Genomic DNA, 55,269 nt, shown 5'->3' on the forward strand with positions numbered 1-55,269 from the left:
CAGCGGTGCCTGCTTGCGCGGCGCCCGTGGCCGGGCTGGCCGCACCGCCGGCGGCTGGCTGCGTGCCAGGCTTGGCTTGGCCCGGAACGCTATCCGCTTCCGCCGGCACGCCGGCTTCGGCCTCGGCCGCGCCGGGTGTGGCCGGCTGGCCCGGCGCGGTGCCGGCGGGCTGGCGTGGCGTGCCAGGCAAGGTGGCCGGTGCGTCCTGCGACGGCAGGGTAGGGGAATAGAGGCCGGGGTCGGCTTCGGCGGTGTCGCCGTAGACCACCGTGGCGGAGCTGCCGGGGGTATTGTTAGCGAGCTGGAATGTGGGGCGGGGGCTGGCCGTGAGCACGGTCAGCGGCACGTCGGCGCCCACCTGCACCTCCGGCGGCAGCATCATCCGCACGGCGTTGTCGGCCACGCGGACCAGGAAGCTGCCGTCGTTGTACTTGGACAGCACCTCGGCCGTCACCGATTGTCCGACCAGGCTTTGCAGCGCGCGCTGGAAGGCCGCCTGGCGGCCGTCGCCCACCGGCGCGACACCGCCGACGCCGGCCGCCGGGCCGACCGGCAAGATGGTGACCGCTGGCGGCATCATGGCGCGCCCCTGCTTTAGACGCTGCCGTAGGCGTTAATCACGCGCCGTTCAGTGCCGGTGGAGTTGATCAGTTTGGACAGTTGCGCCATCCACGGCATGGTCAGGTCGCGGATCTGGCGGTCGGCGTTGAGCATCTGGCGGATCAGGCTGATCTTGCGTTCGCGGTCGGCGCCCTGCATCGGCCGGGCCGGCTCCTGCTCGCGCAGCGCCTGCACGTGCGCGGCGCAGCGTTGCTCCAGCAGCACCAACTGGTCCCAGTCGCTGCGCGTGGCGGCCTGCACCATCTGTTCGGTCAGGTCGGCCATGGCGGCGTACACGGAAAGGATATCTTGGCTGGTCATCATGAATCAGGCGCTCGCGAGATTGGTGGTGGGGCGGATGCCGGTGGCGGCGGGAGTGTCGGCAATGGCGTTCCAGGCGTCGCGCAGCTCGGTCAGCAGGCGCTGCACTTCCTCCAGGATCGTCGGGTCGTTGTTCAGGTTGGCTGTCAGCAGGCGCGCGCTCATGTACTCGTACAGCGCGTCCAGGCCCTCGGCGATGTCGCCGCCGGCCTTCTTGTCGAGCGCGGCGCGCAGGCCGCTGTCGATGATCATGATGGCCTTGGAGATCGATTTGCCTTTCTCGCCGATGTCGCCGTTGCGCATACCGTTCAGCGCGCTGCTCAGCGCCACCAGGGCGCCGTCGAACAGCATGACGATCAGCTTGTGAGGACTGGCGGCCACCACGCCGGTTTCCATGCCAACCTTGGCATAGGCGTGCACGCCAGTTTGTCGCGATCCGAACATATTCTGTCTCCTGTTAAAGCGTCAGCGGCTATTGCTTGGCAAGCGCCGCGAACTGTTGCGTCAAGAATGACGCGGTGGTATTCATGCTGGCGATCGAGGTGTCGAGCGCCGTGTACTGTGCGCGGTAGCGCGCTTCGATATCGACCAGGCGGGCGCTGAAGGCGTCCTTCTGCTTGGCGATATCCTTGACCGTGTTGTTCAGGCCGGTGGTGCGGCTGGTGATCGCGCCTTGCGCGCCCAGGTAGCCGGCCGCCAGCGAGTTGAGCTGGTAGGCGTAGCCTTGCGAGAAGCCGAAGCTGCCGCGCGAGCCGATGGTGTCGCCGGTGACCGTCAGCTTCAGGCCATCTACCGGTGCGCCCGGCGAACCGGTCAGGGTCTGGCCGCTGCCGGTGGCGGTATAGCCGCCGATGGTGCCGGCCACATCTAAACCGTCGACCGAGGCTCCGGTGCCGAAGGCGGCCGAGATGTCGGTGCCGGTGGCGGTGGCGATGTGGATGTTCGATTTCGACCCATAGCTGGTCGAGGCCAGTTTGAGCTTGCCGTCATCGCCGACGGTGGCGGTGACCGTGGCGCCGGCGTTGGAAAACGCGCTGACGCCATTGATCGACGATTGCAGCAAGGTCGCCAGCTGGCTGGGGTTGTAGCTGCCGGCCGGCAGGGAAATGGTGGCGGTGTTGGCCAGCGTCGGCGGCGTGGTGTCGTTCAGCGTGACGGTCCAGGTGGTGTCCGCGTCGATCACGGTTTCGGCCGGCAGCACGTTGGTGCCCTGCAGCGTGCCCTGGGTGGCCAGCTGGGTGATGTTAATCGCATAGTCGCCGGCCTTGGTGTTGGTGCCGGAGCTGGTGAACTTGACATCGGGATCGCTGCCGTGGCCAACCGCCGCGAACAGGCCGGCGATATCGTTGAAGTTGCTGGTGATGGCCTTTTGCAGTTTGGAATTGTCCAGTGTCAGCGTGCCGTCTTTCTGGAACGAGATGCCGATCTGTGACAGATTGGTCAGGCTGCTGCCTTGCAGCCCGGTGATCGAGGAGCCGAGCTGACGCCGGATCGAGGCTTGCAGATTGCGCAGCGTCGGATCGCCCAGCAGCGGGCCGCCGGTCTTGGTGTCGGGATTGTAACCGCCCAGCTGCTTGATCTGGTCTGTCAAGTCGTTGTACGCCTTGACAAAGCCTCCGACCGCAGTCGTGAGCGAACCGCTGTCCTTGCTTACCGACAGCGTCGAGCTGCCGACCTTGAGCGCGTTGATACTGACGCCGGCGATCGCGCCGCCGATGCTGGTGCTGGAGCTGGTGACGGCAATGCCGTTCACCGTGGCCAGCGTGTCGGCCGCTGCGGATTTCTGGCTCAGGTTCTGCACGCCGCCCGGATCGTAGCCCAGCAGCGATACCAGATCAGGGTCCGGCGGATTGCCACCGGACCCGGCCAGGGTGATCTTCATGGTCGAGGTGGCGCCGGTGGCGGTCGAGGTCAGGATCAGGTGATTGGGGGTGGCGGTGGTGCCGGTGGAGCCGTCCGAGACGATGCTGGCGGTGACACCGAAATTGCCCTTGTTGATCGCGGCCAGGATGCCCTGCAGGGTATTGTTGCTGCTGTCGATGACGATGTTGCCGCTGGTGCGGGTCGAGTCGGCGCTGAAGCTGGCACCCAGGTAGGCGCCGCCTACACCGGCCGTCAAGCCGGCGCCGGCCGGGTTGGTGCCGCCGACGCTGATCGGGCTGCCGTCCGCCGAGACCAGCGAAATCGAGCCGACCGCCGTGGTGCTGGAACCGATATTGGCTGTGCCGCTGTTGCCGATGCCGCCGGTGACGGTGCCGGTGACGGCCTCGGCGACGGCGATGTTGCTGCCGTCGGCGTTGGTGAACTGCAGCGTGCCGGCGGCGGCGGTGCCGCTGACGGTGATGTTGGCGTCGGCCAGCGCGCGGGTGACGGCGGTGTTGCCGGTCAGCGCGGCATCGATCGAGGCGGCTGTGACTCCGCCCGCGCCGCCGGCGGCGACGCCGGTCGCTTGGGCGGCGATTTCCACGCCGCCGACGGTCAGCGTATAAGTGCCGCCGCCGCTGGTATCGATATCGCCGAAGGTCGAGGCGCCGGCGGCGCCGAACAGCGCGGCATTGGTGACAGTGGGCGCGGCCTTGGCGGAGACGCCCGTGGTCGTGCTTTTGGCGTTGATGGCATCGGCCAGCAGGCGTGCGCTGCGGGTCGTGCCGTCGGTGGCGATCGCGGTGTTGTTGATGCTGAGCGAGCCCGGCGTGAGACCGCCACTCGACAGGCTGGCGCCCAGCTGGGTGCCGGTGATGCCGAAGCTGCCGCCGCTGACGGTGCCGAGCGAGAAGTTGATCGTGGTCTTGGCGCCCAGGCCGATCGCCGAGGTCGTGGATTTATAGCCGCCCGAGGCCAGCGTCTGCGCCTGCGCGAGCTGGTTGATGTTGACGCGATACGTACCCGGCTGCGCGGTGCCGCTCGCGGTGGCGGTCATCACGGTGGCGTCGCTGGGCGTGCTCACCAGTGTCTGGAAGCTCGACACCGAGGTCAGGCCCGCCAGCACACCCTGGAAGGTGCCCAGCGCACCGGACAGATTGCCGAACGCGGACACCTGCGACAGATAGCTGGCCGACTTCTTGTCGTAATCGGCCAGCGGCGCGGACTCGACCGCCATCAGCTTGCTGACGATGGAGTCGACCGGGATGTTCGAGCCGATGCCAGGTGAAGAGATGCCCACGATGCGCTCCTAAGTAAAGCAATAATATAAGACAATATCGGCAGAATCAAACCGGACTTGAGAGGGGAGAATACCTGCCAGTTCAGGCAAAGCTGAAAAAACGGGCAGTGGAGAGGATGTGACGGGAATTGGACAGGCGCTCCCGGCGTCAGGATGCCATGGATGGAGAAAAAGCGGCGCGCGCGAGCGCGGCCGCTTCAGGCGGTTTGCTGGATCAGCAAACCGGAGTTGCTGGACTTCGACTCCAGCGATTTGGCGATTTCCAGCGCTTCGGGCGAGGGAATCTGGCGCAGCACTTCCTTGGTGGTCTGGTCGATCACCTTGACCACGGTGCGCTTGGTGTCGCTGTCGACCGAGAATTCCAGGCCTTGCGACTTGGCCTGCGCCGACTTGTTCAGCTGCGACACGGCGTGGTTGACCTGCTCCAGCGTCGGTACGTTGGCCGGGCCCTTGACGGCAGCCGCCGTTTCCACGGCAGTAGCAGGTGCGCGCGCGGCGCCTTGCGCAGCGACATCGCCGCCAGCGGCTGTGGCCGGGCGGTCTACTGGGCGGGCCTGGGTGGCCGAGCCGATGGTATCGATAGTCATGATGCTTCCTTTGTGAAAAATCCCCGACTGAATAAATCAGCCGGGGAACCTAGTCAGGGTGACCTTGTCGGGTCAATCCTTCCCCGGATTTTAGCCACGCAGCAGGGACAGCACGCCGTTCGGCAGCGAGTTGGCCTGGGCCAGGATGGCGGTACCGGCTTGTTGCAGGATCTGGCCGCGGGTCAGGTTGGCCGTTTCCGACGCGAAGTCGGTATCTTGAATCCGGCTACGCGAAGCGGACAAGTTCTCCGTCGTCGTGTTCAGGTTCGAGATGGTCGAAGCGAAACGGTTCTGGATCGCACCCAGTGCAGCGCGGTTGCTGTTGACCTGGTTCAGCGCGGAGTCGATGCTCAGCAGTGCGGCATTGGCACCGGCCACGGAGCTGACGTCGATCTTGGCAACCGATTGCAGGTCGGAGCCGGTCGAGGCGGCGACGATGTCGGTTGGGCCGCTCGACGCTAAGGTAAAGCCCGAATCGGACGAGAAGTCCAGGTGGCCGCCGACCGTAGCCTGGGTGCCGGAGGCGGCGAAAGCCGATTCCGCAGCACGGACCGCAGCAACCGAACCATTGGCCGGTTTGTCGATACCGCGCAAGACCGCACCGCTCAGCGAATCAGTGGCTGCGTCGCCGTTGGTATTGGTAATCTGAATATCGGCGCCCGACGAGTTGGTCAGTTGGATTTCCTTGGCATTGGTGGTGGCGTTGACCTTGATCGATGCGCTGATACCCGTAGTACCCACTTGAGCGTTGATCGCTTGGGCAACCGCCGACAAATCACCGCCCTTTACCTTGGCCGAAATCGTCACGGCGGTCGAGTTGGCGTCCGATTCGATCGAGTTGTCACCGCGCAGAGTGAATTGCAGCGAACCATCTTTGATCGCCACACCGCCGGCACCGCTCAGGGTTGCGGTGGTGCTGGCAGTCGCCTTGACGCCACTGGTCGCGCTCAGGCCGTTGACGTTGGCGGCGATACGCTTGGCGCTGTCGCCGGCGGTGACGGCCACGGTGCTGGTGGTGCCCGTGCCGGATGTGAACGTCAGGGTCTGGGCCTGCGTTTCGTTGGCGCCGGTGGCGGTGGATGCCGAGGCATTGCCAGCGGCATCGCCGTAAAGCGCAGCCAGCGTATTGTTGCCGATATCGGTGGCCTTGGCCGATTGGACGCCAATATTGATGGTCTGGCCGGAATTGGCGCCGACCTGGAACTGGGCCGAGGTCAGCGAACCGTCCAGCACGTTCTGGCCGTTGAACTGGGTGGTGTTGGCCACGCGGTCCAGCTCGTTCGACAGGGCCGACACCTCGCCCTGGATCGACTTGCGGTCCGAATCCGAGTTGGTGCCGTTGGCGGACTGGACTGCCAGTTCGCGGATACGTTGCAGCAGATCGCCTGCGGTGCTCAAGCCACCCTCGGCCGTTTGCGCCAGCGAGATGCCGTCGTTGGCGTTACGTGCTGCCTGGGTATTGCCGCGAATTTGCGAGGTGAAGCGCTCGGAAATCGCCAGGCCGGCGGCGTCGTCTTTTGCGCTGTTGATGCGCAAACCGGAAGACAGGCGTTGCAGGGAAGTCGACAGCGAGGCTTGCGACGTGGTCAGGTTACGTTGCGAATTCAGCGATGCAATATTAGTGTTAATGACTTGTGCCATGATGTTTCTCCAGACTTAATACTTCGATTCGGCGATATGCTCAGTTCCCATTGGTCTGTCTCCACATTCCGAGACATTCAAACCGCTGTTGTAACTGGTAACGGTTGCCCAGAGGGAAAATTAAGGGGCAAAAAGCCGGGAAATTTTCTACATCAGGCCTAAAGTTCATTGCCGATGCCCGTTTAAACGACCGCGTTCGCGGAATCTTTAGGGCAAAAATAATTATTTTTCGGCCTTGTTTTTGGGCAAAAAAAAGCCCGGCGGGCGCCGGGCTGGAATAAAAATGACAATAAACGGGGCTAATCGGCCACCACCACCCGGTTTTTGCCGGTCTGCTTGGCGGTGTACATGGCCTTGTCGGCGCGCTTGACCAGCTCGGTCTGCTCCTCGTTGGGACGGCGCAGCGCCACCCCGGCCGAGAAGGTGATCAGCACCTTCTCGTTATCGTGCAGGAAGAAGTGCTTGGTCAGCTCGCGCTGCAAACGGGTCATCGTGCTGGCGGCCGCCTCGACCGAGGTCTCCGGCATCAGGATCAGGAATTCCTCGCCACCGAAGCGGGCGATCACGTCCATCGAGCGCAGCGTGTCCTTGACGATCTTGACCAGATGCTTGAGCGCGGCGTCGCCGGCGATGTGGCCGTAGGTGTCGTTGAGCTTTTTGAAATCGTCCAGGTCGAGGATGGCGATGCACAGCGGCGTGCCGCGGCGGTCGGCGCGCGCGGTCTCGCGCTCGAACACATCGTCCAGGCCCCGGCGGTTGAGGCTGCCGGTCAGCTGGTCTTCGCGCACCAGCTCGCTCAAATGCTGCAGCTTGGCTTCCAGCGCGTGGATGCGGTTCTCGGCGTCCTGCACCTCCTGGCGCGCCAGGACCATCTTGTCGCGCGCCTTGAGCGCCTCGCTCTGCACCAGCCGGGTTTCCTTGAGCACCTCGTCGAGGATGTTGTTGAGCTCGGCGATGTTGTCGGCCTTGCTGATCTTTTCCGAATAGCCGCCGATCTTCTCGTGGAAGTCGCCGGTCGAGGCCGCCACCTGGCCGAGACGGTCGATGAAGGTCATCATCATGTTCTTGACGGTGAGCTTGACGTCCGACAGGCTGTGCTTGAGCTGGCCCTGCTTGTAGATCACTTCCTTCAGGCTGCGCGTGGCTTCCTCCAGCGCGCGCACGTCGATCGGGCCGGTGATCAGGTTCTGCACCGACTCGATCTGGCCGCGCAGCCAGCTGTCGTCGTCAAGCAACTCGCTGACGTTCTCCAGCAGCAGCTTGAACAGGCGCAGCAGCAGTTCCTGCTGCTCGCCGCTGTCGCCGCCGCGCAGCTCGATCTGGTAGCACAGCTGCTTGAGGCGCACGGCGATCTCGGCCAGCGCCTCCTCGCTGTGGGCCAGCTTGGTGGCCGCGCCCAGCGATTCGGCCTCGGCCACCAGCACCGGCGCGCCCGACAGCAGCGACGCCACCGCGAAAGTCAGGGTGCGGCTGAGCAGGTCGCGCAGCGTGCGGCTTTGTTCGTCCTCCGGCGCCAGGCCGGCCACCTCGATGCCGCCCTTCTTGCTGACGAAGTGTTTTTCCACCAGCTGCGACAGCGCCTTGGCGTAGCCTTCCCAGTCGCGCGACTTGACGGCGCGGTTGAAGCGGCGGCCGAAGTCGGCCAGGTCGCCGCTGTTCTCGGTCAGGCGGGTGGCGAACTGGCTCAGCACCGATTCCGGCCCCGGATCGACAGCGCCCAGCGGCGCGGCGGCCGGCTCGGCGGCGATGCCGGCGATTTCGTTGTAGATGTCGCGGTAGGCTTCCGGCGTCGGCGCGATGCGGCGCACGGCCAGGCGCTTGAACGCCTCGCGCGCGATGTCGGCCGGATTCTGCTCGGGAGTGGAGGATTTGCTGGACATCAGATGCTGCCTCTTAAAGGTTTGTTCATTAAACCATATTAAGCCCGCGTCCCGGTCGGCATAGCTTGAATAAAAGGGTGGAATGTGGCTTTCATCAGGGTATTAAGTATGAGCATTCCGGCAAGCGCCTGCCCGGGCCTATTCGATCAGCTGGTTCTTGATCGCATAGTGGGTCAGTTCCGCGCTGTTTTTCAGCTTCATCTTGACCAGCAGCCGGGCCCGGTACTCGCTGACGGTCTTGACCGACAGCGACAGTTCCTTGGCGATCATGCCCACCGTCTTGCCGGAGGCGATCATGGTCAGCGTCTGGTATTCGCGGTCGGACAGGCTGTCGTGCGGCGGCGCCTCGTGGTCCTCGCCGACGTGGTTGGCCAGTTCCTGCGCCAGCGCCGGGCTGATGTACTTGAGGCCGCCGGCCACCTGGCGGATCGCCGTCACCAGCTCGCGCGGCGCGCTCTGCTTGGTGAGATAGCCGGCCGCGCCGGCCTTGAGCGAGCGGATCGCGTACTGGTCCTCGCGGTGCATCGACAGCATCAGCACCGCCAGTTCCGGCTTTTCCTTCTTGATCTGCTTGAGCACTTCGATGCCGCTGCGGTCGGGCATAGAGATGTCGAGCAGCATGACCTGGCAGTCGGCCTTGCGGAACAGCTTGATGGCGTCCAGGCCGTTCTCGGCCTCGCCGGCCACGACGATGTCGCGCGTCTCGGCCAGGATTTGTTTCAAGCCTTCCCGCACGATGGCGTGGTCGTCGGCGATGAAGACCTTGATGATGGCTTTTTCTGACATGTGACTCTCTATTGATCTTTTGCTATTTCACGGCAGAAATGTTTTCACCCGCTATTGTAGCGCCGGCGGCGGCCGCGATGAGGGCCGCGCGTGCGCTTTCGTGCTTAATTTTGATGGACACCACGGTGCCGCCGCCGGCCGCGTGGCTCAGGGTCAGCGTGCCGCCCAGCGCGCGGGCGCGCTCGGCCATGCCGCGCAGGCCGAACGAGGCCGGCTTGGCGCGGTCGGCCTGGCGGATGCCGCGGCCGTTGTCGCCGATCTTCAGGCTGATGTGATGCCGCAGCCGCGCCAGCTTGACGCTGACGCGGGTGGCGCCGGCGTGTTTGGCGATGTTGGTCAGCGCCTCTTGGGCGATGCGGAACAGCGCGGTGGCCTGGTCGTTGTCGAGCTCGACGTCGCGCTGGTTGGCGTTGAAGCTGCAGGCGATGCCGGTCTGCTTCTCGAATTCCTTGACCTGCCACTCCAGCGCGGCCGCCAGGCCCAGGTCCAGCAGCGCCGGGCGCAGGTCCAGCGAAATGCGGTGGACGGCGTCGATGGTACGGTCGACCAGGGCGTCGACGTAGTCGGTCTTGTCGCGCAGCGCCGGGAAATCGCCCACCTCGTCCAGTCGCGCGGCCAGCATGGCGACCGCCATCTTGATCGCGGTCAGATTGCCGCCCAGCTCGTCGTGGATCTCGCGCGCGATGCGGCCGCGCTCCTGCTCCTTGACACGGTCGGCATGCGCGCTCAGCTCGGCCAGCCGGGCGCGCGAGTGGCGCACCTCCAGCTGCTCCTGCTTGCTCTCGCTGATGTTGGTCATGATGCCGTCCCAGCGCACCGCGCCGTCCGCCAGCGCGTGCGGCGTGCAGCGCAGGTTGATCCACTTGACGTCCTTCCAGGCGTCGATCCAGATGCGGCCCTCCCAGTTCCAGCTCCACAGCGCGCTGGCCGAGGCCTGCATCGCGTCCAGGTAGGACTTGCGGTCGTCGGCCAGGATCAGCTCGAGGAAGCGGTCCGGATGGTCGTGCAGCTCGGCCGTTGTCAGGCCCAGCAGCGCCTGGCAGCCGTCGCTCAGGTAGGGGAAGGAGACGCGGCCGTCCGCGTGCAGCACGAACTGGTAGACCAGGCCCGGCGTGTTGGAGACGATGGCGTCGAAGCGCGCGCGCACCTGTTCCAGCTCGTCGGCCAGGGCCGCGCTGTCGGAAGGGGGAGGGGAGGCTGCGTTCATATAAATGATATAAATTGTATGGATTAACGGGCGTGCCAGCGGGCGCGGAAGCGCCGCAGCAGGCGGCGGAAGCGCGCGATCCAGCCGCGCGGCGACGGTGTGGCGTGCTGGCGCCAGTGCCGCCAGGCCTTGGCCAGCGCGCTGACGCGGCGCCAGGCGCGGGTGGCGCGCAGCCGTTCGATCCAGCGCTCCTTGAGCGCCAGGAACCAGTGCAGCAGCCGGGCGAACCAGACAATGGTCATCAGCACCGGCCGCGTCAGCAGGAAAATGCGCGCCACCGCCGCCGCGCCGCCCAGCTTGGCCAGCACGATGACGAGCAGGCCCAGCATCGCGTGGCCGTGCGTCATCGCCCACAGCGCCAGCAGCTTGACCGGGAACAGCAGCAGCGCCGGCAGCACGAACAGCGCCAGCGCGGCGTACGGGCTGAGTGTGCAGATCCACGCTTCCAGCCGGTGCAGCGGCGGCCAGGCCGACAGCCGGCGCAGCACGCGCATGCCGACGTCCCACAGCCAGTCCTCCAGCAACAGCAGCAGGGCCGCCAGATAGACCAGCGGGGCGAACAGCGAGCGGCAGAAGCGGTGGAAGAGTTTCATCGTTGAAGCATTGTTCTATCACTATCATGATACGTGAAAGCATCGCCGGCGCGGGGAAAAACACCGAACGTGCACAACAGCCCCGGCGCCGCTTGAAGCCGTTACAATAGCCCGCATGAACAAAGCATTTGTCAAAGAGTCGGACCAGGACGACGACGAGGAAGCCGCCGCGCTGGCGCTGGCGATCCCGGCCGGGTCGAAGAATTACATCCGGCCGGAAGGCTACCAGCGCATCAAGGACGAGCTGCTGCAGCTGATCGACGTCGACCGGCCGGAGGTGGTGCGCATTGTGCACTGGGCCGCGTCCAACGGCGACCGGTCGGAAAACGGCGACTACATCTACGGCAAGCGGCGGCTGCGCGAAATCGACCGCCGCATCCGCTTCCTGACCAAGCGCATGGACTCGGCCGCCATCGTCGACCCCAGCGTGCACCATGGCAGCGACCAGGTGTTTTTCGGCGCCACCGTCACCTATTGCAACCAGCACGACGAGACGCGCACCATCACCATCGTCGGCATCGACGAGCTCGATCCGCTGAACGGCAAGATCAGTTGGGTGGCGCCGGTCGCGCGCGCGCTGACCAAGGCGCGCGAAGGCGACGTCATCACCTTCCAGGCGCCGCATGGCGTGGAGGAGCTGGAAATCCTCGAGGTGAGCTATCCGGCCCCGGCTGCCGACTAGAGCCCGCCGGCTGGCCTGGGCAGGGTTGTGCCTGCTGGCGCTGGCGGGCTGGCAGGGGCCGGCGCTGGCGCTGGACCGTTACATCATCGACCTGAACTCCAGCAAGACAGAATTCAATAACAGCCACGTCCTGCGCCTGTTGAAGGCGGCGCTGGAGGCCTCGCGTCCCAAGTACGGCGCTTACGAGGTGAAGATCTCGACGCTGCGCGTGCAGCGCGACCGGCTGATGGTGGAGATGAAGAAAGGGCAGTCCGTCAACCTGAGCGCACAGGTGACGTCGGCCGAGTGGGAGCGCGAGTTGATCCCGGTGCGCATCCCGGTGGACAAGGGCTTGTCGGGCTACCGCATCTCGCTGATCGACGGCCGCGAGCAGGAAGCGTTTTCAAAGGTGCGCACGCTGGCGCAGCTGAAGGCGATGAGCCTGGGCGCGGGGCGGCAGTGGAGTTCGACGGCGGTGTTCGCACAGGCTGGTTTCGACGTGGTCGGGGGCGCCACCACGGCGGGGCTGCACCGGATGCTGGCGGCGCACCGGTTCCAGCATTTCCCGCGCGCGATCGACGAGGCGCTGTACGAGCGCGACGAATACGCCCCGGCGTTTCCGCAACTGGCGGTGGAGCGCAGCCTGGTGCTCTACATGCCGCTGCCGCGCTACTTCTTCATCGGTGGGCAACCGAGGTTGGCGCGAAGGCTGGAATACGGCCTGCAACTACTGATCGCCGACGGCCGCTTCGACCAGATCTTCCACGAATTCTATGACGGCCTGATCGAGAAAGCGGCGTTGCACAAGCGCCGCCTGTTCCGGCTGAACAATCCACTCCTGTCCCGGCAGACACCACTGGCCAACAAGGCCTATTGGTACGATCCGTACAAGGAAATTGGGGTCAAGTAATTTGGGGTCAAGTCTGACATTCGGACACGAGCTGTGCCGTAGCCGCCGCTACGGCACAGCTCGTGTCCGAATGTCAGACTTGACCCCAAATTGGTAAACGAAAAAAGGGCAGGCGCGGTGCCTGCCCTTGTTGTGCTGCGCGACGCGGCCTAGCTGCGCTCGCGCAGGATGCGGTTGACGCCGGCCACGCGGCGCACGTTGCGCAGCAGGCCCGCCAGGTGCACGCGGTCTTTCACCTGGATCGTGAAGCGCAGCTGGTGCAGCACGTGTTCCTTGTCCTCGTCCATGCCCACGTACGTGATGTTGGCATCGGACTCGCCGATCTCGGCCGCCACGCGCGCCAGGATCCCCTTCTCGTTGTTGATCAGCAGCTTGATGCGGCTGTCGAAACGGCGGTTCAATTCGGTGCCCCATTTGACCGCGATCCAGCGGTCCGGCTCCTTGATCTTCTGCCGCTTGGCCAGGGTGCAGTCGCCGGTATGCACCAGCAGGCCCTGGTCGCGCCGCAGCTGGCCGATGATGGAGTCGCCCGGGATCGGCAGGCAGCACGGCGCCAGCTGCACCGACACGCCTTCGCTGCCGCAGATGGTCACCGGGTCCAGCTCGGCCGCGCTGTTGTGGTCGACCGGCGCGCTGGCCGACTCCCCACCACGCAGGCCGAAGATGTGGCGCGCCACCAAGGCCGCCATGCGCTTGCCGATGCCGATGTCGGCATACAGTTCGTCAAGCGACTTGGCGCTCGATTCGTTCAGCAGCCGTTCCACCAGATGCTCTTCCAGCTCCGGCTTGATGCCCAGCGAGCTCAGCGCATGCGACAGCAGCTGCTCGCCCAGCGTGATCGATTCCGGCAAATTGATGGTGCGCAGGTGATGCCGGATCGCCGAGCGCGCCTTGCCGGTGCGGACGAACGACAGCCACGTCGGACTCGGCCGCGAGTTGGCGTCGGTGACGATCTCGACGATGTCGCCGTTGCGCAGCTCGGTGCGCAGCGAGGCCGGCTCGTTGTTGATGTTGACCGACACCGTGTGGTCGCCGATGCCGGTGTGGATCGAGTACGCGAAGTCGATCGGCGTGGCGCCGCGCGGCAGCGCGATGATCTTGGACTTGGGCGTGAACACGTACACCGAATCGGGGAACAGGTCGACCTTGACGTGTTCGAGGAATTCGGCCGAGTCGCCGGTCTGCTGCTGGATGTCGAGCAGCGACTGCAGCCACGCATGGGTGCGCTGCTGCATGTCCGACATGTTGGCGTCGCCGTTCTTGTACAGCCAGTGCGCGGCCACGCCCGACTCGGCGGTGCGGTGCATTTCCTGGGTGCGGATCTGGAACTCCACCGGCGTGCCGTACGGGCCGATCAGTGTTGTGTGCAGCGACTGGTAGCCGTTGAGCTTGCGGATCGCGATGTAGTCCTTGAACTTGCCCGGCATCGGCTTGTACAGCGAGTGCAGCGTGCCCAGCGCGACGTAGCAGTTGGGGAAGCTGTCGACCACCACGCGGAAGCCGTACACGTCCAGCACCTGCGAGAACGACAGGTGCTTGCTGCGCATTTTTTTATAGATGCCGTACAGCGTTTTTTCGCGGCCGTAGACCTCGGCCTCGATGTTGGCCATGGCCAGTGTGTTCTTGACCGATTCGAGGATCTTCTTGACCACCTCGCGGCGGTTGCCGCGCGCCGCCTTCACGGCCTTGGCCAGGGTGCGGTAGCGCAGCGGGTACAGGTGCGAGAACGACAGGTCCTGCAGCTCGCGGTAGATGTTGTTCAGGCCCAGCCGGTGTGCGATCGGCACGTACACTTCCATGGTCTCGCTGGAGATGCGCGCCTTCTTGGCCGGCGCCATCACCTCCATCGTGCGCATATTGTGCAGGCGGTCGGCCAGCTTGATCAGGATGACGCGCACGTCCGACGCCATCGCCAGCAGCATCTTGCGGAAGTTCTCGGCCTGCGCCTCGATCTGGCTCTGGAACTCGATCTTCTCCAGCTTGGACAGGCCGTCCACCAGGTTGGCCACCGGCGCGCCGAAGCGCTCGATCAGCTCTTCCTTCTTGACGTCCTGGTCCTCCATCACGTCGTGCAGCAGCGCCGCCATGATGGCCTGCGCGTCGAGCTTCCAGTCGGCGCAGATCTCGGCCACGGCGATCGGGTGCGAGATGTAGGGCTCGCCCGACTTGCGCACCTGGCCCAGGTGCATTTCGTCCGAGAAGCGGTAGGCTTCCTTGACCTTTTTCAGGTCGGCGGCGGTCATGTACTCGGCCAGTTTTTCGGTCAGATGCGTAACGGAGGCAACGCCGGCGGTCAGCGTGGGCGTGGCCAGGGGCGACGAAGAAATCACAGGCGGGATGGGAGCTGGTGCGGATGAGGCGAGGGTGGTGGTGCTATCCCCTGCGTCGGCTCCTGACGTGGCCGCAGCCGGCGCTGGGGCCGGCTGATTGGCCCGGGCGGGCATGCCACTCAATGTCGGATCGGCAGGGATCAGATTCATACGTTTGCGTTCCGTCTCGATGAGAATGTGGGATCAGGATATCCCATACTACTGCTAAACCGCACCATTCACATTGTTCGGGAACGCCGGGCCCAACTTACATTGGGACCTTTTTCAACATTTCCAGACCGACCTTGCCGGCGGCGATTTCGCGCAGCGCGACGACGGTCGGCTTGTCCTTGGCTTCAACCTTAGGGGTGTGGCCTTGCAGCAGTTGACGGGCGCGATAGGTCGCGGCCAGCGTCAGCTGGAAACGGTTAGGAATAGTTTTCAAACAATCTTCAATAGTAATGCGGGCCATCTTAACTCCTAAAATCTTGTGTATTTATTCAGCGTGGATACCCAATTGGGCAAATAGCGAGGCGTTGCGCGCCGCTTGTTGCGCAAACCGGCAACGGGCCGCTCTGACAATCGCCGTCAGTTCCGACAGGGCGACTGCAAATTCTTCGTTGATGATAGCATACTCGAACTCGGGAGCGTGGGCGATTTCGCCGCCCGCCGCCAGCAGCCTGCGCGTGATCACATGCGGTGCGTCGGTGGCGCGTTTCTTCAGGCGTTCCTCGAGCGCGTCGATCGACGGCGGCAGGATGAAAATGCCGGCCGCCTGCGGGAATTGCTTCTTCACCTGGCGCGCGCCCTGCCAGTCGATTTCCAGCAGGATGTCGGTGCCGGTCTTCATCTGTTGTTCGACCATGATGCGCGAGGTGCCGTAGTAATTGCCGTGCACTTCGGCCCACTCCAGGAACTCGCCGGCGTCGGCGCGCTGGACGAAATCCTCGGCGGTGGTGAAGTAGTATTCCTTGCCGTGGGTCTCGCCCGGACGCGGCGCGCGGGTGGTGGTGGATATCGACAGCTTGATGGTCGGTTCCTGCGCCAGCAGCGCGTTGACCAGCGTGGACTTGCCGGCGCCCGAGGGCGCGACCACCATGAACAGGCTGCCTGCGAATGAGTTGGTTGAGCTCATGTCTCTCTTTCGAAAACGTCAGCGGGCGCACAACTTCGTCGCCCAAAGACGTATTTTACCAAGAGCAAGCATTCGCATCCAATTTACAGTAGTGCGAGCAGTTGCAGCGCGGCGGCGGGCGCGCGTTCCTTGGCGCCGTTGATGAAGTAGACGTAGGCGTCGCCGGACTTGGCGCCTTGCTGCCATTGGTGCGCTTGCGCGGCCCACTGTTTCAGCGCGGGCTTGGTGTAGCCGGTTTCGATGTCGCTGCGCGCGTCCATCAAACGCGCGTAGACGAACTCGCCGGTGACCTCGCTGATGTTGGGATACTTGGGCGAGTCGGTGATGACGGTGGCGATCTTGTGCTTGCGCGCCAGCTTGTAATAGTCGTCGCACAGGAAGCTGGGGTGGCGGGCGTCGAGCACGTGGCGCAGCTTGCGCGTGCCCAGCTTGGTCGGCAGCAGCTTGAAGAACGCTTGCAGGTCGTCGGGGGCGAACTGCTTGGTGGCGGCCAGCTGCCACAGGATGGGGCCGAGCTTGGCGCCCAGTTCGTCCAGGCCGCTGGTGATGAAGCGCTCGATGGATTCGCCGGCCTCGGCCAGCACCTTGCGGTTGGTGGCGAAGCGGTTGGCCTTGACCGAGAACACGAAGTCGTCCGGCGTTTGCGCGGCCCACGCGGCGAAGTGCTCGGGCTTGGCGGTGCGGTAAAAGGTGCCGTTGATTTCGATGCTGGTCACTTGCCGGCTAGCGTATTCCAGCGCCTTCTTCTGTGGCGTGCCTTTGGGATAAAACGTTTCGCGCCACGGTGCGAAATCCCAGCCGCCTATGCCTACCCTGATCTGTGCCATGCAGTGCTCCCCGCAAGTCGATGGGGCGATGATAGCGGGATTTTTTAGTGGCTGCACTTGCTGTTTTTTCAATCGTCCCCAGCTTGGGTGCTCTCGTCATCCACAGGAGTATTCATGCAAGAACTGATCGTTGTCGCCACCCTGACGGCCAAGCCGGGCCACGAAGCCGTGCTCAAGGCCGCGCTGGAACGCGTCGTGCCACCGAGCCGCGCCGAGGCCGGCTGCATCCGCTACGACCTGCACGCCGACCTGGAGCATCCGGGCCGCTTCATCGTGCTCGAAGCCTGGCGCGACGCCGAGGCGCTGGAAGCCCACTTCGCCATGCCGCATTTCCTGGAACTGGTGAAGACCATTGACGGGCTGGCGGATGCGCAGATGCTTAAGTTGAACCAGCTAATGTAGCCAGGGGTTCAGCAATTTCACGCCGGTGGTCTGGTAATCGCTGACGTTGCGTGTGACCACGATCATGTCATGCACGAGGGCGGTAGCGGCGATGAACGCATCCGCCCAAGGACGTGTCTGGGGAATGTGCAGCACTGCTGAGCGTTGGGCGACCGCAGTGTCGACCGGCAGGATCCGCCCGGAAAACGAGCGCAGCACATGGCCATCCAGCCATTTGCGCAGAACCTCGCTGCCGGTGGCATTGCGACGTTTGAGCTGCAATACGCCGACTTCCAATTCGTGTATGGTAATGGCCGACAAATATAAGGCCTTGGGTTCTGCGCTGCTGGCCCACTGCTGGACATTGCTGTTGGCCTTGCCGAGCGCCACTTTCCTGAGCTCGGACACCACGTTGGTATCGAGAATAAACATCAGGAGAAGTCGGCTGGACGCACGGTTTCAGTGGAGCGCTGTGGATCGAATTCGATATCCGCCATGTCTGGCATCCACAGCATCTCGACGATATTGAGTTTGCCGCTGATGAGCCTTTCATAGTCCGCGATACTCAGCAGGATATGCGAAGGGCCGTTCTCGCCGAAAATGACGAACGGCTCATGCTCAGCCTTTTTCTGCGCCTGCGCTAAAGATAGCTCGCTTGTCTTGCCCGGTAAGGTCGCAGTCGTCATGATGCCCTCCTGAAGCCACGGTACTCCTTTCGGAGCACTGCCGCAAGCAAGCTGGGCACTAATAGAAAAGGGAGCCTCAGCTCCCTTGATGTACCGCTTACTCCAGGTTCTGCACCTGTTCGCGCATCTGTTCGATGAGGAGCTTGAGTTCCATCGAGGCGTCGGCCAGTTCCTTGACCGAGGCCTTGGCGCCCAGCGTGTTGGCTTCGCGGTTCAGCTCCTGCATCATGAAGTCCAGCCGCTTGCCGACCTGGCCGCCTTTTTTCAGGATGTGGCGGGTCTCGGTCAGGTGCGCCGACAGCCGGCCCAGCTCCTCGGCCACGTCGATGCGGATGCCGTACAGGATCACCTCCTGGCGGATGCGCTCGAGCGCGTCCTGGCGCGACAGCGCCGAATTCGAGCCCTGGCAGGCCAGCCCCAGCGCGTCCTGCATGCGCTCGACCGCCTTCTGCTGGAACGCCGCCACCACCTGCGGGATCAGCGGCGTGATGCGCTTGACGATCACTTCCATCGCCTCGATGCGCGAGGTCAGCATCGCTTCCAGCGCCGCGCCTTCGCGCTGGCGGCTGTGGACGAAGGCCTGCACCGTGCGCGCGGTCAGCGCGGCGACATCGGCCTGCAGCGATTCCTGGCCGATCTGGGCTTCCTCGATCACGCCCGGCCAGCGCAGCAGCTCGGCCACCGACATGGTGGGCGCGGCCGGGAAATGGCCGCTCACCTCGGCTTGCAAGCGTTGTAATTCGGTCAAAAGCGGCAGGTTCAGCGCCTGCGAGCCGGTGGTCGCGGCCTTGCGGCCGAAACTGAGGCGCAATTCCACCTTGCCGCGCGTGATGGCCGCCATGATCGCCGAGCGCAAATCGGGTTCAAGCGCTCGCAAATCGTCGTTTATTCGAAACTGAAGGTCTAGAAATCGCGAGTTGACGCTCTTGATTTCGATAGTCAGTGTTCCCGCCGCACTTTCACTGGTGGCGACGGCGTAGCCCGTCATACTGGAAATGCTCAATGGATGTCCCCGATTTAATCTTTACAAAACAGTGATTTATCCACACAATCCGGTTGTTGAGGCGAGGAATCCTATGGCTGCACAAAACAACGCCCCGTTACCAGATGGTCTGGAAATTGCTGGATATCGCATTGTAAAGAAAATTGCGTCCGGTGGGTTCAGTATTGTTTATCTGGCGTACGACGGCGACGGCGTGGCGGTGGCGATCAAGGAGTATTTGCCCAGTTCGCTGGCCCTGAGGCAGGAGGGCGAACTGGTGCCGACCATCTCCAAGGCGCATCTGCCCGTGTTCCGCATCGGCCTCAAGTGTTTTTTCGAGGAGGGACGGGCGTTGGCGCGCATCTCCCATCCGAATGTTGTAAGCGTGCTCAACTTCTTCCGCGCCAATGAAACCGTCTACATGGTGATGGCCTACGAATCGGGCCATTCGCTGCAGGAGCACATCCAGCGCCAGCGCGCCAAGGGCAGCAAGGTGGGCGAGGCCTTCATCCGCACCATCTTCCTGCAGGTGCTCAAGGGCCTGCGCGAGGTGCACGCCAACAAGCTGCTGCACCTGGACCTGAAGCCGGCCAACATCTACCTGCGCACCGACGGCACGCCGATGCTGCTGGACTTCGGCGCCGCCCGCCAGACCGTCAACAACGACCTGCCGACGCTGACGCCGATGTACACTCCCGGCTTCGCCCCGCCCGAGCTGTACGCCAAGGCCGGCGGCCTGGGGCCGTGGTCGGACGTGTACAGCATCGGCGCCTCGATGTTCGCCTGCATGGCGGGCGCGCCGCCGCAGCCGGCCGACCAGCGCAAGACCGAAGACAAGATGGCCGGCCACTTCGACAAGCTGGAAGGCCAGTACACGCCGGAGCTGGTGAAGATGGTGCGCTGGTGCCTGGCGCTGGATCCGCTGGAGCGCCCGCAAAGCCTGTTCGCGCTGCAGAAGGTGCTGCAGGCGGCGCCGCCCGTGCCGGCCGCGCCGCCTCCGCCGCAGGGTGTGCTGGACCGGCTGGGCGCCGGCTGGCGCGGGCTGGTCGGCCGGCTGGGCGGGCAGGACCAGGCCAAAACCAAGCCCCAGGCCAAGGCCGGACCCGACACGCTGATCTAACCGACAAAGACAAGAGGCCGCAGCATGCAATTCTCCGTGTACCAGGAAAGTCACATCGGCGGCCGCAAGGTCAACCAGGACCGCATGGGCTACAGCTTCACCCGCGACGCGCTGCTGCTGGTGCTGGCCGACGGCATGGGCGGCCACCTGCGCGGCGAGATCGCCGCCACCGTGGCGCTGCAGACCGTGTCGGCGCTGTTCCAGCAGCAGGCCACGCCGTACGTGAAGAAGCCGCAGCGCTTCCTCGAGCAGGCCTTCCTGGCGGCCCACCACGACATCCACCGCTACCGCCAGGAGCACCAGCTGCCGGAGACGCCGCGCACCACCATCGTGGCCTGCCTGATCCAGCACAACACCGCCACCTGGGCGCACTGCGGCGATTCTCGCCTGTACTGGATGCGCGACGGCCAGATCCTGGCGCGCACGCGCGACCACTCGCACGTGGAGAGCCTGATCGCCAAGGGCCTGGCGCAGCCGTCCGAGCGCGCCACCCATCCCGACCGCAACAAGCTGTACAACTGCCTGGGCGCCGACAGCCTGCCGAAGGTGGAGATTTCCGGCGGCGCCGGCATGCTGCCGGGCGACCTGATGCTGTTGTGCTCGGACGGGTTGTGGTCTATGCTGCCGGACGATGAAATGGTGCGGCGTTTGCACAGCCAGACCGTGGTGCGGGCCGTGCCCGACCTGCTGCAGGCGGCGCTGGGCGCGGCGGGCAGCGCCAGCGACAACGTCACCGCGCTGGCCATCATGTGGCAGGGCAGCTCCATGATCGACAGCATGGGCGCCAGCACGCTGGCCGCGGCCGAGCTGTCGACCGTGATCTCGACCGAGGCGCTGCCGCAGGACCTGCACAGCACCACGATCAACAGCGCGCCGGTGCCGGAGCAGGCCGCCGCGCCGTCCACGGAGGCGGACGCCTTCGACGACGATGAAATCGAGAAGGCCATCGCCGAGATCCGCGGCGCCATCGAAAAATCCTCCCAAATCCTCAAATAAGGAATACTGTTTATGTCATTTGAATCCCGTCCGAGCGGCCGTGCCGTCGATGCGCTGCGCACCCTGAGCCTGACCCGCAACTACACCAAGCACGCCGAGGGCTCGGTGCTGATCGAGTGCGGCGACACCAAGGTGATCTGCACCGCCAGCATCGAGGAAAAAGTGCCCGGCTTCCTGAAGGGCAAAGGCCAGGGCTGGATGACCGCCGAATACGGCATGCTGCCGCGTTCGACCCACACGCGCATGGACCGCGAGGCCGCGCGCGGCAAGCAGTCCGGCCGCACGCAGGAGATCCAGCGCCTGATCGGCCGCTCGCTGCGCGCCGCGTTCGACCTGGAGGCGTTCGGCGAACGCACGTTGAACCTCGACTGCGACGTGATCCAAGCCGACGGCGGCACCCGCACCGCGTCCATCACCGGCGCCATGGTGGCGGCGTACGACGCCTTCTCCAAGCTGGTCGAGCGCGGCGTGCTGCCGGCGGTCCCGGTGAAGAACTTCGTGGCGGCGATCTCGGTCGGCGTCTACCGGGGCATGCCGGTGCTGGACCTGGACTACGTCGAGGATTCCGGCTGCGACACCGACATGAACGTGGTGATGAACGACGCCGGCCACTTCATCGAAGTGCAGGGCACGGCCGAAGGCGCCGCCTTCGACCGCGCCGGCATGAACCGCCTGCTGGACCTGGCGCAGGGCGGCATCGCGGATCTGATCAAGCTGCAGAAGCAGGCGCTGGGCCTGTCCGCCTGATCCGCAACGGCGGGCCGAAATACCGCCATCGGAGGCCGCCACGGTTGTAAAATGGGCGGATGAAAAAATGGATGTCGGTCCTGCTGGTGTGCATCGCGTTTTCGATGTGGCCGGCCCAAGCCAAAGACCTCAACGTCGTCTTCATTCCGAAGTCGCGCGACCAGGACTTTTGGACCTTCATGCGGCAAGGGGTGGAGCGGGCCATGCAGGAGGACGGGCATGTCCAGCTGACTTGGCGCGGCCCGGCCCATAACGACGACATCGATTCGCAGATCCAGATCCTGCGCATCTACTCCAGGCCGGAGGTCGACGCCATCATCATCGCCTCGACCGACCGCGCGCGGCTGGTCGAGCCGGTCCGGCAGGCGGCCGCCATGGGGATCAAGGTTGTGGTGGTGGATTCGGCGGTGGACGGCAACGCGCAGGTCAACTTCGTCACCACCGACAATTACGCCGCCGGCGCGCTGGCCGCCGAACGGCTGGCCAAGCTGCTGAACCGGCAGGGGACGGTGGCGGTGCTGCGCACCATTCCCGGCAGCGGTTCGACCGACGACCGCGCCAACGGCTTCATCGACTACCTGAAGAAGAACGCGCCGCGCCTGGTCATCGTCGCCGACGAGTACGGCGGCGGCACGCGGGGCAAGGCCGCCCGGGGCGCCGCAACGTTGTTGGAAAAGTATCCTCAAGTGGACGGCATCTTCGCCGTCAACGAATCGACCAGCGACGGCCTGCTGCGCGCGCTGCGGCTCACCGGCCTGGCAGGCAAGAAGAAGTTCATCGGCTTCGACACCACCGAGTTCCTGCTGGACGGCTTGAAACGCCAGGAAATCCACGGCCTGGTGGTGCAGGACCCGCGCCAGATGGGCTACCAGGCCATGAAGGCCGCGGTGGCCGCAGCGAAGGGCGCGGCCGTCAAGCCGCCGCTGATCCTGACCGACGCCGTCATGGTCACGCGGGAGAACTACCAGAAGCCCGAGATCCGCTCGCTGCTGACCCCATAGCGGGAGCGGCCAGCGCAAAAGGATTACAATGCCGGCTTCCCCCATCGTTACACCAGATTATCCATGACCCAACGCCTGATCCTTGCCTCCAACAACGCCGGCAAGCTGAAAGAATTCAACGAGCTGCTGTCGACGGTAGGTTTTTCCGTGCACGCCCAGGGCGAGTACGACGTCCCCGAAGCGGACGAGCCGTTCCACACCTTCGTGGAAAACGCGCTGCAGAAAGCCCGCCACGCCTCGCGCCTGACCGGGTTGCCGGCGCTGGCCGACGATTCCGGCGTGTGCGTCAACGCGCTGGGCGGCGCACCCGGCGTGTACTCGGCGCGCTACGCCGGCGAGCCGAAATCGGACGCCCGCAACAACGAGAAAATGATCGCCGACCTGGCCGCGCACGCCGACAAGTCCGCGTACTACTACTGCGTGCTGGTGTTCGTGCGCCACGCCGACGACCCGCAGCCGGTGATCGCCGACGGCCGCTGGAACGGCGAGATGATCGCCACTCCGCGCGGCAACGGCGGCTTCGGCTACGATCCGCATTTCTACATCCCGGCCCTGGGCAAATGCGCCGCCGAGCTGACCGCCGATGAAAAGAACGCCTTGTCGCACCGCGGCCAGGCCCTGCGCGCGCTGGTCGAGAAGCTGAAATGATCCCGATTAAAATCGTCGGCGCCACCAGCAAGGCGGCCAAGCCGGCCACCGACATCAGCGAGGCCGCCGGCGTCGCCGCCAAGTATCTGCAGGCCGGCTCGCTGAACCTGCAGGCGCTGCCGCCGCTGTCGCTGTACATCCACTTCCCGTGGTGCGTGAAGAAGTGCCCGTACTGCGACTTCAACTCGCACGAGGCCAAGGACGGCCACACTTTCCCCGAACAGGAATACCTGGACGCGCTGCGCACCGACCTGGAAATGGCGCTGCCGCTGATCTGGGGGCGCAAGATTTACACCATCTTCATCGGCGGCGGCACGCCCAGCCTGATGTCGGCGGCGGGGCTGGACCGGCTGCTGTCGGACGTGCGCACCCTGCTGCCGCTCGACAGCGACTGCGAGATCACGATGGAGGCCAATCCCGGCACCTTCGAGGCGGAGAAGTTCAAGTCCTACCGCGCCAGCGGCATCAACCGCCTGTCGATCGGCATCCAGAGCTTCGACGAGCGCCACCTGAAGGCGCTGGGCCGCATCCACGACGGCGGCGAAGCGAAGCGCGCGGTGGAAATCGCGCAGGCCAACTTCGACAACTTCAACCTCGACCTGATGTACGCGCTGCCGTCGCAGACGCTGGAGGAGGCGCGCCTCGATGTCGAGACGGCGATGGCCTTCAACCCGCCGCACCTGTCGCTGTACCACCTGACGATGGAGCCGAACACGCTGTTCGCCAAGTACCCGCCGGCGCTGCCGGACGACGACGCCAGCGCCGACATGCAGGACATGATCGCCGAGCTGACCGCCGCCAACGGCTACGGCCAGTACGAGGTGTCGGCCTACGCGAAGGAGGGCCGCCGCGCGCGCCACAACCTGAACTACTGGGAGTTCGGCGACTACCTGGGCATCGGCGCGGGCGCGCATTCCAAACTGTCGTTCCCGCACCGCATCCTGCGCCAGGCCCGCTACAAGCAGCCTAAGGCCTACATGGAGCAGGTGCGGCTGGGCGCGCCCGTGCAGGAGGAGTACGAGATCAAGCGCGAGGACATGGGCTTCGAGTTCATGCTCAATACGCTGCGCCTGCATGGCGGCTTCGATCCCAACCTGTTCGCCGAGCGCACCGGCCTGAGCCTGAACGCGATCGAGAAGCAGCTCAACGCGGCCGAAGCCAAGGGCCTGCTGTACCGCGATCACAAGCTGATCAAGCCGACCGAGCTGGGCCAGCGCTTCCTCAACGATCTGCAGGAGATGTTCCTCACCAGCTGACGAATTGATAATTTTCTTGACGCTGAAAGGGCGCGAACGGATACTCGGGTGCAGCGATGATCAACCTGGAGCCGCCATGCCCGTCTTTGATTTAATGCCATCGTTCCTGCATGCCGAAAACGGCATGACGCGGCTCGACATGATCGCCTGCCAGCAGGTGGCCAACGCGCTCGACGAGGTGATCATCTTCCGCTCGACCGGGCCGTGGTCGCGGCGCTGGCTGGAGGACGGTTTCCCCAGCAAGAATTTCCACGTCAAGGGCAAGAGTTCGGACTGGGGGCCGCAGGCCGGCTTCGTGCCGTACGACGGCACCTACAGCAAGGTTGGCCACGACCAGGGCAAGGCGCAGAAAGGCACGCGCGCCAACCAGAAGGGCATCAACGACGGCTTCGCCTCGGCCCATGTGCTGGAGCTGACGCTGGAGCAGCTCACCCGCCAGCTGGTGGAGGCCGAGGAGATGCCGGCGCGCACGGCGGTGCAATTCATGGAAGCCATCCCCGGCACGCGCGACTTTTCGCTGCTGGCGCGGCGCTCCGGCGACGGCCTGCTGTTCGAGTTCCGCGCCTGCTGGCACCGCGCCGGCGCCACGGCCGGCACCGCCGTCTACCAGATCCACGTCTACACCATCGCCACCGACTTCAGCGCGCGCGGCATGGCCTCGCGGCTGCTGTTGCCGCTGGAGGTGATGTGCTCGTCCGAGGCCGGCGCCAACGACCGGCCGATGACCGGCGACTACGACCTGATGGCGGTGTGTCCGCGCTGGAGCGACTACGGCAGCACCAGCATGCGCGAGATCTCCAAGCCGGGGCTGGTGATGAACGGCATGGCGCCGCGCCAGGGGCAGGTGTTCGCCGCCGGCACCAACCTCGACAAGGTGATGACCATGGAGACCACCACCGGGCGCCCGCGCCCGCAGGGCTGGCAGGCGCCGGCGGGCTTCGGCAACGAGGAGCACTACGACATGGGCAACATCACGCCGCGCATCCTGCGCTGCATCAACCTGCTCAACGGACGCATGGTCAACGGCAACGGCGCGTTCCGGCGCGTGCACCACAACGCCGAATCGCACCGCCACGTGGCGTTCGGCGCGCTGGTGCAGGCCGACATGGAAAACAACAACGACGGCTTTCCGCTGACGGTGTTCCAGCCCGACGCGGCCGGCGTGCGCCACCCGCCCATCGCCGCCTACCGCAACGCCGCGACCCTGCTCACCATGCGCGAATTCCGCGTCTATGCGGGATTGCTGCAGGATGCAGGCTACTTCCTGCCCCGCAACGCCGCCTGGGGCATGTCGATCCGCGACGCCATGCAGCCGGCTTAGAACTCTTCCCAGTCGCTGTCGCCGCCGACGCTGGCGGATTTTTTCGCGGCCTGCTTGACCGGCGCCGGCTTGGCCGGCGGCGCCACGGCGCGCAGCGGCTTGACGGTGGCCGGGGCACGCGTCGTGGCTTGGGTTGGCCGCGCCGGCGCCAGCACCGGCATCGGTTGCGCCACCTCGTCGCCCAGCTTGAACGACGCGGCCACATCGGCCAGGCGCGCCGCCTGTTCCTGCATGCTGGCCGCAGCGGCGGCGGCCTGTTCCACCAGTGCCGCGTTCTGCTGCGTCACCTGGTCCATCTGCGTGATGGCGGTGTTGACCTGGTCGATGCCGATGCTCTGCTCGCTGCTGGCCGAGGTGATCTCGCCCATGATGTCGGTCACGCGGCGCACGCTCGACACCACGTCGTCCATGGTGCTGCCGGCCTGCTGCACCAGCCTGGCGCCGATGTCGACCTGCTCGACCGAATTGCCGATCAACTCCTTGATCTCCTTGGCCGCCGCCGCGCTGCGCTGGGCCAGGTTGCGCACCTCCGAGGCCACCACGGCGAAGCCGCGTCCCTGCTCGCCGGCGCGGGCCGCCTCCACGGCCGCGTTGAGCGCCAGGATATTGGTCTGGAAGGCGATGCCGTCGATCACGCCGATGATGTCGACGATCTTCTTGGCCGAGGCGTCGATCGAGCCCATGGTGTCGACCACCTGGCCCACGATGGTGCCGCCGCGCTCGGCCACATCGGAGGCGGCCTGGGCCAGCTGGTTGGCCTGCCTGGCGTTCTCCGCGTTCTGCCGCACGGTCGAGGTCAGCTCCTCCATCGACGACGCGGTCTCCTCCAGCGAGCTGGCCTGTTCCTCGGTGCGCTGCGACAGGTCCATATTGCCGGCCGCGATCTCATTGGATGCGGTGGCGATGGTGCTGGTGCCGCTCTGCACCTGGCTGACCACGTTGTGCAGCGCGTCGTTCATGCCCTTGAGCGCGGTCATCAGCTCGCCGATTTCGCAGCTGGTGGTCTCGGCGTCGAAGCGGGTGGTCAGGTCGCCGTTGGCCACGGTGGAGGCGATCGCCACCGCCGACTTGAGCGGCACGGTGATCGAGCGCGAGATCACCCACGCGGCCAGCGAGCCGATCGCCACCATCAGCACCGCCAGCACCATCAGCAGCATGTTGCTGCGGTCGTTGGCGGCGTCGATCGCGTGGGCGGTATCGTCGATGGCCTTGCGCTGCAAGGTCAGCAGCTCCTGCACCTTGTTCTGGTAGGCGTCGGACGACGGCACGAACACCTCCTTGTACAGCTTCTCCGCCTCGGCCGCGTTGCCGGCCTTCTTGGCGTTCATGATGTCGGTCTTGGCTTTCTGGTAGGTGTTGCGCAGGCCCATCGACGCTTCGAACACGGCCTTTTCCTGGTCGGAGGACAGCAGTTCCTTGATCCGGCCCAGCAGTTCGCCGCCTTTTTTGGTGCTGGCGCCGATGACGTCGGCAAAGGTGGTGGATAGCGTGTCGTCGCTGCTGCGGGCGATCAGCGCGGTGCGCGCCACGGCCGAGTAGATCAGCACATACCAGTCGGAGGCCAGGCGCTCCTTGGCCAGCGGCTGCTCCATCATGTGGCGGGTGGCCGCGGCGTTGACGTGGGCGTTGTACAAGGCCACCGAGGTGGCGCAGATGGCGAGCAGCAGGACAATGGCGAAGCCGGCGGCGAGCCGGGTGCCGATGCGCAGATGGGTCAGAAAATTCATGTTCATTCTCCGTGGGACGCAACTTGCAGGGCTCAAGTATGCGCCCGTCCGGTGCCGGCTGGCATGAATCTTCGGGGGCTTCCGTTGCTTTTTTGAAACAATCAGAAGGTGGCTGTGCGGGCCAGGTCGGGCCGTTCGCACCAGGCGGCGAAGGCCTCGGCCAGGCGTTCGCTCTCGGCGATGGCGCGGGTCCAGTCGCGCTGGCGGGCTGCGTGGTCCTGGCCGTAGACCTTGAAGTCGCGGCGGTCGGGCAGTTTGCCGTTGGGCAGGCTGGCGACGAAGTCGGGCGAGGGCGAGACCAGGATCACATTGTCCAGGGCCGGGTGGTCCGGGCCGGGGCGGGTGTGGCGCCAGGGCATGGACTTGTCCAGCCAGCCGGGCACGATGTAGTCGCTGAAATGCGGATACAGCACCAAGCCGGGATCGCGCTGGTAGGGCAGGTGCAGGTGATAGTCGATCAGGCCGCCGTCCCAGTAGTCGCCGGCCGGCGCGCCGGCGATGGCCGACACCGCTTCGAGTACCAGCGGAATCGAGCCCGAGGCCTGCAGCGCGTCGCGCAGGTTGGCCGGGTCGAGGCCGACGAAATGGCCGTTGAAGGCATCGAACGGCTGGCGCAGCCATTGCGCATCGTCGCGCCGGTTGTGGAACACCACGCGCTCCATTGATGAGGCCAGATGGCGGCGCGCCAGCACATTGCCGGCGGCCGCGCGCGCGAAGCCGGCCATCTCGCGCCAGCGCTGGCCGTTGGTATTGCCCAGAGCGCCGACGCCGCGCGCGGTCAGCACCGAGACGTGATGGTCGGGATGGCCGGCCACCTCGGCGGCCCGCCCATCGAGCAATTCATCGAGCAGGGCGCGGATGGTCTGGCTGACGTAGGCGGGCGTGACCTTGGCCGGATAGCGCTGGCCGGCGTACAGCCGGGCCAGCCGCTTGTGGGCGGCAAGCGGATCGTCGAAGGCTGACGCCGCCATGCGCCAAGCCCCGATCGAAGCGCCGACCAGTCTGCGCGGACGCGGCGCGGCGCGCAGCCAGTGGCCGAACATCCAGCAATCGAGGCCATGCAGGATCAGGCCCTTGGGCCCGCCGGCCGCGGCCGGCACGATAGCGACATCGGCCGCGCGAACGCCCTCGGCCGCGATACGCTCACGCGCCCGAACGCCAAGCCGAATAATGATAGGAGATGCCATATTAAATTGGGGTCAAGTCTGACATTCGGACACGAGCTCTTCCGTAGCGAGGCCGCTACGGAAGAGCTCGTGTCCGAATGTCAGACTTGACCCCATCTTTATTTGAGGCCGCCGCCCAGGGCGCGGTACAGGTCGATGGCGCTGGTGGTGCGCTGCAGGCGCGCTTGCACCAGCGTCTGCTGTGCGCTGAACAGCTCGCGCTGCGCGTCCAGCACGTCCAGCCCGCTGGCGATGCCGTTGTCGAAGCGCAGTTGCAACAGCTTCAGGCGGTCGGCCTGGGCGTCTTGCACGGCGCGCTGCGCGGTCACCTGTTCGCCCAGGTAGTCGCGCGCGGCCAGCGCGTCGGCCACTTCGCGGAAGGCGGTCTGGATGGTCTTCTCGTAGTCGGCCACGGCCAGGTTCTTGCGCACTTCGGCCAGGCTCAGGTTGGCGCGGTTGCGGCCGGCGTCGAAGATCGGCAGCGTCAGCTGTGGCGCGAACGACCAGCTGCCCGAGCCGCTGTCGAACAGGCCGTGCAGCGACGGGCTGCTGCTGCCCAGCGCGGCCGTCAGGCTGATGCGCGGGAAGAAGGCGGCGCGCGCGGCGCCGATGTTGGCGTTGGCGGACTTCAATCGTTGCTCGGCGGCGCGGATGTCGGGACGGCGCGTCAGCAGGTCCGACGGCAGGCCGGTCGGCAGTGCGCTCAGGGCGTCGATCTGCTGGTCGCTCGGCATGGCGCCGGCGGCGGGGCTGGCGCTGGCCGGCTGGCCGACCAGCAGCGTCAACGCGTTGTCCGCCTGCGCGCGCTGGCGTGCCAGCGTGAGCGCGGCGGCGCGCGCGGTTTCCATCAGCGTCTCGTTGGAGCGCAGGTCCAGCCGCGACGAGGCGCCCACTTCGGCGCGCTGCTGCGTCAACTTGTAGGTGCGGGCGCGCGCGTCGTAGGTCTGCTGCGCCAGCGCGTACTGCTCGGCGTAGGCGCGCTCCGTGTAGTAGGCCTGCGCCACTTGCGCCACCAGGCTGATTTGCGCCGCCTGGCGCGCTTCGTCTGTGGCCAGGTAGGCCGCCAGCGCCGCGTCGTTCAGGCTTTTCACGCGGCCGAAGAAGTCCAGCTCGAAGGAGGACAGCGCCAGCCCGGCGTCATAACGCTTGCCGATGCTGGTCTGCCCGCCCGGCGACAGGAAGGCCGGCGTCTTGGCCTTGGTGGCGCCGGCGTTGAGGTTCACGTTCGGCAGGCGGTCGGCCGACTGGATGTCGTACTGCGCGCGCGCTTCCTCGATGCGCAGCGCGGCGGTGCGCAGGTCGCGGTTGTTCTCCAGCGCGGCGGCGATCAGCTGCTGCAAACGCGGATCGGTGAAGTAGTCGCGCCAGCCGGTATCGGCGGCTTCGCGCATGCCGGCCGCCGGCGGCAGCGGCACGCTGGTGCGCGCGGCGGCGCCGGCGCTGTCGGCCGGGAAGGCGGCGGCCACCGGCGCGGCGGGGCGCTGGTAGGTCGGCGCCATCGAGCAGGCCGACAGCAAGGCCGCCAGTACGGTGAAGGGCAGGATGGGCTTAGTCATAGGTTTCATGCTTCTTATCGTTCAGTTCATGTGCGGCCAGCTTGCGCTGACGTTCGCTGCCCTTGAAGATCTTGCGGATCACGACAAAGAACACCGGCACCAGGAACACCGCCAGCACCGTGGCCGTGATCATCCCGCCCATCACGCCGGTACCGATGGCGCGCTGGCTGGCTGATCCCGCGCCGGTGGCGATCACCAGCGGCAGCACGCCGAGGATGAAGGCCAGCGACGTCATGATGATCGGCCGGAAGCGCAGATGCACGGCTTCCAGCGTCGCCTCGATCAGGCCCTTGCCCTGCGCCTGCAGGTCCTTGGCGAATTCGATGATCAGGATCGCGTTCTTGGCCGACAGGCCGATAATCGCGATCAGGCCGACCTTGAAGTACACATCGTTCGGCAGTCCACGGATGGTGGCGCCCAGCAGCGCGCCCAGGATCCCGAGCGGCACCACGAGCAGCACCGCCACCGGGATCGATTCGCTTTCATACAGCGCCGCCAGCACCAGGAAGGCGGCCAGCAGCGACAGCGCGAACAGCATCGGCGCCTGCGAGCCGGAGGTCTTTTCTTCCAGCGACTGGCCGGTCCATTCGATGCTGAAGCCGGGCGGCAGCTGCGCCGCCAGGCGTTCCAGTTCGTCCATCGCCTCGCCGGTCGAGCGGCCTGGCGCGGCGTCGCCGGTCAGCTTGATGGCGGGGTAGCCGTTGTAGCGCACCAGCTGCACCGGACCTTGTATCCAGTGCGAGGTGGCGAACGAGGAGAACGGCACCATCGTGCCAGCCGCGCTGCGCACGTTGAGCTGCATGATGTCTTCCGGTTGCAGGCGGCGCGGCGCGTCGGCCTGCACGATCACGCGCTGCTGGCGCCCGCTGCTGGCGAAGTCGTTGACGTAGGACGAACCCAGCGCGGTCGACATCATCGAGTTGATGTCGGCGAAGCTCACGCCCAAGGCGTTGGCTTTCTCGCGGTCGATATCGACCTGCAGCTGCGGCGCGTCCTCCAGCCCTTCAGGGCGCAGGCCCTTGAGGATGGCGCTCTTGCCGGCCATGCCGAGCAGCTGGTTGCGTGCCGCGATCAGCGCGTCGTGACCCAGCGCGCTGCGGTCCTGCAGACGCGCGGTGATGCCGGTGGCGTTACCCAGTTCGCGGATCGGCGGCGGCGACAGCGGGAAGATGATCGCATCCGGGATGCTCGACAACGCGCCGAACGCGCGCTGCGCGATCGCCTGTGCCGATTGATCAGGTCCGCGTTCCTTCCAGTCCTTCAGCGGGATGAACACCAGGCCCGCATTCTGGCCATTGCCGGAGAAGCTGAAGCCCGCCACCGCTATGGTGCGCGCCACGCCGGGCTGCTTGCGGAAGTAGGCGTCGGCCTGCGCCAGCACGGCCTGCGTGCGGCTGCTCGACGCGCCAGCCGGCAGCTGCACGTTGGCGATCAGGTAGCCCTGGTCCTCGTTCGGCAGGAACGACGACGGCAGGCGCGCATACAGCCAGCCCACCACGCCGCAGATCAGCGCGAAGATCACCAGGTAACGGCCGGTGCGCTTGATCATCTTGGCGATCACGCCCTGGTAGCCGGTGGCGGTCACCGCGAAGCGGCGATTGAACCAGCCGAAGAAGCCTTTCTTCTCGTGGTGATGTCCGGCTTCCACCGGTTTCAGAATGGTGGCGCACAGGGCCGGCGTGAGCGTCAGCGCCATCAGCGCCGAGAACAGCATGGCCGACACCATCGCCAGCGAGAACTGGCGGTAGATCGCGCCGACCGCGCCGCCGAAGAAGGCCATCGGAATGAACACGGCGATCAGCACCAGCGTGATGCCGATGATGGCGCCGGTGATCTGCGTCATCGCCTTGCGGGTGGCGTCGCGCGGCGACAGGCCTTCCTCGCTCATGATGCGTTCGACGTTTTCCACCACCACGATGGCGTCATCGACCAGGATACCGATCGCCAGCACCATGCCGAACATGGTCAGCACGTTGATCGAGAAGCCGAAGATCTGCATCGCGGCGAAAGTGCCCATCAGCGCCACCGGCACCACGATGGTCGGGATCAGCGTGTAGCGGAAGTTTTGCAGGAACAGGTACATCACCAGGAACACCAGCACCACCGCTTCCAGCAGGGTCTTGACCACTTCCTCGATCGAGATCTTGACGAACAGCGACGTGTCGTAAGGGATGGTGTACTTCACGCCGGGTGGGAAGTACTTGGCCAGTTGGTCCATCTTCGCGCGCACGGCGGTCGCCGTTTGCAGCGCGTTACCGGTGAGCGAAAGCTGCACCGCGATGGCGGAGAACGGCGCGCCGTTCAGGCGCGCGTTGATGGAGAAGCTGGCGCCGCCCATCTCGATGCGCGCGACGTCCTTCAGGCGCACCAGCGATCCGTTGGGATTCGCGCGCAGCACGATCTGGCCGAATTCGGTGGTGGACGACAGCTGGCCGGTGACCACGATGGGCGCGGAGAAGGTCTGCTTGGCGGGGCTGGGCAAATCGCCCAGCGTGCCGGAGGTGACCTGCGCGTTCTGCGCGCGGATGGCGGCGGTGACGTCGGCCATGTTCATCTTCAGGCCGATCAATTTGGCCGGATCGACCCAGATGCGCATCGCGCGCTCGGTGCCGAACAACTGCGCCTGGCCCACGCCGGGTATGCGCTTGACTTCATTGACCACGTTGCGGGCCAGGTAGTCACCCAGGCCGGTCGGGTCGAGGCGGCCGTCGGTCGAGGTCAGGCCGACGAACATCAGGATGTTGGAACGTGCCTTGTTGACCTGCACGCCCTGTTGCGTGACGGCGGCCGGCAGGCGCGATTCCACGCGCTTGATGCGGTTCTGCACATCGACCGCCGCCAGGTCCGGATTGGTGCCGGGGACGAAGGTGACGGTGATGGTGACGGCGCCACTGGCCTCACTGGACGATTCGACGTATTGCAAGCCGTCGGCGCCATTCATCTCCTGTTCGATCACGCTGGTGACGGCGTCGTCCAGCACCTGCGCGGTGGCGCCGGGGTAGTTGGCCGTCACCACGATCGATGGCGGCGCGATGGTCGGGTACTGCGACACGGGCAAGACCGTGATCGCCAGCATCCCGCCCAGCAGTATGAAGAGTGCGATCACCCACGCGAATACGGGGCGGTCGATGAAAAACTTGGCCATCAAGACTCCCTGTTATTTGGCGGTGCCGCGATCGGATGCCGCGGGAGCGGCTGCTGCCGGCGCAGGCGCCGGAGCCGCAGCGCCTGCGGGCGCGCTGCCGGCTGGTGCCGATGCCGCCGCGGGCGCTGCGCCGGCTGGGCCTTTCCACGGCTGTGGATTGACCGTCGCTCCTGGCTTGGCCTTCTGGAAGCCTTCGACCACGATGCGCTCGCCGCCCTTAAGACCGGAGCTGACGACCCAGTTCTGGCCGTCGTTGGCGGTGGCGGTGACCGGCTGCGCCAGCACCTTGTTGTCCGCGCCGACGATCAGCACCGACGAGCCCTCGGGACTGCGCACCACGGCCTGCTGCGGCACGGTGATGGCGGCTTCGTTGACGCCCTGGTCGAGCCGCGCGCGCACGTACATGCCGGGCAGCAGGGTGCGCTGCGGGTTCGGGAACTCGGCGCGCATGGACACGGCGCCGGTGCTCTCATCCACCGACACGTCCGAGAACAGCAGCCGGCCCGCTTGCGGGTAGGCCTGGCCGTCCTCGGTGATCAGGGTGACGCGCGCCTCGTTCTTGCCGGCGCTCTTGATCTTGCCGGCGGCCAGGGCGCGCTGCAGCTGCAGCAGCTCGGTCGACGATTGGGTGATGGTGACGTAGATTGGGTCCAGCGTCTGCACGGTGGCCATCGGCGTGGCTTCGCCCTGGCCCACCAGCGCGCCCTCGGTCACCAGCGCGCGGCCGATGCGGCCGGAGATCGGCGAGGTCACGGTGGCGTAACCCAAGGTCAAACCGGCGTTGGTGCGCGCGGCCTTGGACGTGGCCAGATCGGCGGCGGCCTGCTTCTGCGCGGTGACGGCGTCGTCGTATTCCTGCTGGCTCACGGCCTGCGCGGCCAACAACGGTTTATATCGTTTTACCTTTAAATCGGCCTGCGCCAGGTTGGCCTCGGCCTTGGCGACGGCGGCCTGCGCGCTGTCGTAGGAGGCCTGGAAGCTGGCGGGATCGATGCGGAACAGCACCTCGCCGGCCTTGACGTCGCCACCTTCCTTGAACACGCGCTGCAGCACGATGCCGGCGGTCCGCGCGCGCACCTGCGCGATGCGCGACGCTTCCGTGCGGCCCGGCAGTTCGGTGCTCAGGGTGACGGCGGCGGGGGCGACGGTGATGACGGCGACATTGGCTGGGGGCGGGGCGCCGGGGGCGGCGGCTTTGTCGCCGCAGGCGGCCAGCAGGGAGAGGGAGACAACGGCAGCTGTGTAACGAGGTACTAATCTCATGGATGGATCTCGTAAAAGGATTTATGTAGAGCGCTTGGTCAGCCAGACTGGTCGTTGGCTAAGGTCGCAACATTGTAATACAGCTAGTTATGTAACGTTTTGTATGCCAACAAAAGTAAAAAAGCGGTAACACGGCTCGCGCCGCGTTACCGCCTTTCGCCTGCCCCTGCGCCGGGGTCAGCGCATGCCGGAGATGATTTGCTTCAGTTTGCCGGAGTCGGCGCAGAAGGCGCGGATGCCTTCGCCCAGTTTTTCGGAGGCCATCTGGTCTTCGTTGAGCTGGAAGCGGAAGGTCTTCTCGTCCTGCGACAGCTTGATGATGCCGGCGCCAGGCACGGTCTCGGCGCTCAGCTTGCGCTCGACCGGGGCGTCGCTGTCGGCCAGTTTTTGCAGCAGGTCGGGGCTGATGGTGAGCAGGTCGCAGCCGGCCAGTTCCAGGATCTGGCCGGTGTTGCGGAAGCTCGCGCCCATCACCTCGGTCTTGTAGCCGAACTTGCGGTAGTAGTTGTAGATGCGCTTGACCGACTGCACGCCCGGATCTTCGGCGCCGACGTACTCGATGCCGGTGGATTTCTTATACCAGTCGTAGATGCGGCCGACGAACGGCGAGATTAGCTGCGCGCCCGCCTCGGCGCAGGCGATGGCCTGGCCGAGCGAGAACAGCAGCGTCATGTTGCAGTGGATGCCTTCCTTTTCCAGGATCTCGGCGGCGCGGATGCCTTCCCAGGTGGCGGCCATCTTGATCAGCACGCGCTCGCGCTCGATGCCGGCCTGCTCGTACAACTTGATCAGCTCGCGGCCCTTGGCCACCGAGCCCTCGACGTCGAACGACAAGCGGGCGTCGATCTCGGTCGACACGCGGCCGGGAATGATGCGCAGGATCTGCTTGCCGAAGGCGATCAGCAGGTGGTCGATGGTCTCGGCGATGGAGTTGTCGAGGTTGTCGCGCACGGCTTTTTCCAGCAGCGGCTTGTACTCGTCCTTCTGCACGGCCTTCAGGATCAGCGAAGGGTTGGTGGTGGCGTCGCGCGGGGTGTAGGCCTGGATGGACTGGAAATCGCCGGTGTCGGCGACTACGGTGGTGAATTTCTTGAGCTGTTCGAGCTGGTTCATGTGCGCTGACTGTCAGTTGAGGGGAGTAGGGCTTGTCTTATTGTACTCAACCGTGAAGAATTGTTAAAGAACATGAAATCCAATAGTCTCTATATTGTGACGCAATAAAGCTTAGTTTGCCGATTAGGCAAGGTCATGGCTTGATGGCCTGGCGCAACGCTGGCCTGAGCAGCGCTTCCTGTTCCAGCGAACCCAGCAGTTGCGGCAGTTCCTTGAGCAGCGCCTCGCGCGCCAGCACGCCGGCCGACACATCGTGCGGCTGCGTGTCGTCCCTTTGCAGCAGGTGAGCGAAGCTGAAGCTGCGCGTCCCCTTCGTGGCCCAGCCCACGTACCAGCCGAAGCCGGAGGCGGCCCCGGTCTTGCCGTGGATGCGCCATCCGTCCAGCGGCTGGTCGACTTGCGTCAGGCGCGCGGTCATGTCGTAGGCGCGGGCGCTGACGCCGAGCTGGCGGTTGATGACCTTGTTCAGGAAGGTCAGCTGCTCCAGCGGCGAGATCTTCAGCGACGACGATATCCACGACAAGGTCAGGCCCTCATGTTCGGCATCGCCCGCGACGTTGGCGTTCCCGTATTGAAATTTGCGGGCGTAGGCGGCGAAGCGGGGCATGCCCAGCGACTGCGTCACCTGTTGCGAATACCAAACCACCGAGTCTCTCATCCACTTGCTGGGATCGGTATCCTGGCGCCAGTTGTCACGCCAGTCGACATAGCCTTCGCGGAACGGCAGTTTCGGCGTGTGCTGGTCTTTCAGGATGCCGGCGTCGTAGCCCATCAGGCTGATGGCGATCTTGAAGGTCGATGCCGGCGTCACCTGGCGCTGGCAGTCTCCGCGGCTGAACAGCGTCGGGCCGTTGCTGTCGGACAGCGCCGTGCAGACCTCGGTGGCGTGGGCGGCGGAAATCGGGACGAGGCTGTACAGCGCCCCCAATATGATGTGGCGAAAGTTCATGCGACTCCTTTTTTCAGTGTGGTTAAAGCGCGTCCAGCCGGGCCGGCAGATCGCTGAGGAAAGCGTCCCTGGTTGCTGGGCCGGCGGCGCGGTCCTGTTTGTTTTGCAGCACCAGGCGGGAGAAGACCACGGTGCGGCCGCCCTTGGTGGCCCAGCCGACAAACCAGCCGTAGCTGCGCCGCTCGTCATCCCTGCCGTCGGCCAGCACCGGCGAGGCGGTCCCGGTCTTGCCATGGATTTGCCAGCCGTTCGGCAAGGTGCCGAGCGCGGTGATGCGGGCGGTCATGTCGTAGGCGTGTGCCGACAATGGCAGCTGGCGGTTGACGATTTTCCGCAGGAAGACGGTCTGCTCGGCCGGCGAGATCTTCAGGCTGGATTCGATCCACGACATTGTCAGGCCGTTGTCCTTGCCGGGGTCGCCCGAGGCATCCAGATTGCCGTAGCCGAAACTGTTCAGGTACTGCTGGAAGCGGCGCGCGCCGAGGTTGGCTGTCACCTGCTGGGCGTACCACACGGTCGAGTTGCGTATCCAGCTGGTCGGATCGGTCGTTTCGCGCCAGTCGGGGTTCCAGTCGACATAGCCGGGCTTGAACGGCAGGCTAGGCGAGTGGGCGTCGTGCAGGAGGCCGCTGTCGAAGCCCATCAGGCTGACGGCGATGTTGAAGGTGGACGCGGGCGTGACGCGCTCGTCGCAATGGCCGTCGTGGACCAGCCGCGCGCCGCTGGCGGCATCGACCATCTCCGTGCAGCTGAAGGTGGCTGGTGTTGCCGCGTGCGCGGTTGGTGCGGCGCGGTCGGCCAGGGCGGGCTGGAACGCCAGGCTGGCTGCGAAGATGCCCGTCAGGCCGGCGAGGGCGGCGCCGCGCGCCCACACGCCGCGCGGCATGGCGGCCGGTTCGCGGATCAGGCCGATGCGTGCCGCCACTGTGCGGGCGCTGACGCCACCGAAGGCCAGCGCGGCCTTGACTGGATGCGGCTGCAGTCGCAGCTGCGCCACCAGCGCGGCCGCATACGCTTTGCGTTGTGACGGTGGACGGTTGCGCAGCACATCGCGGTCGCAGCCGAGCTCTTGCGCCCAGGCCAGGTTGTCGCGCAGCAGGCGCATGAAGGGATTGAACCACAGCAGCGTTTGCAGCACGACGCCAGCGCTCATCCATTGCAGGTCGTGCCGGCGGAGGTGCGTGAGTTCGTGTTCGACGATCATCTGCTGTTGCAAAGGCTCGAAGCTGCGCAGATGGCGCGGCAGCAGCAGGCGCGGGCGGAACCAACCGAACAGCATAGGCGAGATTGGCGCATCGACTTCGATGATGGTGAGCGCAGGCGGCGCGGCCACGTCCAGACCCCGATGCCGATCCGTCAGGTTCAGGCGCTCGCCGGTCGCGGCCAGTCCGTTCAGCGTGCGGTGCGCTTGCAGCACGCGGCCCGTGGTGTAGGCCAGTCCCAGCAGGTAGAGCGACAGCCAGGCTTCCGCGCCGAAGGTCAGCCAGGCGCGGTAGTCCGTCGTCGTGTTGCCGCCATTGACGATGGCGCCGGCCGGCGACGGCACGGCAGCATGGTCCGGCGCGGCGGGGGAGACCAGCATGGTTTCGGGCAGTTCGATTGGTGGCAGCAGGCGCAGTCGCTCGCTCTGCGGCAGCAGGAACGCAAGGAAGGTCGCGATGATCGTCACCTGGCCCAGCAGCCAGATGGAACGTTGTGCAGCGACCTGCGGCAGGTAGCGGCGGCAGGCGGCGGTCATCGCCCACACCACCAGGCCGGCGGCCATGCAGCCAAGGCTGGCGAGCAGAAAACGGAACATCAGAAGGGTGGAAATGAACATACGACGCCTCTACGCGACAGATGTCACGCATTATGTGACATCTGTCGCAAGGCGTCAAGAACGGCTATCAGGAGGTTGCATCCGCTTTCTCTGCGACTGGTGGTGCCTCGCCGATGATGTTCGATTTCCTGAGCTCATCCCTGATGCGCTCCAATCGTTGTGGTATGCCGGGCGCCTTGCGCCTGGCTCTCAGGTACAGGCCGTACAAAAAGTCATATTCCGGACACCCTTCGTCGACACGCCAGATGTCCAGCATTTTGCCGTTTTTTTCTGTGAATCAGATTTGTTCCGAGAAACCTCGTCTTTCAGGGCGAGGAGTGAAAGGAACCGACTCCGCAATAGTCGATGGAGGGAGGAAACACGGAACTCATGCGTTCCGCATTGGTCAAACAAGTATGAAACTGGTTTACCGATATCGCGTCAAATCCTTGATCGGCCTGCTGGACCAGCAAGCACGGACGGTCAATTTCGTCTGGAACTACTGCAATGACCGGCAAAAGGATGCGTTGCGCTTCGGTCGGCGCTGGCACACTGGATTTGACCTGATCAAGCTGACCACCGGTTGCTCCAAAGAGCTTGGCCTGCATTCGGGTACAATCAACGACGTCTGCCAGCGCTACGCCACCTCGCGCGCCATATCACGCCGGCCTTACTTGCGCTATCGCGGCCTCAAGACGACGGGCTGGGTGCCGTTGAAGGGACGTGACCTCAAGCGCGAAGGCAACGCCTTCCGGTTCGCCAGCCGCACGTTTCGTGTGTTTTACTCGCGCCCTCTGCCAGAAGGGAAAATCCTCGATGGCACCAACTTTTCGCGCGACCGTCGAGGCAACTGGTTCCTCAACATTGTCGTCGAGGTGGAGCCGGCACCGATCCGCTCCCCCGTGCGCGGGGTCGGCATCGATCTCGGCCTGAAGATGCTGGCGACTTTGAGCGAAGGCAGCATCATTGAAGCGCCCCATTTTTACAGGGAAGCCGAGGCGGCGCTGGCGCGTGCCCAGCGCGCGCGCAAGAAGCGGCGTACCCAGGCCATCCACGCCAAGATTGCCAATCGCAGGCTCAATTTTCTGCATACCCATACCAGCGCGATCATCGCCGCGTTCGACTATATCGTGGTCGGCAACGTCAACGCGCAGGGCCTCGCCAAAACCAGCATGGCGAAGTCGGTCTACGATGCCGGCTGGTCGTCCTTCCGTACACAACTGGCGTACAAGGCTGTTAAGCATGGCGTCTGGTTCGGGGAAGTCGACGAACGTTTCACCACCCAGGTCTGTTCGCATTGTGGCGCGTTGCCCGACACGAGGCCGAGAGGTATCGCAGACCTTGGAGTAAGAGAGTGGTGCTGTAGTGATTGCGGTGCTGTGCATGATCGTGATCTCAATGCTGCAGTCAATATTCTCCGTCGCGGACGTGCGACGCTAGCAGTAGGAATCTCTGCTCTTTAGGGCGGAGGGGACGTCAAGATTGACTCCTTTCTCCGCAGCCTCTGCTGCGAAAGTGCTGAACTGGGTGTGGAGCTGAGATATCTCGTGGAACGCGGCGTTCGCCGTATGAAGTCAGAAGGGAAGCTGGAGTGTGGAACAACTGCCAGCGTAGCGCGGCCTGGATGGCCGCGCTTTGCACAAGAGCAGACGTCGTGGACGTCCGCTTTTTCTTAGCCGATGAAGGAGTCGAACTGCAGGTCGAATTCCTGCAAGGCCTTCTGTGCGTTCTGCATTTTCTTGCGGAATTCGGGACCGCGTTGCAGCGCCAGGCCGACCGCCAGCACGTCGATCACCACCAGGTACGCCAGCCGCGCCGAGATCGGCGTGTAGGGATCGATGTTGAAGATCAGGTCGATCGGAATCAGCACCGTCGCCAGGTCCGCCAGCGGCGTACCGGACGGCGCCAGCACGATCACGTCGGCGCCGCCGCGGCGCGCCAGCTTGATCGAGCGCACCAGCGACGGGCTGTTGCCGCGCTGCGAGATGGCCACCACCGCGTCACCCGCGCGCAGCAGGGCGGCGGCGATGCTGTGGATGTGCGGGTCGGCATATGCCACCGTCGGCACGCCGGAGCGGAAGAATTTGTGTTGCGCGTCCGCCGCCACGATGCCCGATGTGCCCTGGCCGTAGAACTCGATCTTGTTGGCCTTGGACAGGATATCCAGCGCCTTCTGGATCGCCTCGGGATCGAGGTTGTTACGCAGGTCCAGCAGGGTATTGATCGAGCGGCTGCAGATCTTGTTGACCAGGTCGGCCGCGAGGTCGTCCTGGGTCGGCTGTTCGTTCAGGCCGGGCAGGGCCAGCGCCAGGCCTTGCGCCAGCTTGAGCTTGAACTCGTGCCAGCCGTCGTAACCCAGCGTGCGGCAGAAACGCACCACGGTCGGCTCGGACACCTGCGCGCTCTTGGCGAGCGCCGTGATGTTCTGGCTGACCGTCTGGCCCGGATGATCAAGCACGGCCAGCGCGACCTTGCGCTCCGATTTGGAGAGCGAGTCGAGCTGGGTGCGGATGGAATCTAACAGCATCGTCGTTTAGTCTTCCGGAAGCGCTTCTTCGCGCCATTGCAAACCATCGCGGCCGATCAGTGCCGACGCGGCGGCCGGGCCCCAGGTGCCGGAGGCGTACGGGATAGGGAAGCTGTCGTCGGCCTCCCAGTTGTTCAGGATAGGCTCGACCCATTCCCACGCCGCTTCCAATTCGTCGCCGCGCATGAACAGGGTCAGCTGGCCGCGCAGCACGTCGAGCAGCAGGCGCTCGTAAGCGTCCATGCGCGGCGATTTGAACGATTCGCGGAAGTCCAGTTCCAGCTCGGCCTGCTTGAGGCGCATGCCGTCGCCCGGCGTCTTGGCCATCAGGTTCATGCGCAGGCCTTCGTCCGGCTGCAAACGGATCACCAGCGAATTCGGCTGGAAGCTGTTGGTCGGCTGCGCGAAGATCGAATGCGGGATCTGCTTGAAGCGCACGACGATCTCGGCCAGGCCATCGGCCATGCGCTTGCCGGTGCGCAGGTAGAACGGCACGCCGGCCCAGCGCCAGGTGTCGATTTCCGCCTTCATCGCCACGAAGGTCTCGGTGCGCGAATGTTCCGGCGCATCCGGCTCGTCGCGGTAGCTCGGCACGGCCTTGCCGTCCACATGGCCGGCGCGGTACTGGCCGCGCACGATGTTCTGCGCCAGCGTGGTCGGTGTGAATTTTTTCAGCGAACGCAGCACTTGGAGCTTGGCATCGCGCACGGCGTCCGGCGCGATCGAGGTCGGCGGCTCCATCGCCACGATGCACAGCAGTTGCAGCAGGTGGTTTTGCAGCATGTCGCGCAGCGCGCCCGAGGTGTCGTAGTAACCCATGCGGTTGCCCACGCCCAGCTTCTCGGCGATGGTGATCTGCACGTCGGAGATCCACTCGCGGCGCCACAGCGGCTCGAACAGGATGTTACCGAAGCGCAGGGCCAGCAGGTTCTGCACGGTCTCCTTGCCCAGGTAGTGGTCGATACGGTAGATCTGCGATTCCTCGAACACCTGGCCCACTTCGGCGTTGATCTGCTTGGCCGAGGCCAGGTCGCGGCCCAGCGGTTTTTCCAGCACCACGCGCGAGTTCTTGGTCACCAGGCCGTTGGCCTTGAGGTTCTCGCAGATTTGCGAGAAGATCGCCGGCGGCGTCGCCAGGTAGTAGACCTTGGTGATGGCGTCGTCCTTGCGCAGCGCCTCGACCAGCGAGCTGTAGCTGCCGGAGTCGGTGGCGTTGAGCGACACGTAGACGATGCGCGCGGTGAACTTGGCCCAGGCGGCAGGCGTGACGGCCGGCGACTTGATATGCGGTTTGGACGTGGTCTCTACCGTGTGCAGGAAGTCTTGCTGGCTGGCGTCGGCGCGGCCGACGCAGATGATGCGGGCGGTGGCGGGCAAGTCGTTGGCGACGTCGCGGGCGTACATCGCGGGCAGCAATTTGCGCATCGCCAGATCGCCGCTGCCGCCAAACAGAACCAGGTCAAAATCGGTAAGAGCCATAATTATTCGCAGTATGTAGAGTGCTGAAAGAGGGATGTAACTGTAAATTTACTACACAATTTGTTGTATTGCAAGAAAATTTACTACAAATGCTGCGGATGCAACATATAGTTTATTCGATATACGCCGGCTCCGTGCGGCCGGCCACGTCGACGCGGATGGCCAGCAGCTTGCCGCTGAGCGGGTACTGCGCCAGTTCCGGCGCCGGCCGCGCGCCCGCGCTGGTGACGTACAGCGTGCGCAGGTCGGCGCCGCCGAAGGCCATCATGGTCGGGCAGCGCACCGGCAGCGCGATCTCGCCGATCAACTCGCCGGTGGGCGACAGCTTGACCAGGCGCGCGCCTTCGAACATCGCGACCCAGTAATTGCCGTCGCTGTCGACCGCCGCGCCGTCGGGGCGGCCGCCGTAGTTGTTCTCCTTGTCCATCGAGAACTGGTGCAGCAGGCGCTGGTTGGACACCTTGCCGCTGGCGACATCGAAATCCAGTTTGGTGACGCGGTGGGCGCTGGTGTCGGCGTGGTACATGGCGCTGTAGTCCGGGCTGAAACCCAGGCCGTTCGAGTTGGTCATGCCACCCGACCAGGCCTTGCGGATCGTGCCTCGCTCCAGCACGAACATCTCGGCGGCCGGCTTGTCGCGCGGCTCGTAGATGGTGCCGACCCAGAAGCGTCCGGCGCCGTCGACGTGGCCGTCGTTGAAGCGGGTGATGGCGGTGTCGTACGGCGCGGCGGCGATCTCGGTCAGGCGCACTTCATCGCTGCCGGTGTCCAGGTGCGCGAAGCCGCTGCGCATGGCGACCACCAGGCCGCCCTGGTCGCTGACGGCCAGCGTGGCCGGCTCGCTGGACAGCTTCCACGAACGGTGCGCGCCGCTGGCCGGATCGAGGCGGTGCACGGTGAAGGCGGGAATGTCGACCCAGTACAGCGCCTGTTCCTGCGCGTGCCACAGCGGGCACTCGCCGGTTTGCATGACGGCGTCGTAGGCGACTTTGATGTGTGGAGTATTCATCGCAATCAGATATGTTGTGCGGCCTTGGCCATGATGATCAGGCCATTGGTGGAGCTGTCGTGGCGTTCCGGCTTGATGTCGCCGGTCAGTTCCGCGTGGATGTTCTTGGCGAGGACTTTGCCCAGCTCCACGCCCCACTGGTCGAAGCTGTTGACGTCCCAGATCACGCCCTGCACAAAGGTCTTGTGCTCATACAGCGCGATCAGCGCGCCCAGCGTGGATGGCGTCAGCTGGTCCATCAGGATGGTGTTGGACGGACGGTTGCCGGGGAAGGTCTTGTGCGGCGCCAGTGCCTCGATCTCGGCGGCGCTCAGTTTTTGCGCGGTGAGGTCGGCGCGCACTTCGTCGGCGGTCTTGCCGGTCATGAAGGCTTCCGATTGCGCGAAGCAGTTGGCCAGCAGCGAATCGTGATGGCCCGCCAGGTCGTGCGTGGCCCGTAGGGCGGCGATGAAATCGATCGGCGTGACGTCGGTGCCTTGGTGCAGCAGCTGGAAGTAGGCGTGTTGCGCGTTGGTGCCGCACTCGCCCCACACCACCGGGCAGGTCGGCGTGTCGACTTCGGCGCCGCCGCGTGTGACGCGCTTGCCGTTGCTCTCCATGTCCAGCTGTTGCAGGTAGGCCGGGAAGCGGCTCAGGTCCTGGTGGTACGGCGCGATCGACAGCGAACCGGCGTTGAGGAACTGGCGGTTCCAGAAGCCGATCATCGCCAGCAGCACCGGCATGTTCTGCTCCAGCGGCGCCTCGCGGAAGTGTTCATCCATCGCGTGCGCGCCGCCGAGGAAATCGCTGAAGTAGCCGAAGCCCACCGCCAGCGCCACCGCCAGGCCGATCGCCGACCACACCGAGTAACGGCCGCCGACCCAGTCCCAGAACGGGAACATATTGGCCGGGTCGATGCCGAAGGCTTTCACGGCCTCGGTGTTGGTGGAGACGGCGACGAAGTGGCGCGCCAGGTCTTCTTCCTTGGCCGTTTGCAGGAACCAGTTGCGGGCGGTGCCGGCGTTGAGCATGGTCTCGGCGGTGACGAAGGTCTTGGAGGCGATGATGAACAGCGTGGTCTCGGGATTGACCTGCGCCAGCGCGGCGTCCATGTCATGGCCGTCGACGTTGGAGACGAAGTGCATCTTCAGGCGCGGATGCGCGTACGAGCGCAGTGCCAGCACGGCCATCTTCGGACCCAGGTCCGAGCCGCCGATGCCGATGTTGACGACGTCGGTGATCGGCTTGCCGGTGTGGCCCAGCCACGCGCCGCTGCGCACGCGGTCGGTGAACGCCTTGATCTGGTCCAGCACCGCGTGCACGTCGTGGGCGATGTCCTGGCCGTCCACGGTCAGCGCCTTGCCGCGCGGCATACGCAGGGCCGTGTGCAGCACGGCGCGATGTTCGGTAAGATTGATCTTCTCGCCACTCAGCATGGCGTCGCGCTGGCGTTCCACGCCGCGTTCGCGGGCCAGGTCCAGCAGCAGGCCGATGGTGGTGGCATCCAGGCGGTTCTTCGAATAATCGAGGAACAGGCCGGCCGCGTCCACCGTCAGTTTGGGGAAGCGCTGCGCGTCGGCGGCGAACAACTGGCGCATTTGCCAGTTCTTCGCGTCGGCGGCGTGGGATTCAAGGGCTTGGAAGCTGGAAGTGGAGGTCAGTGCTGGCTGGCGCATAATCGTTGGGCGTCGTTAAGTCTGAGGGAGGGGATGCATGAATGATACAGGAAAATCCGGTAAATTCACTACGGTTCCGTTCAAACGGCGCAGTTTTTCTGTCGTGAGGGGCGTTGCGGCGGGATGTCGGGCCTGAGTGCCGCCGATGCGTTGCCCGCCCGGCCGCACATTACAAGAATAAAAGTAGGCTGAATCCGAAATTTTGTAGTAAAATTTCACGGAATTCATTCATAAGGAACGATCATGGCGTTGCATCCAGTCCTAGAAACCGTCACCGCACGCATCATCCAGCGCAGCAAGCCGTCGCGCGGCGCTTATTTGGCCCATCTTGAAGCGGCCCGCGTCAAAGGCGTCCAGCGCGGCGCGCTCGCTTGTACCAATCTGGCGCACGGCTTCGCCGCCTTCCCCGCCAACGACAAGCTGTCGCTCAAGGAACTCAAGAAGCCATCGGTGGCGATCGTCTCGGCCTACAACGACATGCTGTCGGCCCACCAGCCGTTCGAAGGCTTCCCGGCGCTGATCAAGGACGCGGTGCGCGATGTCGGCGCGGTCGCCCAGTTCGCCGGCGGCACGCCCGCCATGTGCGACGGCGTCACCCAGGGCCAGCCGGGCATGGAGCTGTCGCTGTTCTCGCGCGACGCCATCGCCATGGCCACCGCGGTGGCGCTGTCGCACAATATGTTCGACTCCGCCGTGTACCTTGGTGTGTGCGACAAGATTGTACCCGGCCTGCTGATCGGCGCGCTGCACTTTGGCCATTTGCCTGCGGTGTTCGTGCCGGCCGGCCCGATGACCACCGGCCTGTCGAACTCCGAAAAAGCCAAGATCCGCCAGCTGTACGCACAGGGCAAGGTCGGCCGCGCCGAACTGCTGGAAGGCGAATCGCAGTCGTACCACAGCGCCGGCACCTGCACCTTCTACGGCACCGCCAACAGCAACCAGATGCTGATGGAAGTCATGGGCCTGCACCTGCCGGGCGCCGCCTTCATCACCCCGAACACGCCGCTGCGCGACGAGCTGACCAAGGCCGCCGCGCGCCGCGCCGCCGTCATCACCGCGCAATCGAAGGAATACCTGCCGGTCGGCCACGTGGTCGATGAGAAGTCCATCGTCAACGCCATCGTCGCGCTGCTGACCACGGGCGGCTCGACCAACCACACGCTGCACCTGGTGGCCATCGCCAAGGCGGCCGGCATCGTCATCGACTGGAACGACTTCGACGAGCTGTCGAAAGTGGTGCCACTGCTGACGCGCATCTACCCGAACGGCAACGCCGACGTGAACCACTTCCACGCCGCCGGCGGCACCGGCTTCGTCATCCGCGAACTGCTGGATGGCGGCCTGCTGCACGACGACGTCACCACCATCCTGGGCAAGGGCCTGCGCGCGCACTGCACCGAGCCGTTCCTGGGCGAGGGCGGCAAGGGCGTGGTCTGGAAGGATGCGCCGACCGAATCGGGCGACGAGGCGGTGCTGCGCAAGGTCACCTCGCCGTTCTCGCCGGACGGCGGCACCGTGCTGGTACAAGGTAACCTGGGCCGCGCGGTGATGAAGGTATCGGCCGTCAAGCCTGAGCATCAGACGGTGGAAGCGCCTGCGCTGACCTTCAATTCGCAGGAAGACTTCATGGACGCCTACAAGGCCGGCCAGCTTGACCGCGACTTCGTGGCCGTGCTGCGCTTCCAGGGGCCGCGCGCCAACGGCATGCCGGAACTGCACGCGCTGACGCCTGCACTGGCCAACCTGCAGGACGCCGGCCGCCACGTGGCGCTGGTGACCGATGGCCGCATGTCGGGCGCGTCGGGCAAGGTGCCGGCGGCAATCCACGTGTCGCCGGAGATCCTGGCTGGCGGTCCGCTGGGCCTGGTGCGCGATGGCGATATCATTCGCGTCTGCGCCCGTACCGGCACGCTGGAGGCGTTGGTCGAATCGAGCGTGTGGCATTCGCGCTCGCTGGCCACGGCCGACCTGACGCCGAACGGCGTGGGCATGGGCCGCGAACTGTTCGCCATGTTCCGCAACAGCGTGTGCGAAGCGGAGAAGGGCGCGACCACGTTCGGGCTGCCGTCGCCGATCGCCACCACGGTGGGCCTGCATGACAAAGACCCGGTCGGCAACACCGTGCCAGGTTCCGATGAAGATTACTCGATGAAGAAAGAAGCGTAAATCATGACCATGACTCTGCTCGACATTATGCGTACCTCGGCCGTGATCCCAGTGATCGCGATTGATGAACCTGAACATGCGGTCCCGCTGGCGCGCGCGCTGGTGGCCGGCGGCATCCGCGTGCTGGAAGTGACGCTGCGCACCAAGCACGGCCTGGGCGCGATCAAGGCCATGTCGGAAGTGGAAGGCGCCATCGTCGGCGTCGGCACCTTGACGCAGCCGGAGGAGTTTGCGGCGGCGCGTGATGCGGGCGCGGTGTTCGGCGTGTCGCCGGGCTTGACGTCGGCGCTGATCGCCGCCGCCAAGAGCAGCGGCCTGCCGTTGCTGCCTGGCGTGATGACGCCGTCGGAAGTGATGGCCGCGCGCGAGCATGGCTTCCGTCAGTTGAAACTGTTCCCGGCGGTGCCGGCTGGCGGCATCGGCATGTTGAACGCGATTGGCGGTCCGCTGCCGGACGTGATGTTCTGCCCGACCGGCGGCATCTCGCAAGAGACCGCGTCGCAGTTCCTGGCGCTGAAGAACGTCGCCTGTGTGGGCGGCTCCTGGCTGACGCCGAAAGACGCCATCGCCGCCGGCGACTGGGATCGGATCACCGACCTGGCCAAGGCGGCCAGCGGATTGCGCTGATAAAAAAAGACGCCGCTGGCGTCTTTTTTTATGGCGAATCAGGCGGGCTTCCGCAGCATCGAAAGTTCTTCGCGGATGACTTTTCTGAGCGCTGCTGCGGTAATCGGCTTGCCATGTTCGGCGGGCGGATTCATTGCGCTTCGTAGCGCGGCATTGATCATGGTCTGATAGCCGGTACCTTGCGCCTCGGCCAAATCTCGGAAGTGTTGGATGACATCATCGTCGAGCATGTTGGTAACGCGGGTTTTGCCCGCCGCCGCGATGACGGCGCCGCGTTTCCCTTTGCTGAAATCATATTCTTTACGCATGGTATCGCTCCGCTTCTTATGCATATCATATGCATATAGCGTCAAGCGAGGCGCACGCCTTAACATTGCGCAGCAGCGGCTGGGCTGCGCGCTCGTTGTAGCATTCATTCGATTTTCCCCACTATTTTTTTCGGCTTTCCCATATTTGGCCCGGCAAATCCGGAATAGCATAATGCTTGAAAAAATCGAAGAAAATAGAAGAGAAAATCGGGGTTTTGCTAGAAGGAGCGCGGAGGAGCACCCTGTGCGCAGACCCGTCAGCGGTTGGGATTCAGGCAGAACAGGCCGGCCTTCGTGGCAAGTTCCAGCACCGGCGCGGCTTGTTCCTTGTTTTTGAAGTACAGGATGTTGGTGTCGTCCCAGCCCGCCGCGTAGATGCAGCCCAGTTCCGGCAGGATGATGAATTGCGACGGCACACCGTAGTCGTTGAAGCGCGACTGGCGCAGGAAGCCTTCGCGGTCGGTGTAGCGCTTCAGTACCAGCTTGGCCTTGGCCGGCCAGCGGCCGCGGTGGCGCAGCGTGTAGACCGGCGTCAGGTCGAACAGCGCCGCCCAGTGCTGCTCGAATTTCTTGTTGCGTTGTACGCGCTCCGGGCCTTCGAAGCAATCCAGCAGATGCCATTCGCTCTCGTCGTCGAGCCATTGGTCGAACACGGAGATCGCCACGCGCTCCATGCCGCCGTCCGAGTCCAGCTCCCTGATTTGCTTCAATTGCGGAAACTGCCGGTGAATTTCGGCAGCGACGTTCGCGTCAACGCGAGACAGCATCTTCATATACATCCTTCTTTGGTGACCAAGCCTTCAGCGCCGAAGTATATACTCAAGCTACCGTGCTGGCGATGTACTCGCGCAGCCACTGGTGTGCCGGGTCGCGATGCGAGCGCTCGTGCCACAACATGGCCATCTCATAGCCCGGCACCTCGACCGGCGGCGCCACGCAGCGCAGCGCGGGATGGTTCTTCACCAGCCGCTCCGGCAGCATCGCCACCATATCGGTACTCGCCAGCGCCGATATCACAAACAGAAAGTGCGGCACCGACAGCGCCACCCGCCGTGGCGGCAAGCCCGCCGCCGCCAGCGCCCGGTCCGTGCCGCCGCTGAACCCTCCGCCGTCGGGCGATACGATGACATGCTCCATGGCGCAGAACTGCGCCAGCGTCGGCCGCCGTTTCAGGCGCGGATGGCCGCTGCGTCCCGCCAGCACGTAGCGCTCCCGGAACAGCAGCCGATGGCGCATGCCCGGCGGCGCTTCCTCCGTGGTGTGGAAGGCCAGGTCGATCTCGCCCGATTCCGCCTGCCTGGCGATGCGTGGCGGAGTCAGTTCCAGCACCGCCAGCCGCGTTCCCGGCGCCGCCGCGCGCAAGCCCGCCAGCGCCGGCAACAGGATGGTCGATTCGCCGTAGTCGCTGGCGGCGACGCGCCATGTCTGATTCGCCCCGCGCGGATCGAACGGACTGGCGGGCGACACCGCGCGGCCCAGCGCTTCCAGCGCCAGCCGCAAGGGCTCGCGCAGTTGTTCGGCGCGCGCGGTGGGACGCATGCCGCGCGGCCCGGGCAGCAGCAGCGGATCGCCGAAGATGTCGCGCAGCTTCGACAGGTGCACGCTGATGGATGGCTGCGAAAAGTTCAAACGCTCCGCCGCCCGCGTCACGTTGTGCTCCGAGAGCAGCACGTCCAGCGTCACCAGCAGGTTGAGGTCCAGACGGCGGAGATTATTCATGGCTATACCTGGAATATTGGAAATTCATTTTTAATATACCTGATCCTCTCTTATGCTGGTGTTTTTCCAGCCAAGGAGTAGCGTGATGAATGTTCTGATTGTGTATGCCCATCCCGAACCGAAGTCGTTGAACGGCGCGTTGAAGGACTTTGCGGTGCGGCGTCTTGAAGCGGCGGGACACGCCGTCCAGGTATCCGACCTGTATGCGATGAAATGGAAGGCGCTGGTCGATGCCGGCGATGTCGTCGGCGGCCCGGTGGGCGACCGTTTCGATCCGGTGGGCGATTCCCGGCGCGCCTACGCCAACGATCTGCAAAGCGCCGATATCGCCCGCGAGCAGGACAAGCTGCGCTGGGCCGATACCGTCATCTTCCAGTTTCCGATGTGGTGGTTTTCCATGCCGGCCATTATGAAAGGCTGGGTTGAACGGGTCTATGCCTTTGGCTTCGGCTACGGCGTCGGCGAACATTCCGACGTGCGCTGGGGAGACCGCTACGGCGAGGGCACGCTGGCCGGCAAGCGCGCCATGTTGGTGGTGACGGCCGGCGGATGGGCGTCGCACTACGGCCCGCGCGGCGTCAACGGCGCTATCGACGACCTGCTGTTCCCCATTCAGCATGGCATCCTGTACTACCCCGGCTTCGATGTCCTGCCGCCGCTGGTGGTCTATCGCGCCGAGCGCATGGACGATGCCCGGTTCTCCGCCGTGTGCGAAGAATTCGCAGAGCGGCTCGACACGCTGGCGCAAACCGCGCCGATACCGTTCCGTCCTCAGAACGGCGGCGACTACGACATCCCCGCCATGACATTGAAAGCCGATGTGGCGCCCGGGCTGTCGGGCCTTGCGGCGCATCTCGCTTCAACGGACGCATGGCCGGCGCCTCGTGTGGAATGACGGTCAGCGGAACGTGGCGAGATATTTCGGCGGCACTGTTATGTCATGCAGTCCGCCGGAGAAGGCCGCGACGATCAGCGTGGCGGCCGCGAAGCCGCCCGCCGCCAGCAGCACCTTGGCGATACGCAGCGTCCCAGCGCTCAGGCGATCATGCGCCAGCCAGTGCAGCGCCCGCGCCAGATGGACCGTGACCGCCAGCACGGCGAGGAAGTAGTAGGGCATGAAGAAGTAGCGATACGGCGGCACGTGCATGCCGGCTGCGGCGTAGTAGAAGTTCGTGTCAAGCCCGAACCGCATGCGCCCGGCCAGCACCGCGCCCACGTGCACCGGCAGGAAGAACGCCAGGTACAGTCCTGAACCGAGCTGCAAGAGGTCCAGTCCCTGATACCGGTCGCGCCAGCGGCGGCGGACGAAGGTCAATCCGCTGGCAACCTGGCTGGCGGCGCACAGCAGCAGGACGACTTCAATCACGCGGTTGCGGTACACCACGCGATACGCGTCCATGAAGCGGATATGGGCCTCCGGGCCGCCGATCGCCAGCAGGTGGTTGAACAGGTGCAGCGCCAGGAAGGCGCCCAGCACGCAGGCTCCGATGCGATGGACCTTGTGCAGCATGCCGCTTACTCGACCCGATCGCGCAGCCGCATGCGCAAGCCCACCGGCGACATCGTGAAGGCCATCAGCTCGTCCGGCTCCTTGCCGTCCACCGTGTCGAGCGAGGCGATGTCGAAGCTGTTGAGCAGCATCGCGCTGGCCAGCTTGATCTCCAGCAGCGCCAGATAGCGCCCGGGGCAGGTGCGCACGCCCGCGCCGAACGGCATCGACACATGCTTGTTCATCGCGCCGTCGCCTTTCCGCAGCCAGCGTTCGGGATCGAACTGGTTGGCCTGCGCCACATGGCTATCGTTCACGCTGTCGTTGCGCATCACGCACCACACCATGCCGCCCTTGGGTATCCGCACGTCGCCGACCACGCTGTCGCGCAAGGCCTCCAGCGGCAGGAACGGCGCCACGGGCTTCAGGCGCATGGCTTCCTGCGCGCAGGCGTCCAGATAATCCAGCGCGTCCATCTGCTCGATGCTGAATGCCGCCGTGTCGGGCGCGACGCGCTGCACTTCTTCGCGCGCCTTGCGCAGCGCGGCCGGATTCTTTTGCAGCAGGTACAGCATCCACGCCAGCGTGTTGCTGGTGGTGTCCTCGCCGGCCAGCAGCAGCGTGGTGACGTTGCCCGCCACAGTGATGTCGTTGACGCCGCTGTCGCCCTCGTCGGCCGCGCAGATCATCGCCTCCAGCAGGTTGGCGGGATGCCCGCGCCGGTGCGGCTCGGCCGAGAGCCGGGCGCGCGCGGTGGCGATCAGTTGGTCGACCGCCTTGTCCAGTTGCCGCACGCTCTCGTCCAGGCGGCGGTCGCGCGGCAGCTTCACGTAGCGCCAGTACGGGAACAGCGCGAACGAGCGGCGCGACACCTCGGGCAGGATGGCGTCCATGTGGCGCTGGATCACGTCCTCGCCGCCGTCGATGGTGTTGACGTCGGTGCCGAAGGCCAGGCCGGCGATCACGTCGACGCTGAAGCGCTTCAGGTCCTCGGTCAGGTCGATGGCGCTGCCGTCGCGCGCGGCCTGGCGCCAGCGCTGCTGCAACCGCAGGCCGACCTTCACCAGCGATGGGAAGTAGGCCTTCACCGCGTGCGGCGCCAGCGCGGTCATCACCATGCGGCGCTCGTTGCGCCACGCCGCGCCTTCGGCCAGGAACAGACCCGGACGGCCGCCCATTTCATTCGACACCTCGGCCGTGATGGAAGGGCGGCGGAAACCGTCAGGACGGTCGCGCAGCACGGCGTTGACCAGCTCATGCCCGGCCAGCACCACCATGGGCACGTTGCCGATGTTGATCTTGAATACGGGGCCATACTGCTTGCTCCATTCCTCGACATCGCGATGGATGCTATCGAGCCGCATGTTCGGCAGGTTGCCCAGCAGCGGCCAGGGGCGAGGTCCCGGCAGGCTCTCGACGGTGCGCAGGGTGGGGGCGGCGGTGATGGCGTGTTCCATGTCGGCTTCCTTGAGTGACGATAGCGTCACTATGCCGTGCCGCCGCCGGCCCGTATTGAACGTTTGCGACAGCTTTGGTATAAACTTTGCAAATGTCCGACACCGAACCATCCCTGACGCGCCTGATCGTGCCGCCCTTCGCGCTGGCTTCCTGCGTGCGCGCCTGCGTCACGCGCAGCACGGTGGAGCGGCCGCTGACCGATCCGGCCGACCGTTTCAATCACTACCCCGCCACGCCGCATTGCTCGATCACCTGGTTTATCGAGGGCGAGGCCGAGGTGGTGCAGCCGCCGGGGATGCCGAAGGCCGCGATCCGCGCGGTGTTCGTCGGCCCGCAGACGCGGCCCATGGCCACCTACAATCCGGGCCCGGTGCGGATGCTGATGGTGTGTTTCTATCCGCAGGCCATGCACGCGTTGAGTGGCCTGGACGTGCCGGCCTGGGTCAACCGCTGGGACGCGGTCGACCGTGTGCTGGGGCCGGAGTGGCAGGCGATGTCCGACGCGGTGCTGGCCGCCGCCGCCGACGACGCGCGGCTGGCGGTGCTGGAAGCATTCCTGACGCCGCGCTGGCAGGCCGCGCGTCCCGGCGGGCCCGGTGCGACGGCGGGCGACTGGGTGCGCCACCTGGCGTGGCAGGTGGCCGACACCGCGCTTGGCCGCGGCGTGCGCAGCATCGAGCGCCACATCAAGGCGCGCGCCGGCCAGCCGATGCGCAAGCTGCTGCGCCTGCAGCGCGCCGAGCAATCCTTCTTCGACGCCCGCGACGAGTTCCTGGCCGGACGGGTGGTGTGGTCCGACGTGGCCGCGCGCGGCGGCTATGCCGACCAGGCGCACTTCTGCCGCGAAGCGCGCGAGATCACCGGCCATAGTCCGCACGAGCTGGCGCGCATGCTGAAATCCGAAGACGAAAGCTACTGGATCTACCGCATCTGGACCTGATCGGACAGGCCGCGCCGGGTCTTCAGCTCTTCCCAGGCGGTGACCAGCAGGCAGGTGATCAGCAGCACGCTGTACTCCCAGCCGCCGGTGCCCGGCCCGACCACGAAGAAGCCGTTGTGGCGGTGGAACAGGATGATGCCGGTGGTGTAGATGACGGTCAGCGCCGCGCACACCGGCAAGGTCAGCAGGCGCAGCGCCAGCAGCACGGTGCCCACCGTCTCGGTCAGGTTGACGGCGTAGGCCAGCCAGGTGCCGCTGCCGTGCGGGAAACCTTGCTCTTCCAGGATCTGGCCGAGAATGGGGCTGCTGCCCTCGTAGAAGCGGTAGGCCCCGTGGGTGAACAGGATGGCGCATAAGACCAGCCGCAGCAGATCGGTGCCGGCGCTGGCACGTGTGAAGATTTTCATGGCTCTCCGGGAATATGGTTATTTTTGCATGACCCCAGCCACTCTAGCACAGCCCCGCCGCGCCGGATATCAGGCCGGCAGCAGCGCCTCGGTGCGGTTGCGGCCGTTGCGCTTGGCGAGGTAGAGCGCGCGGTCGGCCGCGCCGATCAGCGCCTCGATGCCGGCCGGCGCGTCCACCCGCTGCGTGGCGATGCCGATGCTGACCGTGACCTGCTGCCCGGCGTCGCTGTTGCGCTCGTGCGGAATGGCCAGCTCCTGGGTGCGGGCGCGGATCGCCTCGGCCATCAGGGTGGCCTGCTCGACGTCGGTCTCGGGCAGGATCATGGCGAACTCCTCGCCGCCGTAGCGCGCCATCAGGTCGCACGGCCGCCTGAGCATGGACGCCAGCGCGGCCGCCACCTGGATCAGGCACTGGTCGCCCTTCTGGTGGCCGTAGTGGTCGTTGTAGGCCTTGAAATGGTCGATGTCGATCATCAGCAGCGACAGCGGCGTGCCGCCGCGCTTGGCGCGCCGGTGTTCCTTCTCCATCGCCACGTCGAAGTGGCGGCGGTTGGCGATGCCGGTCAGGCCGTCGGCGAAGGTCTGGGTGCGCAGCACCATGGCCTGCTCGCGCAGCAGCTTCTCGCGGGCGACCGCGATGCTGACATCGTTGATCTGGATGAGGCAATGGCGCGCCGCGCCCTCGACCGCGATCGGCCGCACCTCCACCGCCTGCTGGATGCGCTCGTTGCGGGCGGCCGCCGCCGGGCTGGCGTACAGCGCGAACGGCGCCTTGTTGAGCGTTTGCGACAGCAGCGACGGGAAGTTGTTGTACAGCGCGTGTTGGATCGCCGACTCGACGCGGCCGCCGCGCAGGCCGGGACAGACGGCGAAGAAGTCGGCGCCGATCACCTTGTCGTGGCCCAGGCCGGAATGCTTGATCATCCACGCGTTCCACAGCACCACGCGCCGTTCGCCGTCGAGCACGATGGCGCCCAGGTTCACCGCGCACAGCACGCTGTGCAGCAGGT

At 65.3% G+C, this 55,269-nt stretch carries 51 protein-coding genes and 2 pseudogenes (1 of these 53 only partly in view); 15 read left to right on the forward strand and 38 right to left on the reverse strand.

Annotated features, from left to right (window positions below):
• The 10 genes and pseudogenes from ACUJB0_RS30545 to ACUJB0_RS30590 form a co-directional block, all read right to left on the reverse strand.
• Positions 1 to 580: pseudogene (locus ACUJB0_RS30545) on the reverse strand (flagellar hook-length control protein FliK); the annotation flags it as partial.
• Positions 581 to 594: 14 nt separating this feature from the next.
• The gene (locus ACUJB0_RS30550) at positions 595 to 924 is read right to left on the reverse strand and encodes a flagellar protein FliT (RefSeq protein ID WP_444848557.1); all 330 of its coding nucleotides are present in this window, start codon (positions 922 to 924) and stop codon (positions 595 to 597) included.
• A gap of 3 nt (positions 925 to 927) precedes the next feature.
• A complete protein-coding gene (gene fliS, locus ACUJB0_RS30555; RefSeq protein ID WP_444848558.1) occupies positions 928 to 1,365 on the reverse strand; it encodes a flagellar export chaperone FliS in 438 nt (145 codons plus the stop codon).
• 28 nt (positions 1,366 to 1,393) lie between these two features.
• Complete coding sequence (fliD, locus tag ACUJB0_RS30560; protein ID WP_444848559.1) at positions 1,394 to 4,084, reverse strand: flagellar filament capping protein FliD; 2,691 nt, start codon at positions 4,082 to 4,084, stop codon at positions 1,394 to 1,396.
• 197 nt (positions 4,085 to 4,281) lie between these two features.
• Positions 4,282 to 4,671: a flagellar protein FlaG gene (locus ACUJB0_RS30565; RefSeq protein WP_444848560.1), complete on the reverse strand. Its 390-nt coding sequence runs from the start codon at positions 4,669 to 4,671 to the stop codon at positions 4,282 to 4,284.
• Positions 4,672 to 4,761: 90 nt separating this feature from the next.
• On the reverse strand, positions 4,762 to 6,312 hold the full coding sequence (locus ACUJB0_RS30570) for a flagellin N-terminal helical domain-containing protein (protein ID WP_444848561.1): 1,551 nt from the start codon (positions 6,310 to 6,312) through the stop codon (positions 4,762 to 4,764).
• A 299-nt stretch (positions 6,313 to 6,611) separates the two neighbouring features.
• Positions 6,612 to 8,192 (reverse strand): GGDEF domain-containing protein, encoded by a 1,581-nt coding sequence (locus ACUJB0_RS30575; protein ID WP_444848562.1) that lies wholly within the window; start codon positions 8,190 to 8,192, stop codon positions 6,612 to 6,614.
• A 138-nt stretch (positions 8,193 to 8,330) separates the two neighbouring features.
• On the reverse strand, positions 8,331 to 8,978 hold the full coding sequence (locus ACUJB0_RS30580) for a response regulator (RefSeq protein ID WP_161087575.1): 648 nt from the start codon (positions 8,976 to 8,978) through the stop codon (positions 8,331 to 8,333).
• 22 nt (positions 8,979 to 9,000) lie between these two features.
• Positions 9,001 to 10,185 (reverse strand): sensor histidine kinase, encoded by a 1,185-nt coding sequence (locus tag ACUJB0_RS30585; protein WP_444848563.1) that lies wholly within the window; start codon positions 10,183 to 10,185, stop codon positions 9,001 to 9,003.
• 23 nt (positions 10,186 to 10,208) lie between these two features.
• On the reverse strand, positions 10,209 to 10,778 hold the full coding sequence (locus ACUJB0_RS30590) for a hypothetical protein (protein ID WP_444848564.1): 570 nt from the start codon (positions 10,776 to 10,778) through the stop codon (positions 10,209 to 10,211).
• Positions 10,779 to 10,893: 115 nt separating this feature from the next.
• Between ACUJB0_RS30590 and greB the strand changes: the two genes are divergently transcribed.
• Positions 10,894 to 11,460 carry a transcription elongation factor GreB gene (gene greB, locus ACUJB0_RS30595; protein WP_008451309.1) on the forward strand — a complete coding sequence of 189 codons (567 nt, stop codon included), beginning with the start codon at positions 10,894 to 10,896 and terminating at the stop codon, positions 11,458 to 11,460.
• Positions 11,461 to 11,485: 25 nt separating this feature from the next.
• Entirely contained in the window at positions 11,486 to 12,349 is an 864-nt protein-coding gene (locus tag ACUJB0_RS30600) for a transporter substrate-binding domain-containing protein (RefSeq protein WP_444848565.1), read from the forward strand.
• A gap of 149 nt (positions 12,350 to 12,498) precedes the next feature.
• Here the strand turns inward: ACUJB0_RS30600 and ACUJB0_RS30605 are convergent, their stop codons facing one another.
• From ACUJB0_RS30605 to ACUJB0_RS30620, 4 genes are all read right to left on the reverse strand, one after another.
• Complete coding sequence (locus ACUJB0_RS30605) at positions 12,499 to 14,829, reverse strand: RelA/SpoT family protein (protein WP_444848566.1); 2,331 nt, start codon at positions 14,827 to 14,829, stop codon at positions 12,499 to 12,501.
• 97 nt (positions 14,830 to 14,926) lie between these two features.
• Positions 14,927 to 15,130 carry a DNA-directed RNA polymerase subunit omega gene (gene rpoZ, locus ACUJB0_RS30610; protein WP_008451304.1) on the reverse strand — a complete coding sequence of 68 codons (204 nt, stop codon included), beginning with the start codon at positions 15,128 to 15,130 and terminating at the stop codon, positions 14,927 to 14,929.
• A 24-nt stretch (positions 15,131 to 15,154) separates the two neighbouring features.
• Complete coding sequence (gene gmk, locus ACUJB0_RS30615; protein WP_117011606.1) at positions 15,155 to 15,793, reverse strand: guanylate kinase; 639 nt, start codon at positions 15,791 to 15,793, stop codon at positions 15,155 to 15,157.
• Between the two features lie 83 nt (positions 15,794 to 15,876).
• A complete protein-coding gene (locus ACUJB0_RS30620; RefSeq protein ID WP_444848567.1) occupies positions 15,877 to 16,620 on the reverse strand; it encodes a DUF72 domain-containing protein in 744 nt (247 codons plus the stop codon).
• Positions 16,621 to 16,734: 114 nt separating this feature from the next.
• Between ACUJB0_RS30620 and ACUJB0_RS30625 the strand changes: the two genes are divergently transcribed.
• A complete protein-coding gene (locus tag ACUJB0_RS30625; protein WP_444848568.1) occupies positions 16,735 to 17,022 on the forward strand; it encodes a putative quinol monooxygenase in 288 nt (95 codons plus the stop codon).
• Here ACUJB0_RS30625 and ACUJB0_RS30630 read toward each other — a convergent pair.
• From ACUJB0_RS30630 to ACUJB0_RS30640, 3 genes are all read right to left on the reverse strand, one after another.
• Positions 17,014 to 17,436 (reverse strand): type II toxin-antitoxin system VapC family toxin, encoded by a 423-nt coding sequence (locus ACUJB0_RS30630; protein ID WP_444848600.1) that lies wholly within the window; start codon positions 17,434 to 17,436, stop codon positions 17,014 to 17,016. The genes ACUJB0_RS30625 and ACUJB0_RS30630 overlap by 9 nt on opposite strands.
• Entirely contained in the window at positions 17,433 to 17,687 is a 255-nt protein-coding gene (locus ACUJB0_RS30635; RefSeq protein ID WP_444848569.1) for a type II toxin-antitoxin system Phd/YefM family antitoxin, read from the reverse strand. The genes ACUJB0_RS30630 and ACUJB0_RS30635 overlap by 4 nt, the downstream gene beginning before the upstream one ends.
• A gap of 97 nt (positions 17,688 to 17,784) precedes the next feature.
• Complete coding sequence (locus ACUJB0_RS30640) at positions 17,785 to 18,675, reverse strand: YicC/YloC family endoribonuclease (protein WP_161087195.1); 891 nt, start codon at positions 18,673 to 18,675, stop codon at positions 17,785 to 17,787.
• A gap of 88 nt (positions 18,676 to 18,763) precedes the next feature.
• On the opposite strand from ACUJB0_RS30640, the gene ACUJB0_RS30645 reads away from it, so the two are divergent.
• The 7 genes from ACUJB0_RS30645 (at position 18,764) to ACUJB0_RS30675 (ending at position 25,758) form a co-directional block, all read left to right on the forward strand.
• Positions 18,764 to 19,789, forward strand: coding sequence for a serine/threonine protein kinase (locus ACUJB0_RS30645; protein WP_444848570.1), 1,026 nt, complete (start codon positions 18,764 to 18,766; stop codon positions 19,787 to 19,789).
• A 24-nt stretch (positions 19,790 to 19,813) separates the two neighbouring features.
• Complete coding sequence (locus ACUJB0_RS30650) at positions 19,814 to 20,785, forward strand: PP2C family protein-serine/threonine phosphatase (protein ID WP_444848571.1); 972 nt, start codon at positions 19,814 to 19,816, stop codon at positions 20,783 to 20,785.
• Between the two features lie 12 nt (positions 20,786 to 20,797).
• Complete coding sequence (gene rph / locus ACUJB0_RS30655; protein ID WP_444848572.1) at positions 20,798 to 21,532, forward strand: ribonuclease PH; 735 nt, start codon at positions 20,798 to 20,800, stop codon at positions 21,530 to 21,532.
• Between the two features lie 59 nt (positions 21,533 to 21,591).
• Positions 21,592 to 22,533, forward strand: a complete 942-nt coding sequence (locus ACUJB0_RS30660) for an ABC transporter substrate-binding protein (RefSeq protein WP_444848573.1) — start codon at positions 21,592 to 21,594, stop codon at positions 22,531 to 22,533.
• 63 nt (positions 22,534 to 22,596) lie between these two features.
• Positions 22,597 to 23,181 carry an RdgB/HAM1 family non-canonical purine NTP pyrophosphatase gene (rdgB, locus tag ACUJB0_RS30665; protein ID WP_176363572.1) on the forward strand — a complete coding sequence of 195 codons (585 nt, stop codon included), beginning with the start codon at positions 22,597 to 22,599 and terminating at the stop codon, positions 23,179 to 23,181.
• Positions 23,178 to 24,437, forward strand: a complete 1,260-nt coding sequence (gene hemW, locus ACUJB0_RS30670) for a radical SAM family heme chaperone HemW (protein ID WP_444848574.1) — start codon at positions 23,178 to 23,180, stop codon at positions 24,435 to 24,437. The genes rdgB and hemW overlap by 4 nt, the downstream gene beginning before the upstream one ends.
• Before the next feature lie 76 nt (positions 24,438 to 24,513).
• Entirely contained in the window at positions 24,514 to 25,758 is a 1,245-nt protein-coding gene (locus ACUJB0_RS30675) for an anthrax toxin-like adenylyl cyclase domain-containing protein (RefSeq protein WP_444848575.1), read from the forward strand.
• On the opposite strand, the gene ACUJB0_RS30680 is transcribed toward ACUJB0_RS30675, so the two are convergent.
• The 10 genes and pseudogenes from ACUJB0_RS30680 to ACUJB0_RS30725 form a co-directional block, all read right to left on the reverse strand.
• Entirely contained in the window at positions 25,755 to 27,485 is a 1,731-nt protein-coding gene (locus tag ACUJB0_RS30680; RefSeq protein WP_444848576.1) for a methyl-accepting chemotaxis protein, read from the reverse strand. The genes ACUJB0_RS30675 and ACUJB0_RS30680 overlap by 4 nt on opposite strands.
• A 101-nt stretch (positions 27,486 to 27,586) precedes the next feature.
• The gene (locus ACUJB0_RS30685) at positions 27,587 to 28,672 is read right to left on the reverse strand and encodes a patatin-like phospholipase family protein (protein ID WP_444848577.1); all 1,086 of its coding nucleotides are present in this window, start codon (positions 28,670 to 28,672) and stop codon (positions 27,587 to 27,589) included.
• A 98-nt stretch (positions 28,673 to 28,770) separates the two neighbouring features.
• Entirely contained in the window at positions 28,771 to 30,216 is a 1,446-nt protein-coding gene (locus tag ACUJB0_RS30690; RefSeq protein ID WP_444848578.1) for an efflux transporter outer membrane subunit, read from the reverse strand.
• Positions 30,200 to 33,352, reverse strand: a complete 3,153-nt coding sequence (locus tag ACUJB0_RS30695) for an efflux RND transporter permease subunit (protein ID WP_444848579.1) — start codon at positions 33,350 to 33,352, stop codon at positions 30,200 to 30,202. The genes ACUJB0_RS30690 and ACUJB0_RS30695 overlap by 17 nt, the downstream gene beginning before the upstream one ends.
• A 12-nt stretch (positions 33,353 to 33,364) precedes the next feature.
• Positions 33,365 to 34,615, reverse strand: coding sequence for an efflux RND transporter periplasmic adaptor subunit (locus ACUJB0_RS30700; protein ID WP_444848580.1), 1,251 nt, complete (start codon positions 34,613 to 34,615; stop codon positions 33,365 to 33,367).
• A 177-nt stretch (positions 34,616 to 34,792) separates the two neighbouring features.
• Positions 34,793 to 35,728: a transaldolase gene (tal, locus tag ACUJB0_RS30705; protein ID WP_444848581.1), complete on the reverse strand. Its 936-nt coding sequence runs from the start codon at positions 35,726 to 35,728 to the stop codon at positions 34,793 to 34,795.
• A 133-nt stretch (positions 35,729 to 35,861) separates the two neighbouring features.
• Positions 35,862 to 36,677, reverse strand: a complete 816-nt coding sequence (gene blaOXA / locus ACUJB0_RS30710) for a class D beta-lactamase (protein ID WP_444848582.1) — start codon at positions 36,675 to 36,677, stop codon at positions 35,862 to 35,864.
• 22 nt (positions 36,678 to 36,699) lie between these two features.
• Positions 36,700 to 37,563 (reverse strand): class D beta-lactamase, encoded by an 864-nt coding sequence (gene blaOXA, locus ACUJB0_RS30715; protein WP_444848601.1) that lies wholly within the window; start codon positions 37,561 to 37,563, stop codon positions 36,700 to 36,702.
• Between the two features lie 99 nt (positions 37,564 to 37,662).
• Positions 37,663 to 38,496: pseudogene (locus ACUJB0_RS30720) on the reverse strand (M56 family metallopeptidase); the annotation flags it as partial.
• A 67-nt stretch (positions 38,497 to 38,563) separates the two neighbouring features.
• A complete protein-coding gene (locus tag ACUJB0_RS30725) occupies positions 38,564 to 38,752 on the reverse strand; it encodes a hypothetical protein (RefSeq protein ID WP_444848583.1) in 189 nt (62 codons plus the stop codon).
• A gap of 139 nt (positions 38,753 to 38,891) precedes the next feature.
• On the opposite strand from ACUJB0_RS30725, the gene ACUJB0_RS30730 reads away from it, so the two are divergent.
• A complete protein-coding gene (locus ACUJB0_RS30730) occupies positions 38,892 to 39,938 on the forward strand; it encodes an RNA-guided endonuclease InsQ/TnpB family protein (protein WP_444848584.1) in 1,047 nt (348 codons plus the stop codon).
• Between the two features lie 209 nt (positions 39,939 to 40,147).
• Here ACUJB0_RS30730 and ACUJB0_RS30735 read toward each other — a convergent pair whose 3' ends face one another.
• From ACUJB0_RS30735 to pgi, 4 genes are all read right to left on the reverse strand, one after another.
• Entirely contained in the window at positions 40,148 to 41,002 is an 855-nt protein-coding gene (locus tag ACUJB0_RS30735) for an SIS domain-containing protein (RefSeq protein WP_117011571.1), read from the reverse strand.
• Positions 41,003 to 41,008: 6 nt separating this feature from the next.
• The gene (gene zwf, locus ACUJB0_RS30740; RefSeq protein ID WP_161087323.1) at positions 41,009 to 42,481 is read right to left on the reverse strand and encodes a glucose-6-phosphate dehydrogenase; all 1,473 of its coding nucleotides are present in this window, start codon (positions 42,479 to 42,481) and stop codon (positions 41,009 to 41,011) included.
• Between the two features lie 112 nt (positions 42,482 to 42,593).
• Entirely contained in the window at positions 42,594 to 43,490 is an 897-nt protein-coding gene (locus tag ACUJB0_RS30745) for an SMP-30/gluconolactonase/LRE family protein (protein ID WP_444848585.1), read from the reverse strand.
• Between the two features lie 5 nt (positions 43,491 to 43,495).
• A complete protein-coding gene (pgi, locus tag ACUJB0_RS30750; protein WP_444848586.1) occupies positions 43,496 to 45,145 on the reverse strand; it encodes a glucose-6-phosphate isomerase in 1,650 nt (549 codons plus the stop codon).
• A 243-nt stretch (positions 45,146 to 45,388) separates the two neighbouring features.
• On the opposite strand from pgi, the gene edd reads away from it, so the two are divergent.
• Together edd and eda are read left to right on the forward strand one after the other, a co-directional pair.
• Positions 45,389 to 47,311, forward strand: coding sequence for a phosphogluconate dehydratase (gene edd, locus ACUJB0_RS30755; protein WP_444848587.1), 1,923 nt, complete (start codon positions 45,389 to 45,391; stop codon positions 47,309 to 47,311).
• A 3-nt stretch (positions 47,312 to 47,314) separates the two neighbouring features.
• Positions 47,315 to 47,938, forward strand: coding sequence for a bifunctional 4-hydroxy-2-oxoglutarate aldolase/2-dehydro-3-deoxy-phosphogluconate aldolase (eda, locus tag ACUJB0_RS30760; RefSeq protein WP_161087327.1), 624 nt, complete (start codon positions 47,315 to 47,317; stop codon positions 47,936 to 47,938).
• A 38-nt stretch (positions 47,939 to 47,976) separates the two neighbouring features.
• On the opposite strand, the gene ACUJB0_RS30765 is transcribed toward eda, so the two are convergent.
• The 3 genes from ACUJB0_RS30765 to ACUJB0_RS30775 form a co-directional block, all read right to left on the reverse strand.
• Complete coding sequence (locus tag ACUJB0_RS30765; protein WP_444848588.1) at positions 47,977 to 48,246, reverse strand: BrnA antitoxin family protein; 270 nt, start codon at positions 48,244 to 48,246, stop codon at positions 47,977 to 47,979.
• 257 nt (positions 48,247 to 48,503) lie between these two features.
• A complete protein-coding gene (locus ACUJB0_RS30770; RefSeq protein WP_444848589.1) occupies positions 48,504 to 48,956 on the reverse strand; it encodes a hypothetical protein in 453 nt (150 codons plus the stop codon).
• A 109-nt stretch (positions 48,957 to 49,065) separates the two neighbouring features.
• Complete coding sequence (locus ACUJB0_RS30775) at positions 49,066 to 49,965, reverse strand: LysR family transcriptional regulator (RefSeq protein WP_444848590.1); 900 nt, start codon at positions 49,963 to 49,965, stop codon at positions 49,066 to 49,068.
• An 85-nt stretch (positions 49,966 to 50,050) separates the two neighbouring features.
• Between ACUJB0_RS30775 and ACUJB0_RS30780 the strand changes: the two genes are divergently transcribed.
• Positions 50,051 to 50,860: an NAD(P)H-dependent oxidoreductase gene (locus ACUJB0_RS30780; RefSeq protein ID WP_444848591.1), complete on the forward strand. Its 810-nt coding sequence runs from the start codon at positions 50,051 to 50,053 to the stop codon at positions 50,858 to 50,860.
• A 3-nt stretch (positions 50,861 to 50,863) separates the two neighbouring features.
• Here ACUJB0_RS30780 and ACUJB0_RS30785 read toward each other — a convergent pair whose 3' ends face one another.
• Both ACUJB0_RS30785 and ACUJB0_RS30790 read right to left on the reverse strand, forming a co-directional pair.
• Positions 50,864 to 51,475: a hypothetical protein gene (locus ACUJB0_RS30785; protein WP_444848592.1), complete on the reverse strand. Its 612-nt coding sequence runs from the start codon at positions 51,473 to 51,475 to the stop codon at positions 50,864 to 50,866.
• A 5-nt stretch (positions 51,476 to 51,480) separates the two neighbouring features.
• The gene (locus ACUJB0_RS30790) at positions 51,481 to 52,911 is read right to left on the reverse strand and encodes a cytochrome P450 (RefSeq protein WP_444848593.1); all 1,431 of its coding nucleotides are present in this window, start codon (positions 52,909 to 52,911) and stop codon (positions 51,481 to 51,483) included.
• A 92-nt stretch (positions 52,912 to 53,003) separates the two neighbouring features.
• Here ACUJB0_RS30790 and ACUJB0_RS30795 point away from each other — a divergent pair, with 92 nt between their 5' ends.
• Positions 53,004 to 53,852, forward strand: coding sequence for a DUF6597 domain-containing transcriptional factor (locus ACUJB0_RS30795; RefSeq protein ID WP_444848594.1), 849 nt, complete (start codon positions 53,004 to 53,006; stop codon positions 53,850 to 53,852).
• On the opposite strand, the gene ACUJB0_RS30800 is transcribed toward ACUJB0_RS30795, so the two are convergent.
• Complete coding sequence (locus ACUJB0_RS30800) at positions 53,834 to 54,259, reverse strand: DoxX family protein (protein ID WP_444848595.1); 426 nt, start codon at positions 54,257 to 54,259, stop codon at positions 53,834 to 53,836. The two genes, ACUJB0_RS30795 and ACUJB0_RS30800, sit on opposite strands and share 19 nt — an antisense overlap.
• A gap of 69 nt (positions 54,260 to 54,328) precedes the next feature.
• On the reverse strand, positions 54,329 to 55,269 hold the 3' portion of the coding sequence (locus tag ACUJB0_RS30805; RefSeq protein WP_444848596.1) for a GGDEF domain-containing protein. Its footprint extends 34 nt past the window's final position; the window shows 941 of its 975 coding nt (coding positions 35-975); the start codon falls outside the window, past its right edge; its stop codon occupies positions 54,329 to 54,331.

Source organism: Duganella caerulea (assembly GCF_040362985.1).
GTDB lineage: Bacteria > Pseudomonadota > Gammaproteobacteria > Burkholderiales > Burkholderiaceae_D > Rugamonas > Rugamonas vulcania.

Bases quoted from the DNA above. Each gene is read 5' to 3' on its own strand.
- ACUJB0_RS30550 (WP_444848557.1), bottom strand. From the start codon at position 924: ATGATGACCAGCCAAGATATCCTTTCCGTGTACGCCGCCATGGCCGAC.
- fliS (WP_444848558.1), bottom strand. From the start codon at position 1,365: ATGTTCGGATCGCGACAAACTGGCGTGCACGCCTATGCCAAGGTTGGC.
- ACUJB0_RS30565 (WP_444848560.1), bottom strand. From the start codon at position 4,671: ATGACTATCGATACCATCGGCTCGGCCACCCAGGCCCGCCCAGTAGAC.
- ACUJB0_RS30570 (WP_444848561.1), bottom strand. From the start codon at position 6,312: ATGGCACAAGTCATTAACACTAATATTGCATCGCTGAATTCGCAACGT.
- ACUJB0_RS30575 (WP_444848562.1), bottom strand. From the start codon at position 8,192: ATGTCCAGCAAATCCTCCACTCCCGAGCAGAATCCGGCCGACATCGCG.
- ACUJB0_RS30580 (WP_161087575.1), bottom strand. From the start codon at position 8,978: ATGTCAGAAAAAGCCATCATCAAGGTCTTCATCGCCGACGACCACGCC.
- ACUJB0_RS30585 (WP_444848563.1), bottom strand. From the start codon at position 10,185: ATGAACGCAGCCTCCCCTCCCCCTTCCGACAGCGCGGCCCTGGCCGAC.
- ACUJB0_RS30590 (WP_444848564.1), bottom strand. From the start codon at position 10,778: ATGAAACTCTTCCACCGCTTCTGCCGCTCGCTGTTCGCCCCGCTGGTC.
- greB (WP_008451309.1), top strand. From the start codon at position 10,894: ATGAACAAAGCATTTGTCAAAGAGTCGGACCAGGACGACGACGAGGAA.
- ACUJB0_RS30605 (WP_444848566.1), bottom strand. From the start codon at position 14,829: ATGAATCTGATCCCTGCCGATCCGACATTGAGTGGCATGCCCGCCCGG.
- rpoZ (WP_008451304.1), bottom strand. From the start codon at position 15,130: ATGGCCCGCATTACTATTGAAGATTGTTTGAAAACTATTCCTAACCGT.
- gmk (WP_117011606.1), bottom strand. From the start codon at position 15,793: ATGAGCTCAACCAACTCATTCGCAGGCAGCCTGTTCATGGTGGTCGCG.
- ACUJB0_RS30620 (WP_444848567.1), bottom strand. From the start codon at position 16,620: ATGGCACAGATCAGGGTAGGCATAGGCGGCTGGGATTTCGCACCGTGG.
- ACUJB0_RS30625 (WP_444848568.1), top strand. From the start codon at position 16,735: ATGCAAGAACTGATCGTTGTCGCCACCCTGACGGCCAAGCCGGGCCAC.
- ACUJB0_RS30635 (WP_444848569.1), bottom strand. From the start codon at position 17,687: ATGACGACTGCGACCTTACCGGGCAAGACAAGCGAGCTATCTTTAGCG.
- ACUJB0_RS30640 (WP_161087195.1), bottom strand. From the start codon at position 18,675: ATGACGGGCTACGCCGTCGCCACCAGTGAAAGTGCGGCGGGAACACTG.
- ACUJB0_RS30645 (WP_444848570.1), top strand. From the start codon at position 18,764: ATGGCTGCACAAAACAACGCCCCGTTACCAGATGGTCTGGAAATTGCT.
- ACUJB0_RS30650 (WP_444848571.1), top strand. From the start codon at position 19,814: ATGCAATTCTCCGTGTACCAGGAAAGTCACATCGGCGGCCGCAAGGTC.
- rph (WP_444848572.1), top strand. From the start codon at position 20,798: ATGTCATTTGAATCCCGTCCGAGCGGCCGTGCCGTCGATGCGCTGCGC.
- ACUJB0_RS30660 (WP_444848573.1), top strand. From the start codon at position 21,592: ATGAAAAAATGGATGTCGGTCCTGCTGGTGTGCATCGCGTTTTCGATG.
- rdgB (WP_176363572.1), top strand. From the start codon at position 22,597: ATGACCCAACGCCTGATCCTTGCCTCCAACAACGCCGGCAAGCTGAAA.
- hemW (WP_444848574.1), top strand. From the start codon at position 23,178: ATGATCCCGATTAAAATCGTCGGCGCCACCAGCAAGGCGGCCAAGCCG.
- ACUJB0_RS30675 (WP_444848575.1), top strand. From the start codon at position 24,514: ATGCCCGTCTTTGATTTAATGCCATCGTTCCTGCATGCCGAAAACGGC.
- ACUJB0_RS30680 (WP_444848576.1), bottom strand. From the start codon at position 27,485: ATGAATTTTCTGACCCATCTGCGCATCGGCACCCGGCTCGCCGCCGGC.
- ACUJB0_RS30685 (WP_444848577.1), bottom strand. From the start codon at position 28,672: ATGGCATCTCCTATCATTATTCGGCTTGGCGTTCGGGCGCGTGAGCGT.
- ACUJB0_RS30690 (WP_444848578.1), bottom strand. From the start codon at position 30,216: ATGAAACCTATGACTAAGCCCATCCTGCCCTTCACCGTACTGGCGGCC.
- ACUJB0_RS30695 (WP_444848579.1), bottom strand. From the start codon at position 33,352: ATGGCCAAGTTTTTCATCGACCGCCCCGTATTCGCGTGGGTGATCGCA.
- ACUJB0_RS30700 (WP_444848580.1), bottom strand. From the start codon at position 34,615: ATGAGATTAGTACCTCGTTACACAGCTGCCGTTGTCTCCCTCTCCCTG.
- tal (WP_444848581.1), bottom strand. From the start codon at position 35,728: ATGAACCAGCTCGAACAGCTCAAGAAATTCACCACCGTAGTCGCCGAC.
- blaOXA (WP_444848582.1), bottom strand. From the start codon at position 36,677: ATGAACTTTCGCCACATCATATTGGGGGCGCTGTACAGCCTCGTCCCG.
- blaOXA (WP_444848601.1), bottom strand. From the start codon at position 37,563: ATGCCGCGCGGCGTGTGGGCGCGCGGCGCCGCCCTCGCCGGCCTGACG.
- ACUJB0_RS30725 (WP_444848583.1), bottom strand. From the start codon at position 38,752: ATGCTGGACATCTGGCGTGTCGACGAAGGGTGTCCGGAATATGACTTT.
- ACUJB0_RS30730 (WP_444848584.1), top strand. From the start codon at position 38,892: ATGAAACTGGTTTACCGATATCGCGTCAAATCCTTGATCGGCCTGCTG.
- ACUJB0_RS30735 (WP_117011571.1), bottom strand. From the start codon at position 41,002: ATGCTGTTAGATTCCATCCGCACCCAGCTCGACTCGCTCTCCAAATCG.
- zwf (WP_161087323.1), bottom strand. From the start codon at position 42,481: ATGGCTCTTACCGATTTTGACCTGGTTCTGTTTGGCGGCAGCGGCGAT.
- ACUJB0_RS30745 (WP_444848585.1), bottom strand. From the start codon at position 43,490: ATGAATACTCCACACATCAAAGTCGCCTACGACGCCGTCATGCAAACC.
- pgi (WP_444848586.1), bottom strand. From the start codon at position 45,145: ATGCGCCAGCCAGCACTGACCTCCACTTCCAGCTTCCAAGCCCTTGAA.
- edd (WP_444848587.1), top strand. From the start codon at position 45,389: ATGGCGTTGCATCCAGTCCTAGAAACCGTCACCGCACGCATCATCCAG.
- eda (WP_161087327.1), top strand. From the start codon at position 47,315: ATGACCATGACTCTGCTCGACATTATGCGTACCTCGGCCGTGATCCCA.
- ACUJB0_RS30765 (WP_444848588.1), bottom strand. From the start codon at position 48,246: ATGCGTAAAGAATATGATTTCAGCAAAGGGAAACGCGGCGCCGTCATC.
- ACUJB0_RS30775 (WP_444848590.1), bottom strand. From the start codon at position 49,965: ATGAATAATCTCCGCCGTCTGGACCTCAACCTGCTGGTGACGCTGGAC.
- ACUJB0_RS30780 (WP_444848591.1), top strand. From the start codon at position 50,051: ATGAATGTTCTGATTGTGTATGCCCATCCCGAACCGAAGTCGTTGAAC.
- ACUJB0_RS30785 (WP_444848592.1), bottom strand. From the start codon at position 51,475: ATGCTGCACAAGGTCCATCGCATCGGAGCCTGCGTGCTGGGCGCCTTC.
- ACUJB0_RS30790 (WP_444848593.1), bottom strand. From the start codon at position 52,911: ATGGAACACGCCATCACCGCCGCCCCCACCCTGCGCACCGTCGAGAGC.
- ACUJB0_RS30795 (WP_444848594.1), top strand. From the start codon at position 53,004: ATGTCCGACACCGAACCATCCCTGACGCGCCTGATCGTGCCGCCCTTC.
- ACUJB0_RS30800 (WP_444848595.1), bottom strand. From the start codon at position 54,259: ATGAAAATCTTCACACGTGCCAGCGCCGGCACCGATCTGCTGCGGCTG.